Origin of the sequence: Lactococcus allomyrinae, from assembly GCF_003627095.1 — a bacterium.
In the GTDB taxonomy this organism is placed as follows: domain Bacteria; phylum Bacillota; class Bacilli; order Lactobacillales; family Streptococcaceae; genus Lactococcus; species Lactococcus allomyrinae.
The window spans coordinates 749,731-807,401 of the sequence record NZ_CP032627.1 but is presented as its reverse complement, the minus strand read 5'-3'; the positions used below and the strand labels follow the sequence as shown (position 1 = coordinate 807,401).

General features: G+C 38.0%; 47 protein-coding genes and 1 pseudogene (2 of these 48 only partly in view). 19 read left to right on the top strand and 29 right to left on the bottom strand.

Annotated elements, in window-relative coordinates:
• From topA to D7I46_RS03785, 15 genes are all read left to right on the top strand, one after another.
• Nucleotides 1-1,760, top strand: partial view of a type I DNA topoisomerase gene (gene topA, locus D7I46_RS03855; RefSeq protein ID WP_120771684.1) — the 3' portion only. The gene continues 373 nt to the left of window position 1, outside the view; 1,760 of the gene's 2,133 nt are visible here — the last part of the coding sequence; the start codon falls outside the window, past its left edge; its stop codon occupies nt 1,758-1,760.
• 92 nt (nt 1,761-1,852) lie between these two features.
• Nucleotides 1,853-3,193 (top strand): methylenetetrahydrofolate--tRNA-(uracil(54)-C(5))-methyltransferase (FADH(2)-oxidizing) TrmFO, encoded by a 1,341-nt coding sequence (trmFO, locus tag D7I46_RS03850; protein ID WP_120771683.1) that lies wholly within the window; start codon nt 1,853-1,855, stop codon nt 3,191-3,193.
• A 336-nt stretch (nt 3,194-3,529) separates the two neighbouring features.
• The gene (locus D7I46_RS03845) at nt 3,530-5,050 is read left to right on the top strand and encodes a 2-isopropylmalate synthase (protein WP_120771682.1); all 1,521 of its coding nucleotides are present in this window, start codon (nt 3,530-3,532) and stop codon (nt 5,048-5,050) included.
• 23 nt (nt 5,051-5,073) lie between these two features.
• Entirely contained in the window at nt 5,074-6,108 is a 1,035-nt protein-coding gene (gene leuB, locus D7I46_RS03840; protein ID WP_120771681.1) for a 3-isopropylmalate dehydrogenase, read from the top strand.
• A gap of 212 nt (nt 6,109-6,320) precedes the next feature.
• A complete protein-coding gene (leuC, locus tag D7I46_RS03835) occupies nt 6,321-7,709 on the top strand; it encodes a 3-isopropylmalate dehydratase large subunit (protein WP_120771680.1) in 1,389 nt (462 codons plus the stop codon).
• 174 nt (nt 7,710-7,883) lie between these two features.
• The gene (leuD, locus tag D7I46_RS03830; protein ID WP_120771679.1) at nt 7,884-8,459 is read left to right on the top strand and encodes a 3-isopropylmalate dehydratase small subunit; all 576 of its coding nucleotides are present in this window, start codon (nt 7,884-7,886) and stop codon (nt 8,457-8,459) included.
• A 12-nt stretch (nt 8,460-8,471) separates the two neighbouring features.
• Nucleotides 8,472-9,281, top strand: coding sequence for an ABC transporter ATP-binding protein (locus D7I46_RS03825; RefSeq protein ID WP_120771678.1), 810 nt, complete (start codon nt 8,472-8,474; stop codon nt 9,279-9,281).
• 109 nt (nt 9,282-9,390) lie between these two features.
• Entirely contained in the window at nt 9,391-11,103 is a 1,713-nt protein-coding gene (gene ilvD, locus D7I46_RS03820; RefSeq protein WP_120771677.1) for a dihydroxy-acid dehydratase, read from the top strand.
• Between the two features lie 63 nt (nt 11,104-11,166).
• On the top strand, nt 11,167-12,915 hold the full coding sequence (locus tag D7I46_RS03815) for an acetolactate synthase large subunit (protein WP_120771676.1): 1,749 nt from the start codon (nt 11,167-11,169) through the stop codon (nt 12,913-12,915).
• The gene (gene ilvN / locus D7I46_RS03810) at nt 12,908-13,384 is read left to right on the top strand and encodes an acetolactate synthase small subunit (protein WP_120771675.1); all 477 of its coding nucleotides are present in this window, start codon (nt 12,908-12,910) and stop codon (nt 13,382-13,384) included. Before D7I46_RS03815 ends, ilvN begins: the two co-directional genes overlap by 8 nt.
• A 238-nt stretch (nt 13,385-13,622) precedes the next feature.
• Complete coding sequence (gene ilvC, locus D7I46_RS03805; RefSeq protein WP_120771674.1) at nt 13,623-14,645, top strand: ketol-acid reductoisomerase; 1,023 nt, start codon at nt 13,623-13,625, stop codon at nt 14,643-14,645.
• Nucleotides 14,646-14,873: 228 nt separating this feature from the next.
• Nucleotides 14,874-16,124: a threonine ammonia-lyase IlvA gene (ilvA, locus tag D7I46_RS03800; protein WP_120771673.1), complete on the top strand. Its 1,251-nt coding sequence runs from the start codon at nt 14,874-14,876 to the stop codon at nt 16,122-16,124.
• Between the two features lie 524 nt (nt 16,125-16,648).
• Nucleotides 16,649-17,362: an acetolactate decarboxylase gene (gene budA / locus D7I46_RS03795; protein ID WP_120771672.1), complete on the top strand. Its 714-nt coding sequence runs from the start codon at nt 16,649-16,651 to the stop codon at nt 17,360-17,362.
• 33 nt (nt 17,363-17,395) lie between these two features.
• The gene (locus tag D7I46_RS03790) at nt 17,396-17,773 is read left to right on the top strand and encodes a RidA family protein (RefSeq protein ID WP_120771671.1); all 378 of its coding nucleotides are present in this window, start codon (nt 17,396-17,398) and stop codon (nt 17,771-17,773) included.
• 78 nt (nt 17,774-17,851) lie between these two features.
• Nucleotides 17,852-18,430, top strand: coding sequence for a TMEM175 family protein (locus D7I46_RS03785; protein ID WP_120771670.1), 579 nt, complete (start codon nt 17,852-17,854; stop codon nt 18,428-18,430).
• Nucleotides 18,431-18,469: 39 nt separating this feature from the next.
• Here the strand turns inward: D7I46_RS03785 and xerS are convergent, their stop codons facing one another.
• The 19 genes and pseudogenes from xerS to D7I46_RS03690 form a co-directional block, all read right to left on the bottom strand.
• Nucleotides 18,470-19,540, bottom strand: coding sequence for a tyrosine recombinase XerS (gene xerS / locus D7I46_RS03780; RefSeq protein WP_120771669.1), 1,071 nt, complete (start codon nt 19,538-19,540; stop codon nt 18,470-18,472).
• 371 nt (nt 19,541-19,911) lie between these two features.
• Complete coding sequence (locus D7I46_RS03775; RefSeq protein WP_120771668.1) at nt 19,912-20,820, bottom strand: bifunctional riboflavin kinase/FAD synthetase; 909 nt, start codon at nt 20,818-20,820, stop codon at nt 19,912-19,914.
• Between the two features lie 283 nt (nt 20,821-21,103).
• Nucleotides 21,104-22,036 (bottom strand): tRNA pseudouridine(55) synthase TruB, encoded by a 933-nt coding sequence (gene truB / locus D7I46_RS03770; protein ID WP_120771667.1) that lies wholly within the window; start codon nt 22,034-22,036, stop codon nt 21,104-21,106.
• A gap of 150 nt (nt 22,037-22,186) precedes the next feature.
• On the bottom strand, nt 22,187-22,342 hold the full coding sequence (locus tag D7I46_RS13470) for a hypothetical protein (protein WP_240424490.1): 156 nt from the start codon (nt 22,340-22,342) through the stop codon (nt 22,187-22,189).
• Nucleotides 22,343-23,232: 890 nt separating this feature from the next.
• Nucleotides 23,233-23,706, bottom strand: a complete 474-nt coding sequence (locus D7I46_RS03760; protein ID WP_120771666.1) for a VOC family protein — start codon at nt 23,704-23,706, stop codon at nt 23,233-23,235.
• Nucleotides 23,707-23,796: 90 nt separating this feature from the next.
• Nucleotides 23,797-24,366, bottom strand: a complete 570-nt coding sequence (locus D7I46_RS03755) for a DNA-3-methyladenine glycosylase I (RefSeq protein ID WP_162930927.1) — start codon at nt 24,364-24,366, stop codon at nt 23,797-23,799.
• A gap of 55 nt (nt 24,367-24,421) precedes the next feature.
• Nucleotides 24,422-24,889: an 8-oxo-dGTP diphosphatase gene (locus D7I46_RS03750; protein ID WP_120773282.1), complete on the bottom strand. Its 468-nt coding sequence runs from the start codon at nt 24,887-24,889 to the stop codon at nt 24,422-24,424.
• A 5-nt stretch (nt 24,890-24,894) separates the two neighbouring features.
• Nucleotides 24,895-27,180, bottom strand: a complete 2,286-nt coding sequence (pcrA, locus tag D7I46_RS03745) for a DNA helicase PcrA (protein ID WP_120771664.1) — start codon at nt 27,178-27,180, stop codon at nt 24,895-24,897.
• A gap of 498 nt (nt 27,181-27,678) precedes the next feature.
• Complete coding sequence (locus tag D7I46_RS03740; protein ID WP_120771663.1) at nt 27,679-28,425, bottom strand: class A sortase; 747 nt, start codon at nt 28,423-28,425, stop codon at nt 27,679-27,681.
• A gap of 142 nt (nt 28,426-28,567) precedes the next feature.
• The gene (locus D7I46_RS03735) at nt 28,568-29,650 is read right to left on the bottom strand and encodes an FAD:protein FMN transferase (protein ID WP_120771662.1); all 1,083 of its coding nucleotides are present in this window, start codon (nt 29,648-29,650) and stop codon (nt 28,568-28,570) included.
• Between the two features lie 239 nt (nt 29,651-29,889).
• Nucleotides 29,890-32,424 (bottom strand): DNA gyrase subunit A, encoded by a 2,535-nt coding sequence (gyrA, locus tag D7I46_RS03730; protein WP_120771661.1) that lies wholly within the window; start codon nt 32,422-32,424, stop codon nt 29,890-29,892.
• 165 nt (nt 32,425-32,589) lie between these two features.
• Entirely contained in the window at nt 32,590-33,591 is a 1,002-nt protein-coding gene (argF, locus tag D7I46_RS03725; RefSeq protein WP_120771660.1) for an ornithine carbamoyltransferase, read from the bottom strand.
• Nucleotides 33,592-33,776: 185 nt separating this feature from the next.
• Entirely contained in the window at nt 33,777-34,628 is an 852-nt protein-coding gene (gene argB, locus D7I46_RS03720) for an acetylglutamate kinase (RefSeq protein ID WP_120771659.1), read from the bottom strand.
• Complete coding sequence (locus tag D7I46_RS03715; protein WP_120771658.1) at nt 34,625-35,758, bottom strand: acetylornithine transaminase; 1,134 nt, start codon at nt 35,756-35,758, stop codon at nt 34,625-34,627. Before D7I46_RS03715 ends, argB begins: the two co-directional genes overlap by 4 nt.
• 33 nt (nt 35,759-35,791) lie before the next feature.
• Nucleotides 35,792-36,979 (bottom strand): bifunctional glutamate N-acetyltransferase/amino-acid acetyltransferase ArgJ, encoded by a 1,188-nt coding sequence (gene argJ / locus D7I46_RS03710; protein ID WP_120771657.1) that lies wholly within the window; start codon nt 36,977-36,979, stop codon nt 35,792-35,794.
• Between the two features lie 15 nt (nt 36,980-36,994).
• Nucleotides 36,995-38,017, bottom strand: a complete 1,023-nt coding sequence (gene argC / locus D7I46_RS03705; RefSeq protein WP_120771656.1) for an N-acetyl-gamma-glutamyl-phosphate reductase — start codon at nt 38,015-38,017, stop codon at nt 36,995-36,997.
• A 147-nt stretch (nt 38,018-38,164) separates the two neighbouring features.
• Nucleotides 38,165-38,799: pseudogene (locus D7I46_RS13730) on the bottom strand (SDR family oxidoreductase).
• 187 nt (nt 38,800-38,986) lie between these two features.
• Complete coding sequence (gene lepA / locus D7I46_RS03695) at nt 38,987-40,810, bottom strand: translation elongation factor 4 (RefSeq protein WP_120771655.1); 1,824 nt, start codon at nt 40,808-40,810, stop codon at nt 38,987-38,989.
• A 274-nt stretch (nt 40,811-41,084) separates the two neighbouring features.
• Entirely contained in the window at nt 41,085-41,750 is a 666-nt protein-coding gene (locus D7I46_RS03690; RefSeq protein ID WP_120773281.1) for an acetolactate decarboxylase, read from the bottom strand.
• Nucleotides 41,751-42,121: 371 nt separating this feature from the next.
• Between D7I46_RS03690 and murT the strand changes: the two genes are divergently transcribed.
• Genes murT through gatD form a run of 3 tightly spaced genes read left to right on the top strand, consistent with a single transcriptional unit; the run spans nt 42,122 to nt 44,723 of the window.
• Nucleotides 42,122-43,471: a lipid II isoglutaminyl synthase subunit MurT gene (gene murT, locus D7I46_RS03685; protein ID WP_120771654.1), complete on the top strand. Its 1,350-nt coding sequence runs from the start codon at nt 42,122-42,124 to the stop codon at nt 43,469-43,471.
• Nucleotides 43,471-43,941 carry a DivIVA domain-containing protein gene (locus D7I46_RS03680; protein WP_120771653.1) on the top strand — a complete coding sequence of 157 codons (471 nt, stop codon included), beginning with the start codon at nt 43,471-43,473 and terminating at the stop codon, nt 43,939-43,941. The genes murT and D7I46_RS03680 overlap by 1 nt, the downstream gene beginning before the upstream one ends.
• A complete protein-coding gene (gatD, locus tag D7I46_RS03675; RefSeq protein WP_120771652.1) occupies nt 43,938-44,723 on the top strand; it encodes a lipid II isoglutaminyl synthase subunit GatD in 786 nt (261 codons plus the stop codon). Before D7I46_RS03680 ends, gatD begins: the two co-directional genes overlap by 4 nt.
• 316 nt (nt 44,724-45,039) lie before the next feature.
• Here gatD and D7I46_RS03670 read toward each other — a convergent pair whose 3' ends face one another.
• The 5 genes from D7I46_RS03670 to D7I46_RS03650 all read right to left on the bottom strand — a co-directional run bounded on the left by D7I46_RS03670 (nt 45,040) and on the right by D7I46_RS03650 (nt 51,485).
• A complete protein-coding gene (locus D7I46_RS03670; protein WP_120771651.1) occupies nt 45,040-47,736 on the bottom strand; it encodes an ABC transporter permease in 2,697 nt (898 codons plus the stop codon).
• Nucleotides 47,737-47,739: 3 nt separating this feature from the next.
• Nucleotides 47,740-48,441, bottom strand: a complete 702-nt coding sequence (locus tag D7I46_RS03665) for an ABC transporter ATP-binding protein (protein ID WP_120771650.1) — start codon at nt 48,439-48,441, stop codon at nt 47,740-47,742.
• A 174-nt stretch (nt 48,442-48,615) separates the two neighbouring features.
• Nucleotides 48,616-49,440: an ammonia-dependent NAD(+) synthetase gene (gene nadE / locus D7I46_RS03660; RefSeq protein WP_120771649.1), complete on the bottom strand. Its 825-nt coding sequence runs from the start codon at nt 49,438-49,440 to the stop codon at nt 48,616-48,618.
• A 90-nt stretch (nt 49,441-49,530) separates the two neighbouring features.
• A complete protein-coding gene (locus D7I46_RS03655) occupies nt 49,531-50,016 on the bottom strand; it encodes a GNAT family N-acetyltransferase (RefSeq protein WP_120771648.1) in 486 nt (161 codons plus the stop codon).
• Nucleotides 50,013-51,485 (bottom strand): nicotinate phosphoribosyltransferase, encoded by a 1,473-nt coding sequence (locus D7I46_RS03650; protein WP_120771647.1) that lies wholly within the window; start codon nt 51,483-51,485, stop codon nt 50,013-50,015. Before D7I46_RS03650 ends, D7I46_RS03655 begins: the two co-directional genes overlap by 4 nt.
• A gap of 548 nt (nt 51,486-52,033) precedes the next feature.
• On the opposite strand from D7I46_RS03650, the gene D7I46_RS03645 reads away from it, so the two are divergent.
• A complete protein-coding gene (locus D7I46_RS03645) occupies nt 52,034-52,621 on the top strand; it encodes a nicotinate-nucleotide adenylyltransferase (protein WP_120771646.1) in 588 nt (195 codons plus the stop codon).
• 43 nt (nt 52,622-52,664) lie between these two features.
• Here the strand turns inward: D7I46_RS03645 and crcB are convergent, their stop codons facing one another.
• From crcB to glyS, 5 genes are all read right to left on the bottom strand, one after another.
• Nucleotides 52,665-53,024 (bottom strand): fluoride efflux transporter CrcB, encoded by a 360-nt coding sequence (gene crcB, locus D7I46_RS03640; RefSeq protein WP_120771645.1) that lies wholly within the window; start codon nt 53,022-53,024, stop codon nt 52,665-52,667.
• Nucleotides 53,021-53,449, bottom strand: coding sequence for a fluoride efflux transporter FluC (locus D7I46_RS03635; protein ID WP_120771644.1), 429 nt, complete (start codon nt 53,447-53,449; stop codon nt 53,021-53,023). Before D7I46_RS03635 ends, crcB begins: the two co-directional genes overlap by 4 nt.
• A 231-nt stretch (nt 53,450-53,680) precedes the next feature.
• Entirely contained in the window at nt 53,681-54,955 is a 1,275-nt protein-coding gene (gene eno / locus D7I46_RS03630) for a phosphopyruvate hydratase (protein WP_120771643.1), read from the bottom strand.
• A gap of 615 nt (nt 54,956-55,570) precedes the next feature.
• Entirely contained in the window at nt 55,571-55,813 is a 243-nt protein-coding gene (locus D7I46_RS03625) for a DUF896 domain-containing protein (RefSeq protein ID WP_120771642.1), read from the bottom strand.
• Nucleotides 55,814-56,004: 191 nt separating this feature from the next.
• Nucleotides 56,005-57,671, bottom strand: the 3' portion of a protein-coding gene (gene glyS, locus D7I46_RS03620) for a glycine--tRNA ligase subunit beta (protein ID WP_120771641.1). 355 nt of this gene lie beyond the right edge of the window; 1,667 of the gene's 2,022 nt are visible here — the last part of the coding sequence; the start codon falls outside the window, past its right edge — the gene reads right to left on this strand; the stop codon is at nt 56,005-56,007.

Below are 57,671 nucleotides of genomic sequence, written 5' to 3'. Positions count from 1 at the left end.
TTGAAGAAAAAAATCGTGTCGTCTTTAATGAAATTACAAAAGATGCCGTGAAAAATGCTTTTAAAGAACCACGTCAAATTGACGTAGATCTTGTTGATGCCCAGCAAGCACGCCGTGTACTTGACCGTCTGGTTGGTTATTCAATTAGTCCAATCCTATGGAAGAAAGTTAAAAAAGGGTTGTCCGCAGGACGTGTCCAATCCATTGCACTAAAACTTATTGTAGACCGAGAGAATGAAATCAATGCTTTTATTCCTCAAGAATACTGGACAATTGATGGTGAGTTTAAAAAAGGAACTAAAAAATTTAAAGCATCATTTTGGGGAATTGATGGCAAGAAACGTGCGCTTGATAACAATGAAGATGTTATAGAAGTGATGCAACGTTTGGATGGTCCAGACTTTAATGTTGACAAAGTAGAGAGAAAAGAACGTAGAAGAAATGCACCTCTTCCTTATACAACTTCGTCTATGCAACAAGATGCAGCAAATAAAATTAATTTTCGAACACGAAAAACAATGATGGTCGCTCAACAGCTCTATGAAGGTCTCACACTAGGAAGTCAAGGACATCAAGGACTGATTACCTATATGCGTACGGATTCTACTCGAATTTCTCCTGTGGCTCAGAATGCTGCTCATAATTATATTGCTGACAAATTCGGTGAAAAATATAGTAAGCATGGTTCAAAAGTTAAAAATGCTGCAGGTGCACAAGATGCTCATGAGGCAATTCGGCCATCAAATGTTTTTAATACACCGGAACTCATTGCTAAATATTTAGATAAAGATCAGCTCAAACTTTATACACTTATTTGGAATCGTTTTGTTGCTAGTCAAATGACAGCCGCTGTTTTTGACACTATGAAAGTGAACTTATCACAAAACGGGGTCACTTTTGTAGCTAATGGTTCACAAGTAAAATTTGATGGTTATCTCACTATTTATAATGACTCTGATAAGTCAAATATGCTCCCTGAAATGGAAGAAAATGAAACCGTTAAGAAAGTTTCTACAAAACCTGAACAACATTTTACGCAACCCCCTGCACGATACTCTGAAGCTACTTTAATTAAGACATTAGAAGAAAATGGTGTCGGGCGTCCATCGACGTATGCTCCAACATTAGAAACAATACAGAAGCGATATTACGTAAGGTTAGTTACAAAACGTTTTGAACCTACCGAATTAGGAGAAATTGTAAATAAACTTATTGTTGAATTTTTCCCTAATATTGTAAATACTGAGTTTACTGCTGAAATGGAAAAAGACCTTGATGAAGTTGAGGAAGGCAAACGTAAATGGGTTGAAGTTGTTGATCAGTTTTATAAACCATTTGCTAAAGAACTTAACAATGCAGAACAGGGCATGGAAAAAATTCAAATCAAAGATGAACCTGCTGGTTTCAACTGTGATGTTTGTGGCAGCCCAATGGTCATCAAACTCGGTCGTTTTGGTAAGTTCTATGCTTGTAGCAACTTCCCAGATTGTCGTAACACGAAAGCAATTGTCAAAGATATTGGTGTGAAATGCCCTATATGTCATGAGGGAAATATCATTGAGCGTAAAACTAAGAAAAATCGTCTTTTCTATGGTTGTGACCGGTATCCAGATTGTGATTTTACAAGTTGGGATAAGCCTATTGGTCGGGATTGCCCTAAATCTGGTGATTTTCTTGTTGAGAAAAAAGTACGCGGTGGCGGTAAACAAGTTGTATGTTCTAATGCTGAGTGTGATTATCAAGAAGAAAAACAAAAATAAAAAAGCTGAGTTTTTACAACTTGGCTTTTAGTGAGAACTCTTAGAAGGTTGAAAAAGCTGAAAATCTTAGCTTTTTTTGCTACAATAAAGAAATGAAAAAAACACATATCAATGTTATTGGAGCGGGTCTCGCAGGCTCTGAGGCGGCTTACCAAATTGCTAAACGTGGTATCCCAGTTAAACTTTATGAAATGCGTGGAGTGAAGCCTACTCCTCAGCATAAAACTGATAAATTTGCAGAACTCGTCTGTTCTAATTCTTTCCGTGGTGCAGCACTCACCAATGCGGTAGGATTATTAAAAGAAGAGATGAGAAGACTTGATTCAGTAATCATGCAAGGTGCTCAAGCGACACAAGTCCCTGCAGGTGGTGCATTAGCTGTAGACCGTGAAGCTTTTTCTAACTTTGTTACCTCTCATGTTTCTGAGCATCCTTTAATTGAGGTATTCCGTGAAGAAATTACTGAGTTTCCAGAAGATGAGATAACAATTATTGCAACAGGACCCCTGACTTCGGATCGTTTAGCCGCAAAAATCCATGAACTTAATGGTGGCGATGGTTTTTATTTTTACGATGCTGCTGCTCCGATTATTGATGCAAATTCGATTGATTTTAACAAAGTCTATAAAAAATCTCGTTACGATAAGGGAGAAGCCGATTATATCAACTGTCCTATGACCAAAGAAGAATTTCAAACTTTTCAAGAAGCATTGATTACCGCAGAAGAAGCACCATTAAATTCTTTTGAAGATATGAAAGTTTTTGAAGGATGTATGCCTATCGAAGAAATGGCTAAACGTGGGTATAAAACCATGCTTTTTGGTCCTATGAAACCGGTTGGTCTGGAGTATCCAGAGGATTATACGGGGCCTCGTGATGGAGAATTTAAGACACCTTATGCAGTAGTACAACTTCGTCAAGATAATGCCAGTGCTTCACTTTATAATATCGTTGGTTTTCAAACTCATCTTAAATGGGGTGAACAAAAACGTGTTTTTCGTATGATTCCAGGTCTTGAAAATGCTGAATTTGTACGTTTTGGTGTAATGCATAGAAACTCGTATATGGATTCACCTCATTTACTTGAGCAAACTTTTCAATCACGTAAACAAGAAAATCTTTTTTTCGCTGGTCAAATGACAGGTGTTGAGGGTTATGTTGAGTCTGCAGCTTCTGGTTTGATAGCTGGAATAAATGCCACTCGTTTATTTAAAGGTGAAGAAACAATTATTTTCCCGCAAACAACTGCAATCGGAAGTTTACCTTATTATATCACTCATGCTGATAGTAAACATTTTCAGCCGATGAATGTTACTTTCGGAATTGTTGAGGAGCTAGATGGTCCACGTATTCGTGACAAAAAGGAACGGTACTCGAAAGTAGCTGAACGGGCGCTAAGAGATTTAGAAAAAACAATCTCATTAATCAAGTAAACTTGATTAAAAAAGTGTTCTATTTCGTATTTTGAGCAGAATAATGTGAACAAAAAAGTCTATTAGATAAAGCTAATAGACTTTTTTTGAGGTAAAATACAGTATTTTGTTGACAATTTAAAATATTAAGAGTATTATAATATAAATTAACAAAAGAGGAACTTGAAATGACATATAAACAATTTTCATTGTTGTTGATCAAGGTGGACCTACATTAGCTATCAATTTGGCTAAAATGTGTAGGTCCTGTTTGGCGATAGTCATTTCGAGGACCAGAGAGACGTCCTCAAGGACGTCTTTTTTGTTTTTAATATTTTAAAAAAGGAAGAAAAGAACATGAGGAAAATTGAATTTTTTGATACTACGCTCAGAGATGGAGAGCAAACACCAGGAGTTAGCTTCTCAATTGCAGAGAAAGTAGCTATTGCTAAACAACTAGAAAAATGGGGAATTTCCGTTATTGAAGCAGGATTCCCTGCAGCAAGTCCAGATAGTTTTGAAGCTGTAAGGCAAATCTCAGAAACATTGCAGAAAACAGCAGTTACGGGCCTTGCTCGTTGTGTGATTTCGGATATAGATTGTGCAGTAGAGGCAGTAAGAAAGGCTAAACATCCACAAATTCATGTTTTTATTGCAACAAGTCCTATTCATATGGAATATAAACTAAAGATGACTCCGGATGAAGTTTTAGAAACAATCAATAAATGTGTGAAATATGCGCGAGAGCGTATCGAAATTGTTGAGTTCTCTCCTGAGGATGCCACACGTACAGAACCTGATTTCCTTTTGAAAGCTGTGCAAACTGCAGTGGATGCAGGAGCGACATACATTAACATTCCTGATACCGTGGGTTATACAACGCCTGAAGAATATGCAAAAATTTTTAAAATGCTCATTGAAAATATCAAATCTGAGCGTAAGATTATTTTTAGTCCCCATTGTCATGATGATTTAGGGATGGCAGTTGCTAATTCTTTGGCAGCGATTAAGGCTGGAGCTGGACGTGTTGAGGGCACTGTGAACGGAATTGGCGAACGTGCTGGAAATGCTGCTCTAGAAGAAATTGCTGTTGCTCTACATATTCGTGAAGATTTTTATGAAGCAAATTCTCCTTTGCAACTTTCGGAAACGGTTAATACCGCTGCACTCGTTAGTCAATTTTCAGGTATTGCGATTCCTAAAAATAAAGCTGTGGTAGGTAAGAATGCTTTTGCACATGAATCGGGTATTCATCAAGATGGTGTGCTAAAAAATGCTCAAACTTATGAAATTATCACACCTGAATTAGTTGGTATCTTCCATAATTCACTACCTTTAGGGAAGTTATCTGGACGTCATGCTTTTATGAATAAATTGTCAACCCTTGGAATTCCTTATGATGATAGTGAGATAAATGAACTATTTGCCAGATTTAAAGCCTTAGCAGATAAGAAGAAAGAAATCACTGATGCTGACATCCACGCGCTGGTATCTGGTCATACTATTAAAAATCTTGAAGGCTTCGAGTTTTATAGCGTTAAATTTGATAATACTGTTCATGGTAAACATACTGCAACAGTAACTTTGAGAAATCAAGAGGCTGAGGAATTTGAGACTACTGCTGATGGTTCGGGTTCAATTGATGCCATTTTTAAAGCAATTGATCAAGTGTTTAATCACGAATCACGTCTTCTCAGTTATTCGGTTGAAGCCGTAACTGATGGTGTTGATGCTCAAGCAACAACAATTATTTCTATTGAAAATCTTAGCACTGGTACAATTTTTAATGCAAAAGGGATTGATTATGATGTGCTTAAAGGTGGGGCAATGGCTTACATGAATGCTAATGTGTTGATACAAAAAGAAAATAATGCTTAGAAAAGATGAGGTAGGGAGAAAAGGTGATGAAAAAAATTGTTACATTATCAGGTGATGGGATTGGCCCAGAAATCATGAAGGCGGGTTTAAGAGTTCTCACTCATGTGGCAGATAAAATTAATTTTGATTATGAGATTGAGGAAAAAGATTTTGGAGGTGTGGCAATTGATAAGTATGGACTTCCATTGCCTGAGGATACTTTAGAGGCGAGTAAAAACGCAGATGCTATCTTGCTTGCTGCAATTGGAGCACCTCAATATAATAATAAGGAAATCAGACCTGAACAGGGTTTGCTGGCATTGCGTAAAGCATTAGGGCTTTATGCAAATGTGCGTCCTTTGAAAATCTATCCAGCTTTAGCGAAATTATCTCCAATCAGAAATGTAAAGGATGTGGATTTTGTGGTTATTCGTGAGCTTACGGGCGGAGTTTATTTTGGTGAACATACGCTTGAGATGGAATGGGCGCGTGATATTAATAATTATACTGCTGAGGAAATTAGAAGAATTATGCGTTTTGCTTTTGAGGTGGCACGTACACGACCACGCAAGTTGGTGACCTCAGTAGACAAGCAAAATGTACTTGCAACAAGTAAACTTTGGCGGCGCATTGCAAATGAGGTCGCAGCTGAATATCCAGATATTGCTTTTGAGCATCAGCTTGTTGATAGTTGTGCGATGTTTTTGATTACTCAGCCTCAAAAATTTGATGTGATTGTGACAGAAAATCTTTTTGGTGATATTTTGAGTGATGAAGCAAGTAGTTTGGCAGGCACTTTAGGGGTGATGCCCTCGAGTTCGCATAATGCTTGTGGTCTTGCACTTTATGAGCCGATTCATGGTTCAGCACCAGATATTGCAGGGCAAGGGATTGCAAATCCTGTCAGTATGATTTTATCTGTAGCGATGATGTTGCGAGAATCTTTTGGAGAAGAAGTTGGTGCTGCAATGATTGAAAATGCTGTGACACAAACTTTTACTGATGGTATTTTGACAAATGATTTGGGTGGCAGCGCTACTACCGATGAAATGACAAAGGCAATCATAGAGCGTTTGTAATTTATGTGAGCAATAAAAGTCATTCAAATAGATTATAATCACAAATTTTGATTTGCAGTACTTTGTCAGTACTGACAGGGAAGAAAATATACTGACGGAATAATTTTTGATTTAATACTGTTGCACAAGCGCAAGGTAGTATAATTGCAGTTCATCTAACACTGCTATCCTACTGGGTAGAAATAAAGATGAGCTGGTATAAGGAGAGAGAAATGACAGCAAAAACAATATTTGACAAGCTTTGGGAACAACATATCGTGGCGGGAAATGAAGGTGAGCCTCAACTACTTTATATTGACCTTCATGTGATTCATGAAGTAACGAGTCCACAGGCTTTCCAAGGTCTGCGGGATGCAGGACGTCGCGTGCGCCGTGTTGATTTGACTTATGGAACCCTTGACCATAATGTACCAACAAAAGATATTTTTAATATTCAAGATTTGATTTCCAAAAAGCAGATTGATACTTTTACTAAAAATGTCAAAGAATTTGGTGTTCCTGCGGAAACACATGGTGGCAAGGGACAAGGAATTGTCCATATGGTTGCTCCAGAGTCAGGGCGTACACAACCAGGAAAAACGATTGTTTGTGGCGACAGTCATACCGCGACAAATGGAGCCTTTGGTGCCATTGCTTTTGGGATAGGGACAAGTGAAGTAGAACACGTGCTTGCGACTCAAACGCTTTGGCAAGTCAAACCTAAGCGAATGAAAATCGAGTTTATAGGTCATCCACAAAAAGGGGTCTATAGTAAAGACTTCATTCTCGCTTTGATTGCGAAATATGGAGTTGATGCAGGTGTGGGCTACGCTGTTGAATATACTGGTGAAGCGATTGATGATTTAACCATGGAAGAGCGAATGACAATTTGTAATATGTCTATCGAATTTGGTGCAAAAATCGGTCTGATGAACCCTGATGAAAAAACTTATGATTATGTCAAAGGACGGGACCATGCTCCAAAAGACTTTGACAAAGCTGTCAGTAACTGGAAAAATCTTGTCAGTGACCCTGATGCCATTTACGACAAAGTTTTGACACTTGATGTGAGTCAACTGAAACCCATGGTAACTTGGGGAACAAATCCAGGAATGGGGCTAGAATTTGGGGAAACTTTCCCAGAGATTAAAGATAATATCAATTACGAACGCGCCTATAATTATATGGATTTAAAGCCAGGGCAAGTCGCCTCTGATATTGAATTAGGCTATGTATTTATCGGAAGTTGTACGAATGCTAGACTTGGTGATTTACAAGAAGCTGCCAAGTTTGTCAAAGGAAAACACGTTGCTGACGGATTGACAGCAATTGTTGTTCCTGGCAGCCGTCCTGTAAAAACTGCCGCAGAAGCAGAAGGTCTGGATAAAATTTTTATAGATGCCGGTTTTGAATGGCGTGAACCTGGTTGCTCGGCTTGCCTTGGTATGAATCCTGACCAAATTCCTGAGTACGTCCATTGCGCCTCTACGAGCAACCGTAATTTTGAGGGACGCCAAGGACATAATGCGCGCACTCATCTATGTAGCCCAGCGATGGCAGCAGCAGCAGCAATTGCTGGAAAATTCGTTGATGTAAGACATTTAGTTACTGACCAATTCTAAAAATTATACTGACTCATCTTTAAAAGTTAAACAGTATTAGGAACAAAAATTTCTGTCAGTATACTGACAGACTATCAGGCTAGTTGATAGTTCCTCTATCTCACCCATGCTCATGCGAGTTACATTGAACTGACAGACTTGTCAGCAAGCATCAAGACCAAGAAAGAAGAAAAAATGGAAAAATTCACTGTCTACAAGGGCACGACTGTCCCTTTGATGAATGATAATATAGACACAGACCAAATCATTCCAAAACAATTTTTAAAATCAATTGATAAAAAAGGCTTTGGTAAAAATTTATTTTACGAATGGCGATATCAAAAAGACTATGATGAAAATCCTGACTTTATTCTGAATTATCCAGAATACCAAACAGCAAGCCTTCTCATCTCAGGCGATAACTTTGGTTCGGGTTCAAGTCGTGAACACGCTGCATGGGCTTTATCAGATTATGGTTTTAGAGCAATTATCGCAGGGTCTTATTCTGATATTTTTTATAATAACAGCTTAAAAAATGGACTTTTGCCGATTACACAACCAAGAAATATCTTAGAACAACTTGCAGGGCTTTCCAGTCAAGAGCAAATTAGTATTGATTTGCCCCATCAACTCATTCAGACAAGTGTTGGAGAATTTCATTTTGATATTGATCCGATTTGGAAAGATAAACTCATCAATGGGTTAGATGATATAGGAATTACACTGCAGTATGAGAAAGAGATTCAACAATACGAACAACAGCATCAATAAAGTGGAGTTTATATGACAATTATTAACTTCAAGAACGTTAATCTCGTTCGTGGAAAAAAGCACATTCTAAGAAATATCAACTGGCAGGTAAATCAAGGCGAGAATTGGTCAATACTGGGGTTAAATGGTTCAGGAAAATCAAGTTTACTCAAGCTCATTTTAGCTGAAGAATGGAAAACATCGGGTGATATTTCTGTATTGGATATTAAGTTTGGATCAGGTGAAATTCCACGTCTTAGAAAACGTGTTAGCGTCGTTGGTTCCTTTATCGCAGAGCGATTTAGCTCAACAATAAAAGCAGAGAACTTAGTTTATACAGGAAAATTTAACTCTAGTATGCTGTATAAACCTTATACCAATCAGGAGCTCGATGAGGCGCGCGATTTACTCAAATCAATCGGTGCAGGACATCTTATTGGTCGCACTTACGGAACACTTTCTCAAGGCGAAAAACAGTTGTTATTGATAGCCAGAAGTCTGATTTTAAACCCTGAAATATTAATCTTAGATGAAGCGACGAATGGATTAGACCTGTTTGCTAAAGAGAAATTACAAGTTCAACTTCATCAAATAAAAAATTTAGACAAGTCTCCGACAATGATTTATATCACCCACCATCCTGATGAGATTAGCGAAGATTTTACTCATTTGCTTCTCCTCAGAGATGGGCAGGTTATTCAGGCTGGAGTCAAAAAAGATTTGCTCAACGAAAAGATACTCTCAGATTTTTATCAAGAAAATATAGAAATTCACCAGATTCGTCATAAATACTTTGTTATTCCTAAAACAATGGATTGTAATTTTAAGATGAATAATAAATAATAAAATTTTATTTTATGTATTATATCGAATTTTCTGATAAATTATTGAATTTTATATATTTTAATGATAAAATAGCTCTATTAAAAATTTCTAAGAAGGTAGATAATCAGTGGAATTCAAATATAATGGTAAAACAGAAGCCATCGAACTTAACAAATACTCAAAAACACTAACCCAAGATCCCACTCAACCAGCAACTCAAGCGATGTACTACGGTATCGGTTTTAAAGATGAAGACTTTAAAAAAGCCCAAGTCGGCATTGTCAGTATGGACTGGGACGGAAATCCCTGTAATATGCATCTTGGAACACTTGGTGGGAAAATCAAAGCCTCTGTCAATCAAACAGAAGGATTAATTGGTTTACAATTTCATACGATCGGCGTATCGGATGGGATTGCAAACGGTAAACTTGGAATGAGATATAGCTTGGTAAGCCGTGAGGTCATTGCTGACAGTATTGAGACCAACGCTGGCGCAGAATACTACGATGCGATTGTTTCTGTACCAGGCTGTGACAAAAATATGCCAGGCTCGATTATTGGAATGGCGAGACTCAATCGACCTTCAATCATGGTTTACGGTGGAACAATAGAACACGGTGAATACAAAGGTGAAAAACTAAACATTGTTTCAGCTTTTGAAGCTTTAGGGCAAAAAATTACAGGTAATATCTCCGAAGAAGATTATCATGGTTGTATCAAAAATGCAATTCCAGGAGCTGGGGCTTGTGGTGGAATGTATACAGCAAATACATTAGCGTCAGCAATTGAAACGCTTGGAATGAGTTTGCCATATTCTGCATCAAATCCTGCGGTCAGTCCAGAAAAACAAGAAGAATGTGATGAAATCGGCGCAGCAATCAAAAATTTGCTTGAAAAGGATATTAAGCCAAGTGATATTATGACCAAAGAAGCGTTTGAAAACGCAATTACGATTGTCATGGTGCTTGGTGGCTCGACTAATGCGGTATTACATATCATTGCAATGGCAAATGCCATCGGTGTTGAAATTACGCAAGACGACTTCCAAAGAATTTCAGATGTAACACCTGTTCTTGGTGATTTTAAGCCAAGCGGAAAGTACATGATGGAAGACTTACACAAAATTGGTGGTGTGCCTGCCGTTCTCAAATATTTGCTCAAAGAAGGTAAACTTCACGGAGACTGTTTAACGGTTACAGGTAAAACTTTAGCTGAAAATGTTGCCAATGCGCTTGATTTGGACTTTGAAAATCAAGACATCATGCATTCGCTTTCTGATCCAATCAAAGCAACAGGACATTTACAAATTTTATATGGCAACCTCGCTGAAGGTGGTTCTGTCGCAAAAATTTCTGGTAAAGAAGGCGAATTTTTCAAAGGAACGGCGCGAGTCTTTGATGGCGAGCAACATTTCATTGATGGGATTGAGTCTGGAAGGTTGCACGCAGGCGATGTTGCTGTCATACGTAATATTGGTCCTGTCGGTGGTCCAGGAATGCCTGAAATGCTTAAACCAACCTCTGCTTTGATTGGTGCTGGACTTGGCAAATCTTGTGCGCTGATTACAGATGGAAGATTTTCAGGTGGGACACACGGATTTGTTGTAGGTCATATTGTTCCTGAAGCTGTTGAAGGTGGATTGATCGGTTTAGTTGAAGATGAGGACATCATCGAAATTGATGCTACTAACAATACGATAACATTGAAAGTTGATGATGAGGAAATCGCGCGTCGTCGTGCAGCATACGTGCGTCCGTTACCCAAAGCAACACGTGGTGTACTCGCAAAATTTGCAAAACTGACACGACCTGCTAGTGAGGGCTGTGTGACAGATTTATGAAAATACAGTTCAGAACAGTGATATTATTAGTCTGAACTACAATTAGTTTATAGGAAGGATTGAATGAAAAAAATAAAGTTAAAAACTGCTAAATCTGGTTCTCAATTAGTCCTTGAAACTCTAAAAGACCTTGGAGTAGATATAATATTTGGATATCCTGGTGGTGCAATGCTTCCCTTATATGACGCAATTCATGGCTTTGAGGGCATCCAACATATTCTAGCTCGCCATGAGCAAGGCGCCGTTCATGAGGCAGAGGGATATGCCAAATCTTCTGGAAAGGTTGGTGTTGTAGTCGTAACGAGTGGTCCTGGTGCAACAAACACTGTGACTGGGATTGCGGATGCCTATTTGGATTCGGTGCCATTACTTGTTTTTACAGGTCAAGTGGGACGTGCTTCAATTGGTAAAGACGCCTTTCAAGAGGCTGATACCGTTGGTATCACTGCACCAATTACTAAGTACAGTTACCAAATTCGAGATACAGCCGATATCCCAAGAATTGTAACAGAGGCGTATTATTTAGCGCATACAGGTCGTCCGGGGCCTGTTGAGATTGATTTACCGAAAGATGTCTCAACAATCGAAGTCACTGAAATTAATGACCCTAAAATTAATTTACCCAATTATCATGCAACAGAGCATGCTGACAAAAATCAGCTATCAAAACTGCTGACACAACTTTCTGTCAGTAAAAAACCACTTGTCATTGCTGGTGGTGGGATAAATTATGCTGAGGCAACGGAAGAATTACGAGCTTTTATTGATAAATATCACATCCCTGTTGTGTCAACTTTACTTGGACTTGGAACGGTGCCGGTTGAGAATCCTTTGCAGTTAGGAATGGGTGGAATGCATGGTTCTTATGCCTCCAATATGGCGTTGGTCGAAGCAGATTATATCATTAATTTCGGTTCGCGTTTTGATGACCGTTTGGTATCAAATCCTACTCGTTTTGCTGAAAATGCTGTTGTTGCACATATTGATATTGATCCAGCAGAGCTTGGAAAGATCGTCAAAACTCAGATTCCCATTGTCAGTGATTTGAAGGAGGCGCTACAAATTCTTGTCAGTGCTGACAGAGTGACCACAGATTTTGATGAATGGACAGCACATGTTCTTGAAAATAAACATCGTGCGCCATTTAGTTATGGTAAAGTTAACGATTTCATACGTCCACAACAAGCGATTGAATGGATTGGTCAGTACACTGACGGTGATGCAATCATTGTAACAGATGTTGGTCAGCATCAAATGTGGGCTGCGCAGTATTATCCCTATAAAAATCCACGTCAACTGATTACATCAGGTGGGATGGGAACGATGGGATTTGGTGTTCCCGCTGCTATTGGTGCAAAATTGGCACATCCCGACAAAAATGTCATTCTTTTTGTCGGCGACGGTGGTTTTCAGATGACGAATCAAGAACTTGCCTTACTCAATGGCTACCATATCCCAATCAAAGTTGTCTTGGTGAATAATCATTCGCTAGGAATGGTACGTCAATGGCAAGAGTCATTTTATGATGAACGACGAAGCCAGTCTGTTTTTGATGCAGAACCTAACTTTCAATTACTTGCTGAAGCCTATGGAATCAAGCATTTAAAATTGGAGGATCCTAAAACTTTGTCTGAAGAACTCAAGATTCTATCTGAAGATGTGCCGATGTTGATTGAAATTAATATTTCACAAGCGGAGCAAGTTCTACCAATGGTGCCTGCTGGAGCCCATAACGATGAAATTTTAGGAGTGTATTTCACTGATGGAACTGATGCAATCACTGGAGCTTCAGAGGAGGTAAATCATGCGTAGAATGATTATTGCCAGACTTCATAATGTGACGGGAATTTTGAATCGATTTACTGCGGTTTTAAATCGCAGGCAGGTCAACATTATCAGTATTTCTGCTGGGGTTACAGAAAATCAAGAACTCACACATACAACTTTTGTTGTTGAAGTAGACTCACTTGGAGAAATAGAGCAAATTATCAAACAACTCAATCGGTTAATTGACGTGATTGAGGTTGCTGATATTACTGATCTACCGCACGTAGCACGTGAAGTAGTCCTCATAAAAGTTTCAGCTCCTCCTGAAAGACGAGCTGAAATCTTCACCATGATAGACCCTTTTCGGGTTAATGTTGTTGATGTGAATCGTGAAAATGTCACGATTCAACTCACAGGTGATTCGGATAAAATTGAAGCTTTAATAGATCTCTTGATTCCTTACGGTATTATAAGGATGGCGAGAACAGGTTCAGCAGGCTTTGAAAGAGGGTAGAACATTTTGACAGTTCTGTCAAAGTTAAAAATTTCTATCAGTTCAATGCAACCAATAGGAGTATTGAATCGACCAGATAAATGAAATATCAGTCCAGCTGATATTTCTGTCAGTATGCTGACAGAAAAATAAAATAAAGTCACAAAAGCAATTCTGCTTTCAAATTTCAAAAGTTGTTAGACGAAAGATAGAGTTGACCTTACATGACGAAGTATGAAAAGAAAAAGAGGAAACAAAAATGGCAGTTACAATGTATTATGAAGAAGATGTAGAAGTTGCAGCACTTGCAGGCAAAAAAATTGCAATTGTTGGCTATGGTTCACAAGGACATGCTCATGCACAAAATCTACGTGACAGTGGTCACGATGTAATTATCGGGGTCCGTCATGGTAAATCCTTTGATAAAGCAAAAGAAGATGGTTTTGATACTTATGAAGTAGGAGAAGCCGTCAAAAAAGCTGATGTTACCATGGTTCTTGCGCCTGATGAGCTTCAACAATCTATTTATGAAAACGATATTAAACCCAATTTAAAAGCTGGCTCAGCTCTTGGATTTGCACATGGTTTTAATATTCATTTTGGTTACATTAAAGTACCAGAAAATGTAGATGTGTTCATGGTTGCGCCTAAAGCGCCTGGACATCTCGTTCGCCGGACTTATACCGAAGGATTTGGTACACCTGCTTTGTTCGTTTCTCATCAAGATGCAACAGGTCATGCTCGTGACATTGCAATGGATTGGGCAAAAGGAATTGGTTGTGCGCGTGTCGGAATTATTGAAACAACATTCAAAGAAGAAACTGAAGAAGACCTTTTCGGTGAACAAGCTGTCCTTTGTGGTGGTTTGACAGCACTTGTTGAAGCTGGCTTTGAAACATTGACAGAAGCTGGCTACGCTGGTGAATTAGCTTATTTTGAAGTTTTACATGAAATGAAATTGATTGTCGACCTCATGTATGAAGGTGGATTTACAAAAATGCGTCAATCAATCTCTAACACCGCTGAGTTTGGTGATTATGTAACAGGACCACGTATCATCACTGACGAAGTTAAAAAGAATATGAAACTTGTTTTGGCTGATATTCAGTCTGGAAAATTCGCGCAAGACTTCGTAGATGACTTTAAAGCTGGTCGTCCAAAATTGACTGCCTATCGTGAAGCAGCGAAAAATCTTGAAATTGAAAAAATCGGTGCTGAGCTCCGTAAAGCAATGCCATTTACCCAATCGGGAGATGATGATGCGTTCAAGATTTATCAATAGTTTTTTCCAATTTAGAGTTAAACTATGCTAGAACGGCTAATAAAACCCGCTTGCTCATTTTATTAGCCGTTCTACAATTGGCAAATTCTGGTACGCTTTTTTCGCCAGAACAGGTGCGAAGTTAAATCATTTTATCTTTTTACAAGCTTTAATATAGTATAGTAAAGATAAAAGACAAGAAATAATCAGCGGTGCATTATGCGCCGCTTTTGTGGAGGAATAACAAAGATGTTAAGTGCTAAAGAAGTTGAATCTGCATATGAGGTGTTAAAACCAATTGTTACCAAAACTCCGCTACAATTGGATCCATATTTATCCGATAAATATCAAGCAAATATCTATCTAAAAGAAGAAAATTTACAAAAAGTACGCTCTTTTAAATTACGAGGTGCTTATTATTCAATCAGTAAATTAAGTGACGAGCAACGTTCACGAGGTGTAGTATGCGCTAGTGCAGGAAATCATGCGCAAGGAGTTGCCTTTGCTGCAAATCAACTCAACATTGATGCAACTATTTTTATGCCTGTGACAACACCCAATCAAAAAATTTCTCAGGTCAAGTTTTTTGGAGGAAATCATGTCGATATTTGCTTGATTGGTGATACTTTTGATGAATCTGCTAAAGCTGCAAAACTTTTTTCTCAAAATCAAGAAAAACCTTTCATTGACCCTTTCAATGATGAAAATGTTATTGCAGGTCAAGGAACGGTGGCATTAGAAATTTTTTCTCAAGCGCAAGAGCTTGATGTTAAGTTTGATAAAATTTTGGTGCAGATTGGCGGCGGAGGATTAATTGCAGGGATTACGACATATGCTAATGAGGTTCATCCAGAAGTAGAGATAATTGGTGTAGAAGCAAAAGGAGCAACGAGCATGAAAGCTGCTTTTAACTCTGGAAGACCAATAACTTTGGAACACATTGATAAATTTGCTGATGGAATTGCAGTTGCTACCGTTGGTGAAAAAACCTATGATGCTATCAAAGACAAAGTGAAACAACTTCTCGCTGTTGATGAAGGCTTGATTTCACAAACGATTTTAGAACTTTATTCTAAATTAGGTATTGTCGCAGAACCTGCTGGAGCAACATCTGTCGCTGCTTTAGAATTGATTAAAGATGAGATAAAAGGGAAAAACGTCGTTTGCATTATCAGTGGCGGAAACAATGATATTAGCCGTATGCAAGAAATTGAAGAAAGAGCATTGGTTTATGAGGGTTTAAAGCATTATTTTGTGATTAATTTTCCTCAAAGACCTGGTGCTTTGCGTACTTTTGTAAGTGATATTTTAGGACCAAACGATGATATCACGCGTTTTGAATACATCAAACGAGCAGATAAGGGAAAAGGTCCTTGCCTTGTTGGTATTTTACTCGCTTGCCCAGACGATTATGATTCACTCATCGAGAGAATCGAACAATTTGATAGTCGTTACGTTAATTTACACGGAAATGAAAGCTTGTATGAATTATTAGTCTGAGAGAAGTTGACTTTCACAAATCTGCTATTTATCAACGCAAGTGCTGCTATCTTCGCTTCGCTACGATGCTATGTGCTTCGCGCACCGTTCTACGAACGGTCTAGCTGTCCCATTTGTTTAACTGCTAAAGCAGCAAGAGCAAAAGGCAAAGCAACCTAGTCACCTAGTCGGACAAAATTCAAAGATGTTAAGCAGATTGTTGCAGCTTTAACTGCGTACAGGTCGCTTAGTTGTTACACCTAGGTTTATACCTTAAATTCAGCTCCGCTGAATAAGTCTTGACTTCATTTGTTTTATGAAAAATTTCCAATTCTTTCAAATCACTAAAAATTTGGTATAATTTAAGTGATAATAGTTCGCTTTAATCGTGCTTAATTTTTACTCGCTCATCTCTAAATCTGCATCAACAGGTTTAGTAGTTGAACTTTCGAGATACTGCCTTTAGCTTCTAAATAAAAGGACAGCCCTCCTTGTAATCAAGCGCAAGAATTGAAATTTAATTAAAAAAATGAGGAATTAAAATAATGACAGAAATCACACAACTTTTTCAATATAACACACTTGGCGCTTTAATGGCTGGTCTTTATGAAGGCACAATGACCATTGGTGAATTACTCAAGCATGGTAATTTGGGAGTTGGAACATTGGATTCAATTGATGGTGAGCTGATTGTTCTCGATGGGAAAGCTTATCAGGCTAAAGGAGATAAGACCATCGTGGAGTTGGGAGATGATGTGACTGTTCCTTATGCAGCTGTTGTCCCTCATCAAGCGGAAGTTATTTTTAAACAACGCTTCACTGCTACGGACAAAGAACTAGAAGAAAGAATCGAAAGTTATTTTGATGGACAAAATTTATTTCGTTCAATTAAAATTAAAGGAGAATTTTCTAAAATGCACGTGCGGATGATTCCTCGTGCTAAAGAAGGAACAAAATTTGTTGAAGTTTCACAACATCAACCTGAATACTTTGAAGAAAATGTTAGAGGAACGATTGTCGGCATTTGGACACCTGAAATGTTCCACGGTGTTAGTGTAGCAGGATATCATTTACATTTTATTAGTGATGATTTTGCATTTGGAGGTCATGTTTTGGACTTTGTGATAGAAAATGGTACAGTTGAAATTGGTGCGATTGACCAGTTGAACCAATCATTTCCCGTACAAGACCGCAAGTTCTTATTTGCCAATCTTGACATTGAATCACTCAAAAAAGATATTGATGTTGCTGAAGGATAAACTCAGCCCCTATAAAATAAAGAAGAAGATATTATGGATACTATTTCTACACCTCATGCACCTGCTGCGATTGGACCCTATGTTCAAGGAAAGATTGTCAATGGCTTGCTCTTTGCCTCTGGACAAATTGCATTAAACCCTGCCACTGGAGAAATCGTTGGAGACACCATCGAGCTCCAAACCGAACAAGTGATGAAAAATATTAGTGCGCTTTTAGAAGTTGCCGGGTCAGATTTTGACCATGTGGTAAAAACGACTTGTTTTTTAAAAAATATTAATGATTTTGCTAAGTTCAATGCTGTCTATGCTCAGGCCTTTGGAAGTGTGTTTCCAGCGCGTTCAGCCGTTGGTGTGGCTGGTTTGCCAAAAAAAGCACTTGTCGAAATTGAAATAATTGCTGAAATTCGATAAAAATAGAACTTACAAACGCTCTGTCAGTACTGACAGAAACTTGTCAGCATCTATTTTCAAACGAAAGGAACGATTAGTATGTCAAATGAGCGGATTAACGCCTTCTCTGATGGTGTGTTTGCAATTCTAATTACAATCATGGTTTTGGAACTTAAAACTCCCTCTGGTCCCTCTTTGTCAGCGCTGATGGATTTAAAATTTGTCTTTTTTACTTATTTTGTCAGCTTCATAACTATCGCAATTTATTGGAACAACCACCATCATATTTTCTATTTATTAGAACGTGTTTCTGGACGGATATTGTGGTGGAATATGGCTTTGTTATTTTTTACAAGTTTTCTTCCTTTTTCGACGGCTTGGCTTTCTCAATATCCTGCTGAACAAATGCCTGAAATACTTTATGGACTAAACTGTTTATTAGTGGATATTGCTTTTAATATCTTAGCGATTGGAGTTTATAAGCAGCAAGGTTTATTCAATCGTATGCGAGATGCACGTTGGTTCTGGAAAGCTGTTTGGTCAATTGGAATACTTATGATTAGTTTAGCCATCTGTCTTATCTTTTCAATTCCTTTTATCGTAATAGCAGGAGTTATAGCTAGTTTATTACCTTGGGCAATCCCTGATCGTCAAATTGAAGAAGGAGTCAATCAATAAAAAATCTGTCAGTACTGACAGATTTTTTATTATCATTTCTCAAAGGCTATCTAAAGCATTTTTCTGCTCCTCATCAATAATATGCGTGTAAAGGTCGGTGACCTGAGTAGAAGCATGACCTAATTGATGACTAACAAGAACTTGAGAGTTTGTTTGAGCATATAAGCGTGTAGCAAGAGTATGTCTGAGTTTATGTGGTGTGACTCGAATTTTAAAGGACTGAGAATATTTAGCAACTAATTTTTCAACACTTGAAGCATCAATTCTGCTTGGTATTCCTCGATACAACGTAACAAATAATGCAAGGTCCTTTTTCATTGTTTTGTATCGTTTTTCTCTAATTTCTAAATATCTCTCCAAATAACTTTTGGCAAAAGGTGCAACATTTACTGCATCCCGTTTTCCCCCTTTGCGCGTAACCTCAATCACCATATTGTTAAGATGTAAATCTCTTAAATCAACGTTAACTGCCTCAGAAAGTCGAATACCAGAAGCTAAAATCAATGCAATAATTCCTAAATCACGTTCTTTATTCTTCTGAAAACTCGATAACGCTCGATTAGAGAGTGTTTTTTCATATTCCATATCAATATAATCAAGAAAGCCTTGTGTTTCATCTCCTAAGAAAAGCTTTCCTTTAATGTTTTCTGCACGAGCTGATAAGGTTTCAGGTTTTTTCTTCGTTTGTACTTTTTTCATCACATTACGATAGAAGTAGGGTTCACCATGCTCATTTTCGACTTCCTCAGTCAGATATTTATAGAGGCTCGATAAGGCTGATAAAGTTCGGTTAATTGTCGTTTGGCTGACACCATATTGTGTTGAATGAGTATTCAAACGTGGCCGTTCTCTAAGGTATAAAATAAAAGATTCCATATCTCGTTTGGTAATATTTTCTAGAACAGATAAAGGAATATCACTAATTTTATCATTGTCAATAATGTTGGAGTCAACTAACCAAGTAAAAAAACGTTCATATTCTTTAAGATATTCGTAGAGAGTATTAAGACTGTAAGGAACTGCGAGCTTAGATTGATAATATTCTAGAACATAGTCAGGCATAACCTTTTTTAATTTTTCAATATTTTGTACTAATTGTTCACGCTTCATAACCTTAAGTATATCAGAAGCGATGAATATTTGTCAAGAAAATCTTAGTTTTTCGGAAAGATGTTATAAAACGAGCCGAAATGTCACAAATGATATATACCAAACTCTTATTGACACACTAAGCATTTTTCCATTAATTATTGTTTGATATGACAATTATGCCTGCTTCCTTCATATAATTATGATAAATATCTTTTTAGTTTCTAAATTTTAAATTTATTTGTTATTTTTCTAATGATTACTCAGCAAAATTTCTAGTTTATTTTAAAAATAAAAACCAAGTTATTAGCTTGGTTTTTTTACCTCTATTTACTTCTATAACGTTTTATAAATATATTTTATACCGCCTCAATCAAGGGTTCTATATACATTTACTTTTTAGTTTTATAATTTCGTGCGATATTCTCATCGTCCTTCATTTGTTCGATGAGATGGTCAATATCGTCAAATTTAACCATATCTCGAATTTTGTCTAACCAAAGCACGGTCAAATTTTCTCCATAAATTTCCCCATTAAAATCAAAAATATGAACTTCAACCGTTTTTTCTGTACCATTGAAAGTGTCGTTATATCCAATCGAGGCAAAGCCGCGATGACGCCCACCATCAAAAATGACATCGCAGGTATAGACACCTACAGCTGGAATATGAACATAATCTTTAATCACCAAATTGGCAGTAGGATAGCCAAGTTGACGCCCGCGAGCAAAGCCATGAACGACAAGTCCTGAAGTTTCGTATGGGTAGCCTAAAAGCGAATTGGCCTGAGCGATATCTCCATTTTCTACTGCTTTTCGGATTCTGGTAGAAGATATCTTCCCTTGGTTATCCGTAATCTCGGGAATAATAATCACTCGATAATCCTCTGTATTTTTCAGATTTTTCATGTCTGAACCAGTTGTATAATCAAATCCAGTGATTACAACTTTTGGTCGGAACTTCATCACAACATTTTCTGAAAATTCACTGGCTGTTTGATGTGCAAATTTTGAAGTAAAATCTTGGAAGATTAAGTAATCCACACCATTCTCAGCAAAAAGTTCTGCTCTTTTCTTGTCAGAAGTCAATTTTAAAAGCATTTCTGGTTCGAATTTTTCGAAAGTTAGTGTGGGTTTCTCGGGAAAAGTCAGCACTGCAATCTTTAAATTAAGTATTGTAGCCACTTTTCTTGCTTCATTAAAAAGGGCTTGATGTCCTCGATGTAGGCCATCAAAATATCCTAAAACTAAGACCAAGTCTTCGTCAAATTTCAGATTTTCGTCAAATTCTAATATTTTCATCATTCTCACTTTTTATAGCTATCTAATATCTTTTAGTTTTACATAAAAAATTCCCTGAATACTCAAGGTTCGACTAATGCCATTCGCTCTACATCGCTTGAAGTAATAAGACGATATGAGGTCTCAGGCATGCACTTCGTTGAACGGTCTATGTTCGTCACACCACAGGTATCCCTCCGCTCTAGGCTGTTAAAGTGGCAAGGCGATGCACTTCGCTTTTACTTAACAAGCTTTACTTGCTAAGCAAAAGGCAGTAGTTCTGTGTAGTTCAACTAATATAAATTCACTTGTATAAGACTTTATTTGGCTTCCAAATTCCTTCTTTATCGGGGTGTTTCATATATACCGCCACTAACTTATCATTGTAAAATGCCGCAAATTTTGGTTCTGTCAGTGCTGACAGAATTGAAAATTGACTTTCATCAAATTTTTTTCCAACAATTGCCATTTCAAATTGCTCATCAGTGAGCTTAATCTTTGGCAAATCTGTCACCGCATATTCAACAGGGAGGAGAAACGCTGACAGATTATCATTTGCTTTTGCCTGCTCTAGTTTAGTTAGAGTAACTGCATTTTCAATTTTTAATCCATTTGCTGCTGTCCGCTGCAGTTGTGACATATGGCCTGCGTAACCTAATTTTTCGGATAAATCTACAGCTAAAGTTCGTACATAAGTTCCTTTACTACAAGCCACTCGAAATTTAAACTTTACTATCGCTTGTTTTTCATCAAAAATGGGAGCGGACGTTCTTACAAATTCATAAATCGTAATCTCGCGTGCAGGACGCTCAATTGTCTGACCGCTACGTGCATATTCGTACAGCTTTTTTCCATTGATTTTTACAGCTGAGTACATCGGTGGGATTTGCTGGATATTTCCAACAAATGTCGCCATCGCACGATCAATTTTATCTTCTGTCAGCATTGACAGAACAGGTGTTCTACTAACAATTTTTCCGTCAGCATCTTCGGTTTCGGTTGACCATCCAATCGTGATTTCACCTTCATAAACTTTTCCTGCAGCCTCCATGTATTCCAATAATCGCGTTGCATGTCCGACAGCTACTGGCAAAACTCCCGTTACTGATGGGTCGAGTGTTCCTCCATGCCCGATTTTTTTTATCCTTAAAATTCCACGAAGTTTTGCTACAACATCAAAAGATGTCCAACCTGCCTCTTTATAAATATTTAAAATACCGTTTAAATTTTCATTCATCTTGCAAATTATAGCATTTTTTGTGTGAAAAATCACTTTTTGGCTTATAAATCTTCTGTCAGCACTGACAGAAATTTCTGAAAAGAAAAAGTCTGGGGCAATCTCAGACTTTCAAAATAAATCATATCACAGATCGAACAGCGACACATATTACTGACCAGTTGGAACAGTTGTATTTTTTACGGACTGAATTTGTGCCGTACCTGTAGCAAGTGAAGCTTTCGCTCCATATTTGGCAAACAATTGCGCTCCAGTCAATGTTTCTTTGGTTTTCCAATTGACCACAGGCCAAGGATTTTGCATCATTCTCAGTCCTGTTTGTGTTGGGTCAGCGATTTGTAGATAATAGGTTCCATCAGCATTGACCTGAACACGAGCTGTGTTTTGAATGACATTAACAGGGTCATTATAACCAGAAACGCCGTTTGAACCAACATTGACGATATAAATTCGGTAAGCTTCACCCGTAAAAATATCATATTTTCCTTGAGCATTATTAACCCATTGCGCATAAACCGCATCGTGCTGTGCATCAGAAAGTGTGCTCCAACTTGCAGGTGTCGTTGACTGACTGCTTGATGTAGACGTGCTACCTTCTGATGACGAATGAGTAGTTTGTGAACTTGCAGATTCGGAAGTTTCCTTTGTACTTGATTTTTTCTCACTTTTGTTTGTGCTCTTACTGCTTTGAGCAAAGGAATTTTCCTTTTTAGGTCCTACATTTTGAGGGTAAAAAATCTGATAAGCAATAATACCAAGTGCAATGACAAGTAATGCCCCAGGATTATTAGCCCTATTGTCTTTTTACTTTCCTTTTTCTTTATATGTTTTGCCATAAAGTTCCTCCTTATTTATCTTTCCCTTACTTCCATGCTAACTTATTACTTCACAGCTTCAGGTAACATCACTCATCTTCGATTGTTGCTACACTGCTGCGACGCGGTGTTTCACAGTACCTTGGTGAGCAATGAAACTCACGAAGCAGCCTAAAAATTAATTATTTAACAATTACTCTCATTTCAACCTTTATTGCCAATATTATTATTATTTATATGTCATCTATAAGTGTATTATACTTAATTTTAACCATTATTTCAAAAAAACAAGTTTTGTCAGTACACTTTTTCTTCTTATAGAAAACAACGAAAAAATCTGTCAGTATACTGACAGATCTAGTTTTCATAGTAGTCTTAAAATTAATGTTCTGAAGCATTTAACATCGCTTCAATTTTTGAGTAAGGTTGAGCATGAAGCATCCAACGAACACCATATTTGTCAGTAAAATCTCCCATCTTTCCACCCCAAAACTGTTCTTCATAAGCAAGATTAACTTTTACAGTACCAGAGTCTATAACTTTTTTCCAGAACGCATCAGCTTTCTCCATTTCAGCTTCATCTTCCGAATTTAAGTCAATGAGAATGGAAACAGCGTCATATACTAAAGGTTCCATCTGCATGAAGTTGTCAGCAGCCATTACTGTTGAACCTAGAATATCAAATTGTGAATGCATTGTTAAGTCAGCTGCTTTATCAGCTGGTACACCAAACTGCTCTGCTTGAGCAGGAGCCACAGGCATACGAGAAACATTAGTTGCACCAAGAACTTCTTTATAGTATTCAAGTGTTTCCTTAGTGTTATTAAAGGTGAGATACGGATGGATAATTGCCATGGTAACCTCTTTCTTTTCTTACGAAAATATTTATTTTAATCAAAAAATTTAGTCATTCTGACACTTTTTATTCTAACATAAGAAAGCGTTTCAGTCCAATAATTCTTTTTGTCTAAAGCAATAATCCGCGTGATCATTAATCACCCCAATCGCCTGAAGATAAGCATAAACCACAGTTGAGCCAACAAATTTAAACCCTCGCTTTTTCATATCCTTACTGATGCGGTCTGATAAGCTGTCAGTAGCCGGTACTTCACTTTCGTCAGTAATTTGGTGCTGACAGACTTTTCCGTCAGTAAAAGACCAGATATAAGTTTCAAAAGAGCCAAATTCTCGCTGAATCTCAAGTACCCTCTGCGCATTATTAATCGCTGCCCGCACTTTAAGTTTATTCCGAATAATCCCTGCATTCTGCATGAGTTCATCAAATTTTGCTTCATCATATTGCGCCACTTTTTCAATCTGAAAATCATCAAAGGCCGCATAAAAATTTTCCTGTTTATTCAAAATTGTATTCCAAGAAAGCCCTGCCTGATTCATATCTAAGACTAATTTGGCAAATAATTCTCGCTCATCATGCAGTGGCGTTCCCCAAAACGTATCATGATAATGAATCATTTTATCAGAGGATAAGCACCATTTACATCTTGATTTTTCCATCATTTTCTACCTCTTTACATCATTTTTATTATGTAATTTATTTTTTCATGTAAAATCAATAGAATTTCTTTATCCAATCTTCATCATTGATTTCATACCAAAATTCAGCAAAAGATTGTTTCAGCATCATCTCTGCCATTTCAATAAAACCAGAGGATAAATCCAACTCAGGCAAGCGCTGAATCGCTTCCCAATAAACCACTCCCTCATCTGTTTCTCTGATAAGTTCGCCAGAAAATTCAGTTGTCGCAAAGAGAAAAACCATATAGCGTTTGTTTTTCTCAACTTCAAACCAATCTTTTACACCACAAAACTTCAAATGACAAATATCAAGACCAGTTTCTTCCTTAATCTCCCGAATCGTTGAAGCAACTAATGCCTCTCCTTTTTCAACGTGTCCACCTGGAAAAGCAATGCCCTTCCAAGATTTCACCCGCTTTTGCACCACAATTTTCTGATTTTTTTCATCAATAATTGCACACATATTGGTCAATTCAACCTGCTCAAGCTCGTGTTTACCCATCACATTTATGCTTTCTTCTCAATCGGTGCCATTGCGGCAAGGAGACGTTTCATACCAACTTCTGGAAAATTGATTTTCAGTTCCATATTTTTTCCTGTACCACTTACACCTAGCACCATCCCTTCACCCCACTTACGGTGGACTGCAGTGTCACCAATTTTCCAGTCTACTGTTGCTGTCTGAGCAGTAGTCGTTGTACTGTGAGTTACCGCAGGATTAATGATTGCTTTGCGTTGATGTAAAGCGTCTGACATTGACGTTCCTGAGCTGAAGCCACTAGATTTATAACTTGCATTAAAACTGGTATTTGCCTTGCGAGCAATCCCCGTATAATCTAATAATTCTGCATCAATTTCTGAAATAAATCTACTTGGCCGATTATAGTTTGTTTTACCATAAAGCACACGCTGATTGGCATTCATCAGGTAAAGCGTTTGTTCTGCACGGGTAATCCCAACATAAGCCAAACGGCGTTCTTCCTCAAGCTCATCCATATCTTCATTTACACGCGAAAGAGGAAAAATATTTTCTTCCATTCCAATCAGAAAGACAACGGGAAATTCAAGTCCTTTTGCAGCATGCAATGTCATCATCGTAACTTGGTCAGAATCTTCTTCATAGGCATCTGTTTCAGACAGCAGACTTACTTCATTAAGAAAACGACTCAATTTATCCAAACCTGTTTCAATCAAAGGTTCGCCTGTTTCTTCATCCAAAGGAACTTCTGATTTTTCATCAAATCCTTTGGTCACAGAAAGAAATTCTTCGATATTTTCAATACGAGCCTGATTCTCAATGCTCGGTATCATTTGCAAGGCTTTCAGATAGCCTGTACGCTCTAACATCTCTTCAACCAGCTCTGTAATTGTTAAGTTTTCTGTACGTGCTCGTAAGAAATCAAATACAAGACCAAGGTCGTAAATTTCGCCAGCAGCTTTTCCTCTGATATCTGAAATCGTAATATCAAGTAAACTATTGGCTAATGAAACACCACGACTGTCAGCAAAATGACGCAGTTTGTCCAAAGTTCCTGGTCCAACCCCGCGTTTAGGCTCATTAATAATTCGCTCAAAACTCATATTATCCGCAGGATTTGCAACAACATTCAGATAAGCAATGACATCACGAATTTCTTTACGTGAGTAAAATTTTGTTCCTGCGACCATCGTATAAGGGATATTTGATTTCACAAAAGAATCTTCAATCGTACGTGATTGGGCATTCGTTCGGTACAGCACTGCATAGTCAGCATACTTACGTCCTGAGCGTCTTCCTTCTGAAATAACTTCGGAAACCTTATTCGCTTCTTCTTGTTCGTTGCCTGCGCGGAAATAAATGATATTTTCACCATCATCATTTTGAGTCCAGAGCTTTTTAGGACGACGTTTAATATTATTTTTAATGACATTATTCGCCGCCTGCAGAATCGTCTTAGTTGAGCGATAATTTTCCTCAAGCAACACCACTTTTGCATTAGGATAATCTTTTTCAAAGTCAAGGATATTTTGCATATCTGCACCACGCCAACCATAGATGGATTGGTCAGCATCTCCGACCACGCAGATGTTCTTAAAACGACTAGCAAGAAGCTTTACAAGTTGATACTGTGCGTGGTTAGTATCTTGGTATTCGTCCACATGAATATATTGAAATTTCCCTTGATAATAAGCTAAAACATCAGGATTTTTATCAAACAATCTTAAAGTTTGCATGATTAAATCATCGAAGTCCATTGATTCTGCTTTGCGTAACTCATTTTGATAAATTTTATAAACACGTGCAACAACCATTTCATAAGGATTTCGTGCAGTAACTTGCGCCTCATAGGCATCTGCATCAAGCAAATCATTCTTAGCATTTGAAATTGTACCCAAAAGTGCTTTAGGTTCCCATTTTTTAGAATCTAAATTTGCTTCTTTCAAAATGCGCTTCATCAACGATTTTTGCTCACCTGGATCTATAATGGTGAAATTCCGATTGTAACCAATGTGATCCGCATCACGTCTCAAAATACGTACACACATTGAGTGAAAAGTTGCAATCAACGTATCTTGTGCCATAGGTGTCAAAGAAAGTGCACGTTCACGCATTTCCTTCGCTGCTTTATTGGTAAAGGTAATCGCGAGAATATTCCATGGATTAATCATTTTTTCATCAATTAAATAAGCAATGCGGTGAGTCAAAACACGTGTCTTACCCGAACCAGCACCCGCCATAATTAAGAGAGGACCTTCTGTTGTTTGCACAGCTTCTGCTTGCTTATCATTCATTCCTTGAAGTAATGGGTTCATTTTTTCTCGTTTCCTTAAAATATAAAAATAACTGTTCAAGCTTAAAACATTTAACTATCCTAAAACACTCGCAAGTAAGCACTACATCAAACTATGTTGCATTCAAATTAATTTTCTGAGTGGTGTGATTAGAACGATTTAGAAGTCAATAGGTATAAAGTTAATTATTTTCATTCATCTTTGTAAAAAATCACTTACTATTATAGCATATTTTTGGAAAGCAAATGGATTGAGTTTAACTTAGTAAGTACGTGCTAATTCCCCCACCTCTTAAAGGTGGCGGGATAAGCAGCACTATCTCCGCTTCGCTACGCTGTCCATTCGCTCTAAGCGACTAAAGTCGCAAGGCGAAGTGGCAAGCTCTGCTTTCGTTCTACTAACATTGGTGAGGAATTCCCTCTCCCTCACCAATGAAGTAATCACTTCAATTAATCGCATATAGATTTTCCACTGCCAAAAAGCTCACTGAATTCAGTGAGCTTTTGACAACTTAAAGACTTAAAAGTTTCGGATTTGATTGTAGCGTTTTGAAAAAGCACTAACCATTGAGTCTGTCGCTTTTGTGAATGGTGTTTTATTTTCAAATACACCATGAACAATGATACGATGAGTGGCTTCAACATCCGCACAAGTGACTAATGTAATCTCTGTCTTGCCAGGCGTATCATTTAACACTTCGACATGGTCGGGTGTTACGACATTAATTTTGGTAATTTTATACTGATAAATATTGTTCTTATCTGTAATATAAATCGTCATTCCGTCCTTAGCATGTGTCAATGGCGTAAATAAAATTGACAAATCTGAGCTAAATCCTGTCATGTTATGACCTGCTAATGTGTAATTTCCCTGACCCATGACTTGTTCAGGTTTCATTGTCCCCGCACCATATAGAAGAGATGTATTTCCGACACCACGGAAAATAGGTAAATTAATTCCCAAATCTGGAATTGCAATCCCGCCAATAACCGGCAAAGGCTGACGATTAAACTGATTTGCTAATACGGCTTGAAAATCTACTGAACGAACGGCATCAAAGTCAAAGCTAACATCTGCTTCTTGGTTTTTCTTAATCTTTTCACGTGAAATATTATTAAGTTGGTAACGATTACTATTCATCGCAATCAGCATATTTCGAATAGGCTTATTAAAAACTAATGCTAGACCGACTAAAAAGAGCAGAACGATAAGGGTATTAACAATCCAACGACGTTTTTTCTTTTTTCCCTTTTCTTGTCGTTTCATTTTTTCTCCTTTGTCTATGAGTAATATGTAATTTATTTAACTCTTATCTTACTTTAATTTTACCATGCTTTCAACTTTAAGTCAAAAACCGTACCACATCATATAAGAATTAATAGAAAAATCTTGCTGATAAAGCAAGATTTTACTTCAAATCATTGATATTTCCTAGTTCAAAAGTTTTTGTTTCGGTCAATTTGAATTTATCTTTTAAGCCTGGTGTAATGTAAACTTTATTGTCTTTGTCAACAAAGACTGCCTGCACATTTTTTAGCTTTTCAATATATTCATAGCCTTTTTTGGTTCCCATTGCATAAATCAAAGTTGAAAGTCCATCACCATTTGTCTCATCTTTTCCTGAAATCAAAAGTGTAATACTTGCAATATCATTGTCAAATGGATAGCCTGTTTTGGGATTTAAAATATGACTATATTTGTGACCATCAACTTCTAGATAGCGTTCATAAATCCCAGATGTATTGACATGCTGGTTTGCGGCATAAAGTATGCCCATTTGTTTTGCCGTAGGGTCATTGGGGTCTTTGATACCAATGCTCCAAGGACTTTCATCTCCTCTTGGTGAATGTCCTATCACGTAAATTGAGCTTGAACCGAGGTTTACAATCCCAGTTGTAACCCCTTCTTTTTTGAGCAAATCTACCATTTTCATCGCCACAAAACCTTTAACAATCGAACCCAAGTCCAATTTTGCCCCTTTTTGTGTCAAATAAATCGTTTGCGCCTTATTATCAAACTCAATGTATTTATAATTAATCAATGGTAAAACATGGTCAATTTCAGACTGGGAAGGCTTGCGCGCATTTGGCATTCCAATATTCCAAAGACTGGTCAGTGGACCAATGGTAATATCATAACCCAGATTTTTAGCAGAATAATTATAGCCCGCTTTAATCAAATTATAAACGCCTGGATCAACCTTGATTGGTTTAATCCCTGCATTTTTATTAATCGTATCAACTAAAGAACCTGTTTGATTTACTGTTGTTAGCTTATTGTATTCAACAGGAATCTTAAGTGCATCTGTGACTGCTCGCTCTTTTCCTTTATCATAAACAGTTACTTGAACAAAAGTGCCCATCGTTGTAACGTCTTTATTTATTGGTGTTTTCAACAAGTGACGTGTGTCTTTTGTCGCATCTTTGCTAGAGCACGCAGCTAAAGTAAACAGACTCAAGCCAGCCACAAAAAGTAATGTTAATTTTTTCATGTTCCTCTATATTTCTTTCGGAAATTTTTAACCCAGCAAGTGCCTGCTGATCCCTAAAAAGATAACATTTTTTTGATGTTAATAAGGGCAATTGCTTGGATAAGTTATTTTTATTTTATAATAAACTTACAGAAAAGCGGTCAGCACTATTTTATCAGTAGGAAAGTCTGTCAGTATACTGACAGACTCTTTTTTATGCTTACTCACTTACTGATAGATACCGATTTTTTCCTAGAAATTTATTCTTCAGGTTGTTCAGGATTTTCAACGCTGTTAGTGTTAGAACTATCCGGTACAGCTACATCCGTACTGACAGAAGTTTCGTCAGTAACTTCTTCATCACTTTCAGCTTCTACGAGTGCAAAGGTTACAATATGTGCATCTTCGTCCAATCTCATCACTTTCACACCCTGAGCACTACGACCTGTTTGGGAAATATTTTGAACATTTGTACGAATGATAACGCCAGTATCAGTAATGACCATGATATCCTCATCACCATTTACCGCAGCAAGTCCTGCTAATTTACCAGTACGTTCTGTCACATTCATGACTTTAATCCCTTTACCGCCACGACCTTTTGTTGGATATTCAGAAGCACGGGTACGTTTTCCGAGACCATTTTCTGAGATAACTAGCACTTCTTCATCATTATTGATGACTGAAGTACCTACGACGAAGTCGCCATCGCGCAAATTAACCCCTTTTACACCAGTAGCACTACGTCCCATGTCACGAACAACAGCTCCTTTGAAACGAACAGAATAACCATTGTGAGTCCCAATAATCACCTCGTCTTCACCTGAAGTGCGCAAGACATTAATCAACTCATCACCTTCACGTAAATTCAAAGCTTTTAGACCATTTGTACGAATATTGGCAAACTGCTCTGTTGAGGTACGTTTGACTAAACCATTACGTGTCGTAAAGAAGAGATATTTTGCTGCCTGCTCTCTATCTACATTAATCACCGTCGCAATACGTTCACCATCATCTAACTTCAATAGATTAACAATCGGCAATCCTTTTGCTGTCCGGCCGTATTCTGGGATTTCATACCCCTTCATCCGATAAACACGACCACGGTTAGTAAAGAAAAGTAAGTGGTCATGCGTAGAAGTTGACACTAAATGTTGGACAAAGTCGTCATCCGACATCCCCATGCCTTGCACACCACGTCCACCACGATTTTGCGCCCGAAATTCATCACTTGCCAGACGCTTGATATATCCTTTATTAGATAATGTAATTAAAACATCTTCTTCTTCAATCAGGTCTTCATCTTCAAGATTCAACACTTCACCAACAAGAAGCTCTGTGCGACGCGCGCCTTCCTTGGTATCAGCAAATTTCCGTTTAACTTCTTCGAGTTCTTCACGAATAATCTTTTTAACACGCTCAGGTTTTGCTAAAATATCTGTTAAATCAGCGATCAAGGTAACTAAATCTTGATATTCTGCCTCAATCTTGTCACGTTCTAAACCAGTCAAACGACGTAGGCGCATATCAAGAATGGCTTGCGATTGTTTTTCGGAGAGCGCAAACTCATCCATCATTGTTTTTTGAGCAATGCTATCTGTCTGTGATTCACGGATAATCGAAATAATGCGATCAATATTGTCTAAAGCAATTCGCAAACCTTCCAAAATGTGGGCACGAGCTTCTGCACGAGCCTTATCAAAGGCAGTACGACGTTCAACCACTTCAATCTGGTGTTCAATATAGTCTACCAAAATTTGTTTGAGCGAAAGAATCTTTGGAATCCCTTTCTCAATCGCCAACATATTGAAGCCAAATGATGTCTGTAGTGAAGTCAGTTTAAACAAATTATTTAAAATAACATGAGCAGATAAATCGCGACGTACCTCAATAACGACACGAATTCCTTCACGGTTAGATTCATCCCGAACAGCTGTCAAGCCTTCAATCCGCTTTTCATGATTCAAACGAACAATATGTTCAACCAACTTCGCTTTATTAACCATATAAGGAAGTTCAGTAACAACGATACGTTCTTTCCCACCTGGCATTTCTTCAATATGTGTTTTGGAGCGGAGTGTGATTGACCCTTTTCCAGTTTCGTAGGCCCTGCGAATTCCCGCTTTCCCCATAACCAAAGCACCAGTAGGGAAGTCTGGCCCAGGCATAACACGCATCAAGTCTGCCGTTGTTGCATCAGGGTTTTCCATAATCATGTCAACTGCGGCAATCGTCTCACCCAAGTTGTGCGGTGGAATATTAGTTGCCATCCCAACTGCAATCCCAGTTGTCCCGTTTACAAGTAAATTAGGGAATCGGGCCGGAAGAACTTCTGGCTCACGCTCTGTACCATCGTAGTTATCTACAAAGTCAACTGTATTCTTGTTGATGTCACGAAGCATTTCAAGGGCAATCTTACTCATCCGTGCTTCTGTATAACGTTGCGCCGCCGCACCGTCACCATCCATTGAGCCAAAGTTTCCATGTCCATCGACCAGCATATGACGATAAGACCACCATTGCGCCATGCGCACCATCGCTTCATAAATTGAGCTATCACCATGTGGGTGATATTTACCCATAACATCCCCTGTGATACGGGCGGATTTTTTATGCGGTTTATCTGGCGTATTACCTAGCTCATTCATTCCGTACAAAATCCGACGATGAACTGGTTTCAATCCATCACGCACATCTGGAAGTGCACGCGCAACAATAACCGACATGGCATAGTCACGAAAAGAGGTCTTCATTTCCTCAGCTAGATTAACATTCACAACATTTTTATCTTGCATTGATTCTCACTTTCACAAGTTAAAATTCACGAACATGAACTTTCGTTCATTAGTAAACATACTTGTTTTAATTATACCAAAAAAGCCAATATTTTGCTGACTTTTAACGATATTACTCAAGGAAGTTCAAAGCTGAAATCATGTTGGTAGATATAAGCAAAAAGTTCAAATTTTCGGAACAAATAAATTGCCGAGGGTTGCCGCCATAACAGCTTTAATCGTATGCATACGGTTTTCGGCTTGTTCAAAAACTACAGCATTTTTTGATTGGAAAACTTCGTCGGTCACTTCTAATTCATCAATGTTATATTTCCACTTTATTTCTTTCATTATCTCTGTATTCAAGTCATGAAAACTCGGAAGACAGTGCATAAAGATAAAGTCTTTGTTAAGAATCTTATCCGTGAGCGTTTTGTTAACCTGATATGGGCGTAATAATTTTATTCTATTTTCTGTTTGTGCTTCTTCACCCATGCTGACCCAGACATCAGTGTAGATAATGTCAGCATTTTCCACTCCATTGATGTCTGAACGAATCGTTATTTTACTTTGTGTCTTCATCGCATACTTACGGGCAAGTTGCTGAATCGCATGGGGTGGCTGCAAAGATTCTGGCGCAACAATAGTAACATCTACTCCCAATATCGCGGCTGTCACAAGCAACGAATTAGCGACATTATTTCGTCCATCACCAACATAAGCTAGAGTGAGCTTATCTAGTGTTCCAAAATGTTCTTTAATTGTCATGAAATCAGCAAGCATTTGCGTGGGGTGCCAGTCATCAGTCAGACCATTCCAAACTGGAACATCGGATGCTTTCGCAAGCGTTTCTACATCACTTTGTTTAAAACCTCGAAATTCAATACCATCAAACATTGAACCAAGCACCTTTGCAGTATCAGTGATGGATTCTTTCTTTCCCAATTGAATATCGTTTGGTCCGAGGAACTCTGGATGTGCGCCGAGATCAACTGCAGCAGTCGTAAATGCAGCACGTGTTCGTGTTGAAGTTTTTTCAAAAATAAGTGCAATGTTTTTATCTTGTAAATACTTATGTGGAATATGTTGCTTTTTCAATTTTTTAAGGTGAATAGCAAAATCAATCAAATAGAGTAATTCGTTTTTATTGTAATCAACCTCTTTTAAAAAACTTCTTCCTTGAAACATCTTCTCTCCTTTTCTCATTCTGTCAGTATGCTGACAGATTTATCAACCTTGCTGATAAAGTTCTCTATCTGCAGATTCAATGCTTACTTTGGACGCATGAACTGACAGATATTCTCAGACCAAAGCACTTCCTGTGGCAGATACAATTTCACCGAATAGTTGGTGGCTGTGAAAGAGAAACAGTATCAGGATGTTATCAGCGTGCCTTGCCCTTTGTCAGTAAATAATTCTAATAACAGAGCATTAGGAACTCGACCATCTAATAAAACTGCCCGACCAAGTCCTTCTTCCATTGCATATTTTATTGCTTCGATTTTGGGAATCATGCCATCAGTGATTTTTCCATTACTGACAAGTTTTGAAAGTTCTGTCAGTGCTATCTTTTCGATAAAACTTTCTTCATCAGGGTAGTCAGCGTAGAGTCCTCGCACATCACTCAACACAATGAATTGTTCGGCTTTCAAACTGCCAGCAATTCGGCTTGCAGCAGTGTCTGCGTTGATGTTATAGATTTGACCATCTCTACCAATCCCTGCTGATGCAATGACAGGAATGGCATCAGTACTGACAATTTGTTCAATCAAAGCTGGATTGATTTTTGTAATTTCACCCACATAGCCAAGTTCATCCGACAATTTTTGAGCTTCAATCATCTTTCCATCAATACCAGAAATTCCGACAGCATTTCCACCAAGTTGTATTAAATCTTGCACAAGTGTTTTATTAACTGCGCCAGCTAAAGCAGTCAGAGCTAGGTGAGCAGTTTGCTCATCGGTATAGCGTAATCCTTTGATAAATTGACTTTCTACCTGATATTTATCAAGTAACTCTGCAATTGCAGGACCGCCACCGTGGACAAGCACTACTTTGATTCCCACAGTTTTGAGTAATAAAATATCCTTTAAAATACTTTCTTTAACTTTATCATCAGTCATTGCATTCCCACCATATTTGATGACAACTGTTTGATTTCGATATTTAAGCAGGTAAGTTAAACTTTCTGTCAGTATTTTTGCAATTGTTTGTGAATCTGTCATAACACTTTCTCCAGTATTTCTGCTCCCTTTACCAATTCTGCTTTGGTCATGATAAGTGGAGGTAAAAGGCGAATGACATCATCTCCCGCAGAAAGTGCAAGCAAACCCTCATCTCGAAGCATTCCTAAAATTTCTGTAATTTTTTGTCCATCTGTCAGTTGTATACCAAGCATCAAGCCTACTGAACGAATCGCTTTTACTTGTGATTTTACTGACAACTTTTCTGTCAGTACTGACAAGAAAAATTCCGACTTATCAGTAACTTCTGACAGAAAATCAGGTGTCATAGCAGTCAAAACTTCATTAGCGCTTGCCATCGCTAAAGGATTTCCACCAAAAGTTGAACCATGTTTTCCTTTTGAAAAATAATCAGCGTATTCATTTTTGCAAAGCATTGCCCCTGTTGGAATACCATTTGCCAAAGCTTTTGCAACTGTAAAAATATCGGGCTTCAAGCCAAAATGTTCAAAGCTGAAAAGTTTTCCTGTACGCCCAATGCCTGTCTGAACCTCGTCAATAATCAATAATATCCCTGCTTTTTGTGCCTCTTTCAACACTTGGACAAACTCGGGAGTAATGGGTAGCACACCACCTTCTCCCTGCACCATTTCTAGAATTATCGCCCCAATATTTTGATTAGAAAGCACCTGCCAAAGACCATCTACATCATTGTAGTCGCTACACACAAAATCAGGTAACAAAGGCGAAAATCCAGCTTGAATTTTTTCCTGCATCGTTGCACTCATCGCCCCAAAAGTCCGACCGTGAAAACCATGATTAAACGCTAGAACTTTTTGCCCACTTTTTATCAAACGAGTCAGTTTCAAAGCCGCTTCATTTGCTTCGGTTCCACTATTACAAAAAAATGCTTTGTATTCATGATTTTGGCTTAATTTTGCAGCCACTTTTTCCTGCAATGGATTTTGATAAAGATTTGAAAGGTGAGAGAGTGCGTCAATCTGAGTTTTTACAGCAATTTTACCTGCTTCAAAACTATAACCCATATTCATCACACCAATTCCACTTGTAAAATCCAAATAACGTTTCCCATTCTCATCAAATAGATAGACCTCTTCGCCTTTAATTAGACTGAAAGGAAAACGACTATAATTTTCTAATAAATCCGTCATAACAATACCCTCGAAATATCCTTTTTTATGAAATTAGCTCGTATATAATGCATTGATTTCTACATATTTATAGGTCAAATCACATCCCCAAGCCTGCCCATTACCTGTACCACAATTCAAATCAACTACAATCGAAATCATATTTTCTTTTAATTTTTCAGAAAGAAACGCTGCTTCAAACTGAACAGGGGTAGAATGATAAAGTACAAGTTCATCCTGAATTTTAAGTTCAATATCGTCCACTTCAAAATCAGCAGCTTGACCAATGCTTGATACAATCCGCCCCCAGTTAGGGTCTGCACCAAAAATGGCTGTTTTGACTAGACTTGAACCAACGATTTTTTTAGCAATTAATCTTGCGGACAGACTATCAAATGCCCCTTTCACCGTTACCTCAATAAGTTTAGTGGCTCCTTCACCATCAGCAGCAATTTTTTGGGCAAGAACTTGGCAAACTTTTTCCAACATTTGTCTGAATAAAAGATAATCTTTTGTACCCTCTAGGATTTCTTCATTGGCGGCCATACCATTTGCCAAGATAAGAACGGTGTCATTCGTTGAAGTATCTCCATCTACGGTGATTTGATTAAAAGTTGTTTCTATCAGTGCTGACAAAGTTTTTTGAAGCAATGACTGTGCAATTTTTGCATCAGTTGTGATAAAAGCAAGCATGGTTGCCATATTAGGATGAATCATACCAGAACCTTTACACACTCCACTCATTTTTACAATTTTTCCACCGATTTCTTCTTCCAAGTTTATCGTTTTTATTTTTGTATCTGTAGTCAATATTGCCTGAGCAAAGCCCGCTGGATTGCCCACCTTAGATAATTTTGATATTCCAGTAGCCATTTTCTCCATAGGTAACTGAACACCGATAACCCCAGTTGAGCAAACTGCGACGTGCTCTTGTACCAAATTAAATTTATCGGCAATCATTTTTTGAGTTTTTAATGCATTTTGCCAACCCTCATCCCCTGTTACAGCATTAGCTACTGCCGAATTACAAACAATTGCTTGTGCTTTTCCATTTTTTATAATTTCTCGATTCAATTTCACAGGCGCCGCATATACTTTATTCGTTGTAAAGACTCCTGCGATAGCAGCGGGAACCTCGCTCAAAATAATTCCTAAATCTAAATTCTTATATTTTAACTGTGCATGTACTGCATCCGCTGAAAATCCTTTTGGACTCGCAATCGTTCCTTCTACTTCTTTCATCATATCCTCATTATTCTAGATTTGCGGCATAAACTTAAGCCCTAAACACTCATCATAACCAAATAGTTGATTGAAATTTTGTACTGCCTGCCCTGCAGCACCTTTCATCAAATTATCAATCACAGAAACAACTGTCAAAATATTTGTTACTGGATTATAAGCCAAACCAATATCACAAAAATTTGTACCGGTTACATCTGACAATTGTGGCATTTGTCGTCGAATTCTAACAAAAGTTTTATTGGCAAAGCATTTTTTATAAGCTTCATAAACCTGTTCAAATCCTACTCCCGTTGATAATTTTACATAGCTACTTACAAAAATACCTCGTGTCACAGGGATTAAGCTCGTTGTAAATTGTAGAGCATGAAAATCAGAATTCCAAACCTTTAACTGTTGGGCAATCTCTGGAATATGCTGATGCATATTTACTTTATACATACTCATATTGTCTGAAACATTTACGAAATGACTTGCTTCGCTCAAACTTTTTCCAGCACCTGAAAGTCCCGATTTGGCATCCACAATAATACTATCCAACTCAATTAAATCTTGCTGTACCAAAGGAGCTAGAGCCAATAACGTAGCTGTCGCATAGCAGCCTGGATTCGCGATATAAGGCTTCGTAGCTTTTCCCAAATCAGCTAAATTATATTGTGCTTTGAATAAATATTCCATATCCACATTTGTATTTTTATACCATTTTTTGTATGTTTCAGGATTTTTTAGTCGAAAATCACCAGATAAATCAATAACAGGAAAACCTTGTTCAATAAAAGTTAAAGCCAGCTCTTTACTTACTCCAGAAGAAGTTGCAAAAAATATTGCATCACACTTTTCAATCACTTCTTGTCTATCAAAGTTTTCAATAACCAAATCCGTCAACCCATCAAACTGAGGAAAAACATCTGCTAATTTTTCACCGCAATGTGAAGTCGCATACACATTTACAACCTCCACTTCTGGATGATAATAAAGCAACCTAAAGCACTCTAATCCACTATATCCAGTAATACCAACTATTGCTATTTTCTTCATATATTTACTCGCTTCTTTTTGTATATTTATACATAATACTACTCTTGATTTTAATTGTCAAGAATTAAATGTAAAAAAATACAGAAATATATTTTATTCCTGTATTTTTATGCTTTATTTAAAAAACTTTCTATCTTTTAGATTAAATTAAAGTGCGTTAAGTGCAGTGGCAATTGGCGTTGCTCCATTATGCATTGTAATGACTTTACCGATTGAATGTTCGGTATTCACGAGTTCTTTCAAAGTTTGCGCCACATCCTCAATAGTATTAGGAGCAGAAATCTCATCATTGATATCAATCAATCCAGTTTCTTTCTCTTCAGTTAAATAACCTGGCTGCAAAATTGTATAATCTAAACTTGTATTATTAATCAAATACAAATCTGCAAAATGTTTTGCGATATAATAATCTTTCAACGCAATAAACCCTGGTGTCGTCCATTTTTCGGGCTGCAAAGCAAAAATAGTGCTCAACAAAATAAACCGTTTAATCCCAGCTCTCTCTGCAGCTTGCATCAATTTCACCGCTCCAAACAAATCAACCTGAAGTAAACTTCCCCAGATGAACCCGCCACATCAATGATAATATCCATTTCCTTTATGACTTCAACCATTTGATCAGGTGTCCAATCCAAGTCGAAGCTTACAGGAGTTACATTTTGAATAATAGGCACTTTGTTCTTTTGACGAGCGCCAGCAAATATCTGATGTCCCATTTGTGACATTTTATCAAGTAAACTCAACCCCACACGACCAGTGGAACCCGCAATAAATATTTTCACATCATTCTCTTTTCTATATTTTTTAGCTGTTGAAATTTTTTAGCTGTTGAAGTTAGAATTTTAAATTTTACTCCAACTTAATATACCAGCACAAAACTACGCAATATTTTTCAGACCTCTATAGTTCGTCTAATCCTTATATTTTAGCAAAAAAACCGCATCATGCGATTTTTAAAAATTCTATAATCTATTCTTCATCCATTGACAAAACAGATAGGAAAGCTTCTTGTGGTACCTCTACCGAACCAATTGATTTCATTCGTTTTTTACCTGCTTTTTGCTTCTCAAGCAGTTTACGCTTACGCGAAATATCACCACCATAACATTTAGCAAGGACATTTTTCCGAAGTGCTTTAATGTCACTACGTGCCACAATTTTTTGACCAATAGCGGCCTGAATAGGTACTTCAAACTGTTGGCGTGGAATGAGTTTTTTCAATTTTTCAACGATGATTTTACCACGTTCATAAGCAAACTCTTTGTGAACAATAAAGCTTAGTGCATCAACTTTATCACCATTCAGCAGGATATCCATTTTCTGCAGATTAGACACACGATAGTCACTGATTTCATAGTCAAAGCTTGCATAACCTTTGGTTGATGATTTTAATTTATCAAAGAAATCAAAGACAATCTCACTTAACGGAATATGATAAATGATATTAACGCGATTGGCATCAAGGTAATCCATTGTCTCAAAAACACCACGTTTGCGCTGAGCAAGCTCCATCACACTTCCTACAAATTCATTGGGTACCATGATTTGCGCTTTAACATATGGTTCTTCGATATTTTCAATTCGTGTTGGATCTGGAAATTCAGAAGGATTGGCAACTTCAAGCAATTCACCATCTGTTGTATTGATATGATAAACGACAGATGGTGCTGTCATGATCAGGTCAATACCAAATTCACGCTCTAAACGTTCTTGGACAACATCCATATGCAAGAGTCCAAGAAAACCACAGCGAAAGCCAAATCCAAGCGCTTGTGAGGTTTCTGGCTCAAACTGAAGGCTGGCATCGTTAAGTTGAAGTTTTTCCAAGGCTTCACGCAAATCATTGAATTTATTGGACTCAATCGGATAAATCCCTGCAAACACCATTGGATTCATTTGCTTATAGCCACCAAGTGCTTCTTTTGCTGGATTATTTGCAAGTGTTACTGTATCACCAACTCGAGTATCAGCAACTGTTTTGATACTTGCCGCAATATAGCCAACATCTCCTGCCATCAGAAAGTCTCTACTCACTGCTTTTGGCGTGAAAATCCCAACTTCTGTCACATCAAATTCTTTTTCATTGCTCATCAGTTGAATACGATCACCAACTTTAACTGATCCATCAACCACACGAACTTGTAAAATAACACCACGATAAGCATCATAAACAGAGTCAAAAATCAGCGCTTTTAGGGGAGCATCTACTTCACCACTAGGTGCTGGTACTTTCTCAACAATCTGCTCAAGGATTTCTTCAATACCAATCCCTGATTTCGCGGAAGCAAGTACAGCTTCCGAGGCATCAAGTCCAATAACATCTTCAATCTCTTGACGCACTTTTTCTGGGTCAGCAGCAGGAAGGTCAATTTTATTGATGACAGGAAGAATTTCAAGATTATTATCCAGAGCCAGATAAACGTTGGCAAGTGTCTGTGCCTCAATTCCTTGTGCTGCATCCACAACGAGAATTGCTCCTTCACAAGCTGCAAGGCTTCTAGAAACTTCATAAGTAAAGTCAACGTGACCTGGTGTGTCAATCAAATGAAAAATATACGTTTCGCCATCTTTTGCAGTGTAGTTAAGTTCAATAGCATTGAGTTTAATGGTAATTCCACGCTCACGCTCCAAATCCATTGAATCCAGCATTTGAGCTTGAAGTTCCCTTTTTGAAACTGTTTCAGTTTGTTCAAGAATACGATCGGCAAGTGTTGATTTCCCGTGGTCAATATGCGCAATAATACTAAAATTACGAATTTTTTCCTTACGCGCGTTCATTTCTGCGATGTTCATATTTATTCCTATACTAATCAAAGAATTATTTTTTATACTTTGCTGAACTTACAAAAGTTCTGTAAGCAGAGTGTTTAAATTTTAAACACTCTAAGTTTAATTAAGCTAATTATACCATAAAAGCAACTGAAAAACCGCTTCTCTTTGTGAGAAACGGCTCTGTCAAACCATCTTTTACTTCTGTCAGCATACTGACAATTCTACAGGATTAAAATATGTGATGAATTCAAAGAAAAATGCTATCAGTATGCTGACAAAAAACAATCACTACAAGTTAGAACTGATGTTTTTCAAAGTTTTCATTATCTACAGGAAATTCTTGTTGGATGTTATCAATTTTGCCAAACTCCACTGTCACCTTATCAATGACAAAGTCCTGAACGTGGGCGCTAAAAGTCTTATCACTACTTACAAAATGTAAATGAAAACCATCACCAAAAAGGTCTGCCAAATGTTTAGGAGACCAAATTCCAACGATTGTCCCACAGGCATTTTCTCTTGTAAAATGAGGTTGCTTAGAAAGAATATCAAGATAAGGCTCAGTATTTCCTGCAGGCTTACTACTAACCGTCATGGCTTTAAAAAAACCTGCAATCACAATACTGTAAGCAGCACTTTTTGTTGGCAATTTTTCTGTCAGTGCTGACAGAAATTCGGAAGCCGAACTTCCAGAGTTGTCAGTAAAGCTTGTCAACGGTTGATGGTCAACAACAGCAACATAAGGGAGTGTTTCATCTTTTTCTACAACACGAACTTTATTTTCAGATGAGCCATGATAAGCCACACCGTCCAAAATAGTGACTTCGCCATTTGCTGTATCAAGTGTACCAATTCCAGCACTTCCATGTTTCAATGCTTCTTCAAGGGTGATGGTTCCTTCATAAAAACCGCCGTAGAGTGTATTATATGTATTATGTTGAAATATTTTACTGTTTGTCATGAGCATATTATACCAAAAAATGGAATGAGCGATTATTATTAAGTCTTAAAAATTTTGCTTTTTGTCCACCAGTTTGTTGTAAGTAGGTCGGAGATAAAACAATACTGGCTTTCAACCTCCACCCAACTACTTACTCTAGTTATTATACTGGCCTTTTACTCCTCATTGCTTAAAGATATTATTATTTTGAGTATAGTTTGGTACGATACAGATTACTATTAGGTAAGTTGACTTTCTTTTATACTGTAAAATTCCTATTTTTATTGTATTATACTTTAATGTATTGTCCTGATTTCATTAGATTAACTTTCTTCTGTTGTACGGAAAATGATTTTTGCCAAAAAATGAGATTATATGGTAGAATATTGCATATGACTATAAAAACTTCATTTGCGAGTTTTGTTGGGAAATCATCAGCTTTTGTCTTGGAGAAATTTTTTAGACGTGGCTCAACTTTGCCTGGCAAACTTGCATTAAAAATTGACCCAAATATTCTGTCAGTACTGACAAAAAATTATGAAATTATTGTCATTACTGGGACTAACGGTAAAACACTGACAACAGCTCTGACAGTAGGAATTTTGGAGAAGGCTTTCGGTCCTGTCGTGACTAATCCTTCTGGTGCCAATATGATTACTGGAATCGTCTCGACTTTTTTGAAAGCACCAAAAACAAAGACACCTCAGAAAAAATTTGCAGTGTTAGAGATTGACGAAGCAAGTCTGCCAAAAATTACAGAGTATATTAAACCCTCACTTTTTCTATTTACCAATATTTTCCGCGACCAAATGGATCGTTATGGCGAGATTTATACGACTTATGATTTTATTGTCAAAGGAGCTGCAAACTCACCTACTGCGACAGTTCTGCTCAATGGCGATAGTCCATTATTTAATTCCAAGAAGTTGGTGAACAAAGTCAAATATTACGGTTTCGACCACGAGGAACACACTCCAACTCATGCTCACTACAATACTGAGGGAATTGTTTGTCCTAGGTGTCATCACATTCTTGCTTACAAGATGAATACTTACGCTAATCTTGGAAATTATATCTGTGTAAATTGCGGATTCACTCGCCCATCACTTGACTATAAGCTGTCAGAACTGACAGAAATCACAAATACTTCGTCACGTTTTGTTATTGACGGAAATTCTTATAAAATCAATGTCGGCGGGCTTTACAATATTTACAATGCACTAGCTGCAGTTTCTGTTGCTGAATATTTTGATGTGCCAGCAGAAAAAATCACTGCTGGCTTCAATGAGTCAAAAGCTGTCTTTGGTCGCCAAGAAACACTTGAAATTGATGGCAAACAAGTCACAATCGTATTGATTAAAAACCCCGTTGGTGCCAATCAAGCCTTAGAAATGATGAAATTGGCAAACTATCCATTTACCTTAATCAGTCTTTTGAATGCAAATTATGCTGACGGAATTGACACAAGTTGGATTTGGGACGCTAATTTTGAATTGCTCCGAGAAATGGAAATTGACCAGATTATCACAGGTGGTGCTAGAGCAAGCGAAATGGCACGTCGGATGCGTGTCACTGGTTTTGATGCCGACAAGATTTCTGAACGTGACAATCTAGCCAGTGTTTTGAGAGACATAAAATCATCCAAAACCGACCATGTCTATATCCTTGCGACCTACACAGCAATGCTTGCTATGCGTGAACTTCTTTCAAAAGAACATCTAATTGATGGAGAAATGAAGTAATGAAAAAAATTGATGAGTACGAGTATCCTAATAAAAAGCATTTCATAAAATCTGCACTTGGCTATAATCGTGGTGAAGTCGATTTATTCTTACGCCAGCTAGCTGAAAATCCCTTACCTTCTGAACAAATCAAGAACAAGAGTTTTTCAAGCAGCGCTATGGGTTATGATAAACAAGACGTTAAGTTCTATCTTCAAGAACTCGCTGCTTATCGTTACAACATTGAACACGCAGATGAACAAGAGAGCAAACGTCTTGAATCTCTTGCAAAAGTTGACCTTGCTCATCCTAATTTCAAAGTCGCATTTCGAGGCTATAATACTACAGAAATTGATGAGTTTCTTCGCCAAATACATACACCAGAAGAAATTTATGAAGCTCATTTTACCAAGCGGTTCCAGGGCTATAACACTTATCAAGTTGACTTTTATCTTGATGCATGGATTCAAAAACTGAAAGGAAATTTATGACTTATATTTCACTAAAATCCAATCTTGAACATCCAAAATTTGATTTGACAGTCGCCCATCTTTACGGTGATTTAATGAATACTTATGGCGATAATGGTAATATTCTCATGCTCAAGTATGTTGGCGAAAAGCTTGGTTGCGAGATGACCTTTGAGATTGTATCCCTCGGTGATAGGTTTGATAAAGAACGTTACGACCTCGTTTTTTGGGGTGGTGGACAAGATTACGAGCAAGAAATTATCGCTGACGGAAGTCTGTCAGCGCTGACAGAACCTCTAAAATCCTACATTGAAGCTGACAAACCTCTGCTTGCCATCTGCGGTGGCTATCAAATGCTCGGTCAATATTATGTCAATGCTTCGGGTCATAAAATCGCAGGAACTGGGATTCTTGGTCATTACACAGAAAACTTGCGCACTGACCGTTTTATCGGTGATATTGAAACACACAATGACGAGTTTGGCGAAACCTACTATGGCTTTGAAAATCATTCTGGCATCACTTATTTATCAGAAGATGAAAAACCGTTGGGGCGTGTTGTCTATGGCGGTGGCAACAATCCAGATGATGATACCGAAGGATTGATTTATAAAAATACCTTTGGTACTTACTTTCATGGACCTATCTTATCAAGAAATAGCCGACTTGCTTACAGACTTGTTACTACTGCTTTGCGTCAAAAATATGGTCAGTCCATTTTACTTCCAAGCTTTGAAGAAATCTTGTCAGATGAAGAAAAAGGACAAAACATCACTGACATTAAACGCAAATCCGAAAAATAAGTGATCAGTTCAATATGATTAACGTGAGCATTGATTCTGCGAATAAAAAATCTGTCAGCAAGCTGACAGATTTCATTTCTCACGTTGACACAAAATAAAACTTACTGACAAAGTGCTGTCAGTAAGTTTTTTGTAAGATCTAATCGGAAATCAAGTAAGATAAGTGCATTCTGACTTAGCACGCACGATCTCCACTTCGCTACGCTGTCCATTTGCTCTAAAGTGGTGACCGCATATCTTTGATGTGAGGTTGTGGTTGTATCCTAACATTAGTGATGGAGAAAGAATCCCCATCAATAAAGTAATCGTAATCACTTCAATCAATTGATTTCAAAGCGCCCAACATATCTACACGTTTTAATTTAAAATGAACAAATAGACTCAGAGCAAGAGTTGTTGCCATCGTAATCGTTGCAGACAAGAGTAAATTTGTCCACAATAACGCTAGGTTGAACATTACTAAATCAGGAGCGACCTGCTCAATAATAAACCGATGGAAAAAAGCGCCCAATCCAAAACCACAAAGTATACCAATGAAGCTCAATAAAATCGTTTCACGATAAATATACATTGTCACTTCTCGGTCATAAAATCCAAGGACTTTAATCGTCGAGAGTTCCCGAATTCGCTCAGAAACATTAATGTTTGTCAGATTATAAATCACTACTACCGCAAGCAAAATCGCACAGATAATCAAGACAAACATGACACTATTCATTCCTTGCATAAACGCATCAATCGTATTGCGCATATCAATATTCTGTGAAATAGCTGCCACAGCAGGTAAGCTCATCAACTTAGCTGACTGCTCCCGAACATTACTCTCTTTAGAATCTGTAAGTTTAATCAATTGAGCATTTGCTGTAAAGTTCTTACCAAAAACGTGTTGGTATTCTATTGGACTCATAAACAGATAATGTCCCATATACATCTCAGTAATGCCAGAAATTCGAATTTTAAACTGTTTATGATCAGCATTTTCAACTGTAAAACGATCACCTACTCTAACATTCAACAAATCAGAGAGTTTTTCGGAAATAATCGCGCCTGAATCTGTCAAGGGCAACTTTTTCTGTGAGATGCGGTTTCTTAAAGTGACATATTGTGAAAAATGGTTTGTTTGATTTGGCACAATCATACTAATTTGTTGTGTTTCATTATCATCTGTCTTTTTAGTCAATTGTTCAAAATGCACCGACAAATGTGAATCAATTGTGTCCGAATTCAATTTTTTATCTAATTCATCTCGCTCAGCATTGGTCATCTTCTCCTGCTCTACTGCAATCATATCGTAGTGCAAAATGTCACCAAATTGCCGACTTGCAAGACCCGAAATCGAATCACGAATACCAAATCCCATCACAAGCAATGCCGTACAACCTGCCACCCCGAAAATCGTCATCAGCATCCGTTTTTTATAGCGAAAAAGATTACGAGCCGTCACTTTATAAGTGAAACTCATCCGCCGCCATATAAAACCAATCTTTTCCAATAAAATACGTGAACCTGCCTTCGGAGCTTTTGCCAAAAATAGTTGAGCAGGTGCCGCACGTAACTCCTGATAAACCACCCAATACGCAGGTAACACGCTACAAGCAATTGCAATTAAAAATGCTACAATAGTCCAAAAAACAGAAAAAGTCAACCGCAAATTAGAGAACGTTGACGAAGCAGTATAGGCATTAAATACCGCAATCGGCAAAAAAGTATGCCCCAAAATTGTTCCAGCCACTGCCCCACTTCCACTAGAGACTAAGCCATAAATGATAAATTTCTGATGAATTTGTCGATTAGAGTAGCCTAAAGCCTTGAGTAAACCGAGATTACTTCGCTCCTCCTCAACAAAACGAGTCATTGTCGTCAAACTAACCAAGAGTGCAATCGCAAAAAGCACAACTGGAAAAACATTAGATAACGTATCAATTCGAGTGGAGTCATCAAGAAAGCTCTGATAACCTGGATTGCCATCTTTACGATTATTAACAGTATAGACTGGCGCCACTAAGCGATTGAGCGCCTCTTGCTTTGTCTGCAAGTCAGATTGAGCACTCGTAATTTTTGATTGTGCTTGTTTTATTTGTTGCTGTCCATCGTCAATTTGAGTTTGCATCTCAGGACTCACAGGTAATCCCGTGGCCTCGGCAGCTACGAGTTGCTGTTGTTGTTTATCTAACTGTGATTTTTGCTGAGCAATCTGTTGCTCTTTTTGCTCTAACTCAACCTTTGCTGAATTAATCTGTTGCTGTGGCTCAGTTTTTAATGCTTTCAAACGATTTTCAGGCTGATTTTTGAGTTGATTTTCAACTTTTGTTTGATAATGACTTGCCAAATCATTATAGCGTACGTCGTAGATTGATAAACCTTGCATTCGAGTAAAAGTCATTCTGGCAATCATATAGACGGATGAATCAAAAGTGTTCTTAGGAATTATCCCATAACCATTGAGTTGTCCTGTACCAATCGTTGTCCGACCAAAATCATTTTTATCTACGTACTCACTTGATTTAACAAATCCAACAATTTTAAACGAATGTTGGCGCAAAATATAATTTCCATCTGATTTTTCTTCCGTAAAATCAATGGTGTCACCCAAGTGAAACTGTCCTTTATAAAGATAATCCAGTGCAATCTCACCCGTCTGTGTTGGCATCCTTCCAGCTTGCAGTGCATAGGTGGATAAATCTTGAGGAGGAGAAAACAAGCGCAAACTTGTATGTGTACCTTTGAGTAATACATCACGAAAATAACCAAACTCTACCTGTTTCACACCCGAAGTTGCTTTAATCAACTTTTGATCGCTGTCATCTAATCCTAAAGTTGAAGTCACCGTCAAATCTGCCAACCTGTGCTGTGTATAAAAGTGTTCTGCTGTTGCACGCATATTTGGTCCTGAAACCTTCAATCCCACAAATGCAAAGACACCCAGTACCATCAAAGAAAAAATAGAAAGAAAACGTCCCAAAGAACCAGTAATAGAACGTCTAACATCCTTATTTATTGTCTTTTTCGCCATAACTCACCACTCAATTCCCTCTATATCTTCTGGCTGCGGATTGATTGAGATAGCCTTGATTTTTCCATCATGCATCTGAATGACGCGATTGGCAATTCTCGCAATTGCAGCATTATGAGTAACAATAATGACCGTTGTTCCTTGTTTTCTTGTCCGATCTTGCAAGAGTTTTAAAATCTGTTTTCCTGTTTGATAATCTAATGCCCCTGTCGGCTCATCACACAGCAAAATTTTTGGATTTTTGGCAATCGCGCGTGCAATAGCAACCCGTTGCTGCTCTCCTCCTGAAAGCTGTGAAGGAAAATTATGAATGCGATGCTCAAGCCCTACATCCTTTAGCACCGTTTCTGGGTCTAGTGCTGTATCAACGATTTCTGAAGCTAATTCTACATTTTCTTTCGCCGTCAGATTATTCACCAAGTTATAAAATTGAAAAACAAATCCTACAGCATACCTACGATATTTAATCAATTCTTTTTCTGAAAAATGGGCAATGTTTTCTCCATCTATGAATAACTCGCCTTCATCACAGGTATCCATTCCTCCTAGAATATTGAGTACGGTAGATTTTCCTGCCCCTGACGAGCCTAAAATAACTGCCAGTTCACCCTTTTCAATCTCAAAATTAACATGGTCGTTGGCAAAGATAACTTCTGAGCCCGTTTGATATTTTTTTGATTCATTGATGATTTCTATGAATGACATCTTTAACCTCTTTTCCCTCAAATTGAGCCGTTCTTGTAAGCCTTTTACTTTTGATTATAACATACTTGTAGCCTAAGTTTCAGTGAAATCGAAAAAACTAGCTCATCCGTTTTGAAGTGATTACTTCAAGTATAATGCAAAAATACCTTTCTGATGAGAAAGGTATCATTTTTTTCATTTCCAAAAATCATCAAAAACAGTAATTGGAAGATGCCGTTTATGTTGAGTTTTATTCCACCATGCTTCTATCTTGGTTGCAGCCTCTTTGGGAATCGTTTTGCCTTCCAAATAATCATCAATATTGTCATAAGTGACGCCAAGTGCTACTTCGTCAGCAAGACCTGGTTTTCCATCCTCGAGGTCTGCGGTAGGTATCTTTTCGTAAATAGCAGGGTCTGCACCAAGTTCTGCCAAGAGCTGTTTACCTTGGCGCTTATTTAGGCGAAAAATTGGTAATAAGTCTGCGCCACCATCCCCAAATTTTGTAAAGAATCCTGTGATATTTTCGGCCGCATGGTCAGTACCGAGGACTGCTCCTTTGTATTCACCTGCTACTGCATATTGTGTAATCATACGTTGACGAGCTTTAATATTTCCCTTGTTAAAGTCTGAAACATTGACACCAGCTTCTGTCAGTGCTGACAGCTGTCCGTCAACAGCTGGTTTGATATTGACCGCAAGACTTACATCAGGTTTAATAAACTTCAACGCACGCTGCGCATCGGCTTCATCAGCTTGGACACCATAAGGCAAACGAATTGCGATAAATTGATAACTGTCATCACCAGTTTCTAGTCGCATTTCTTCAATAGCAAGTTGTGCCAGACGTCCAGCTAAACTTGAGTCTTGACCTCCAGAAATACCCAGTACAAATGATTTGATGAAAGGATATTTCTTCAAATAATCTTTTAGAAAATCAATAGATACACGAATTTCTGCTTTTACATCTATCTCAGCTTTTACACCTAATGATGCTATAATCTCAGTTTGTAATGTCATTTTTTCTCCTGATAAGGTCATTTTATAGTTCTTATTTTATAGGATAGAATCCTCAGCAAAGCTGAGGATTCTATCAGTATACTGACAGAGTTATTCAAAGATTTTACTCATGTAAAACTCATCAATAAATTCATCATCAACACACATTGACTGACGACGTACACCTTCAATGGCAAAACCGTGTTTTTGATAAAGCGCAATTGCTGTTGTGTTTCTTGACATGACTGTGAGCTCCAAGCGTTTGAGCTTCTTTTCTTTTGCCCACTCGTCAAGTTCGTCGAAAAACCGTCCTCCTAAGCCTTGATATTGAAAGTTTTCTAAAACACCAACTACAATATAAGCCGTTTGTTTAATGCGATTTGCTTTTCCGCACTTTGCTGACAAATATCCGACAAGCTTTCCATCAACCTCAGCTCCAATCAAATAATCCATTCTAGCAATCTCACCGATTGTTTCACCGAAAACAAACTTCCGTTCATCTGGCTCTAACATCATAAACTTTGTTTCTGTGTCTAATTGTTTCTTTAACTCCCAAAAAATTTGGGCGTCACTTATATCTATCGCTCTTATTCTCATCTTTCATCCAACTTCATCATTGAAACGAGTGTACGCACTTCAGAAATCAAACGCATTTTATGATTCCACAATTCCTGTGACAAGTCAACAGGATAAGGCTGAGGATTCAAATCTCTCTTATATTCATCCCAAAGTTCATCAAGATTTTCACGCGCAAAAGTTTTGATTTCTGGAAGGCTTGGCAAATCATAGACAAGCTCTCCATTAACAAATATTGGCTTTAACAACGGCTTCGCATTAAAATCACGAATGTTTTTGTTGATATAGGTATAAAGTGGGTGGAACATATAGATTTCCTCATCTTGATCAGGGTGCTCATCGCTAAATGTGATATAATCCCCTTCAGATTTTCCATCCGCCTTTTTGGTAATACGCCAAACTTGCTTCTTACCTGGTGTAGACACTTTTTCGGCGTTGCTTGAAAGCTTAATTGTGTCTTTCATTTCGCCTTGTTCATCTTCCATTGACACCAGCTTATAAACAGCACCTAATGCTGGCTGATCATAGGCCGTGATTAATTTTGTCCCAACACCCCAGACATCAATTTTTGCTTTTTGCATCTTTAAACTCAAAATAGTCGACTCGTCAAGGTCATTTGATGCATAAATCTTTGCTTCTGTAAAACCTGCTTCATCCAATTGTTGACGAACTTTTTTAGAAATATAAGCCATATCTCCAGAGTCAATACGCACCCCTTGAAAATTGATTTTGTCTCCAAATTCACGTGCAACCCTTATCGCACTAGGCACACCAACTCTCAATGTATCATATGTATCCACGAGGAAAACACAATCATGGTGAGTCATAGCATAAGCCTTGAAAGCATCATAGTCATTACCATAACTTTGAACAAGTGCATGAGCATGGGTTCCACTTGCCGTCAATCCAAAAATTTTAGCTGCTCGAACATTAGAAGTCGCATCAGCTCCACCAATGACCGCTGCACGTGTTCCCCAAATCGCAGCATCCATTTCCTGCGCACGTCTTGTTCCAAATTCAAGCAAAGGATCATCGCCAATGACTGATTTTATCCGAGCTGCTTTTGTTGCAATCAAAGTTTGGAAATTAATAATATTTAAAATTGCCGTTTCAACCAGTTGACACTCCGCAAGTGAACCTTCTACTTGAACGATAGGTTCATTTGCAAATACAAGCTGACCTTCTTGCATTGCCCGCACATTGCCAGTAAATTTGAGATTTTTCAAATAATCAAGAAAAGCTTCCGGATAATCAAGTTCTCGCAAATAAGCGATATCCGTATCAGAAAAAGATAAGTTTCTCAGATAATCAACCATACGCTCAAGTCCAGCAAACACTGCATAGCCATTTTCAAAAGGCATCTGGCGGAAAAAAACCTCAAAAACTGCATGACGCTTGTGACGTCCAAGTTCAAAATAGGTTTGCATCATATTAAGTTGGTACAAATCGGTGTGCAGCGCGAGGCTGTCATCTTGATAAAGCTGTGGCATATTTACTTTCCTTTCGGTTACTGCTGTTTGACAGAATAAAAATCCAGATAATTCCGCTCCAATTACAGTATTCAATACTGTTTATGATTACATTCCGTGCTTGATGTACTGCGTAGGATTTAAGAAGAACTAGCATAAACCAATTTTTTTGAGTTCAGTACACATTAGCTCTATTTTGAAATTTCGCAAAATTTCATTACTAGCGACTATAATTGATAAACCATTGCGCTCGTCAAGTCATTTCTAATGTCTATTTTATCAAAATTATCAGTAAATTTGTACTTACAGAGCTATCAATAACTTACATTAATTCGTCAGTATACTGATAAAATAATAACCTATCCCTAACTCTCTAAAAGTTCCTTGATAATGAGTATTCAATAAACTTCGACATTGTCAGTATACTGACAAAATTTTTAGGCTTTGTCAGCAAAAATATTGAACCTAACATCACAACTATTTTATGTCCGAATCCAAGGGATCATCCCCTAGATTTGTATTTTTATCATTTCTTGGCAATCGTGCTCACATCTTGATATAATCAATTCATGGAAAAAAGAAAAAAAGTAGGACTTTTGGGTGGAAATTTTAACCCTATTCATCACGCCCATTTGATGATTGCCGACCAAGTCGCTCAACGGCTGAATCTTGACACAGTATTGCTCATGCCTGAAAATATTCCACCTCATGTTGATGTGAAAGAAACAATTGAAGCAGTCCATCGTGTAAAAATGCTTGAACTCGCTATTAAAGACAACCCACGTCTGGGGTTGGAGCTTTGCGAAATCGAACGTGGCGGAAAATCTTACACTTATGATACTCTGTCAGCACTGACAAAGCTTCATCCTGAGTGCGATTTTTATTTTATTATTGGCAGTGACATGGTTGACTACCTTCCAAAATGGTATAAGATTGATGAATTAATTCATCTTGTTACTTTTGTTGCAATCAAGCGCTCTGAGACCATTAATCCTACCTCGTATCCTGTAAAATGGATTGATGTTCCGATACTTCCCATTTCAAGCACCCAAATTCGAGAACTGTTCGCAGCTGACATCACCCCCACCTATCTCTTACCAAAAGCTGTGATAGACTATATCAAAATTCAGAAACTCTATCAAAAAGAGCATGACTAAGCCATGCTTTTTCTATTCTATTTGCAATGATATATCGCAGAAATTATTTTGCTAACCAAAGTCCTAACAAAACCGCTATAAATCCTAAACCATAAGAAAGCAAAAAGTATTCTGCAAAATGTTTATAATCATGGTTTTCAAGTAAATCAAACAACTCAAAATTGTAAGTTGAGAATGTTGTCAAACCACCACAAAATCCAGTCGCAAAAATTTTGTAAGACTCAGCCTGACTGCCAAATCGCCCAAAAAAATAGCCAATCAGTAGTGAGCCGATGATATTGACCAGATAAGTCCCAATCGGAAAGCCAATTTTCTTGAAAACGATGCTCAGATTGCTCATCAAATACCGCGTCACAGCGCCAATGCCTGAAGCCAATCCAACAAGTACGATTTCGCCGATCATTTTGCTTCCTCTCTTTCTTCATTTGCCTCTTCTTCGAGCACTTTTGCCGAAGGATAAGCTGCTGCAAGCCGTCCGTGATACATACCAAGTGCTGCCATCGCAAGACCACCGCCGACCGTCAACACAACATAAAGCGCAAGTAAGCCATAACTATGCGCCACCAAAAGATTGTCGCTATCCATCATAAACGAGCTAAAAGTCGTGAAAGTCCCGATATAGCCCGTTCCAAGTGCTAAAATCGTCCGTGCCTTGGCATTCGTTGCTTTCAGATAATTTTTAATCAAAAAAGTAAAAAGGTAGCAACCCACGAGGTTAATCAAAAGCGTCGCAATTGGAAAACCTCCGATTTTGGGCAAATGCTCGCTCAGCTCGAAACGACTCAAACCACCCAAAATCCCAAAAATAAATACAATAATAATGTTCATCTCAATAATTCCTCACAAAAAAGTCAAAGCTTGTCAAAATGCAATTTTTTACAAGCTTTGACTTCATTTTTTATCAAAGCAAGTGCTGCTAATCCCCCTTACCTCTTGAGTAAGGGGATTAGCAGCACTAACTTTGAATTTCGTCCGACTACATTTAGTGGGAGGTAAACCTCCCACTAAATAAGGCATGACTTCATTATTTTAGCGTGTTTTCATCTGATTTTCAAATATTTACTGAGCAGGGAATTTGGCAAGCGTTGCTGCCGTGCCAAGTTCTTCTTCAATTCGTAGGAATTGATTATATTTCTCAATCCGCTCACTGCGTGCCATTGACCCCGTCTTAATCTGACCTGCGTGCATGGCAACCGCAAAGTCAGCGATAAAGCTATCAACCGTTTCGCCTGAACGATGGGAAATCATGGTGTTATAGCCTGCTTTACGCGCCATTTTGATGGCTTCAATTGATTCGGTGACGGTTCCGATTTGATTGAGTTTAATCAAAATCGCGTTTGCTACACCTTTTTCAATGCCTTCGGCGAAAATCGCAGGATTGGTAACGAAGATATCATCGCCAACAAGTTGAATCTTATCTCCCTGAGCTTTTGTTTGAGCGGCAAAACCATCCCAATCGTGTTCAGAAAATCCATCTTCAATCGAGATAATTGCAGGGAATTTGTCAACAAGATTTTCATAATAAGCGAGCAAATCACTGCTCGTCAGTTTTTGACCTTCAAAATTGTAAACGTGTGCTTCATTGTCATAAAATTCGCTCGACGCGGGGTCAAGTGCGATGGCGATTTCGCTGCCTGGCGTGTAGCCTGCGGTTTCTATCGCTTTGTAAAGTGTTTCAATCGCGTGTTCAGTCGAGCCGAGTTTAGGAGCAAATCCCCCTTCGTCACCAACAGCCGTTTCCAGCCCTTGGTCTGCCAAGATTTTCTTTAAGGTGTGATAAACATTCGCCACTTTTTCGACACCATCGCGGAAACTTTCGCGTTTGACAGGTGTAATCATGAACTCTTGCACGTCAATACCAGAATCCGCGTGAACACCGCCATTGATGACATTAAAGAAAGGTTGAGGCAGCTCAAGGTCCACACCGCCAAGATAGCGATAGAGTGGTATTTTTTCGCTATTTGCTGCTGCTCTTGCAACCGCCATTGATACACCCAAAATCGCATTGGCACCCAATCTTGCTTTATTTGGCGTGCCATCAAGCTCAATCAATAGTTGGTCAATTTCAGCTTGGTTAAATGGCGATTTACCGACTAGAGCGGTTTGGATTTCGGTGTTGACATTGGCGACCGCCTGAGCGACGCCTTTTCCTTGCAAACGCTTGCCGCCGTCTCGAAGTTCAACCGCTTCGCGGTCTCCTGTTGAAGCGCCAGATGGTACAGCCGCACGTCCAAGCGTGCCATCGTTCAAGATCACATCAACTTCGACGGTTGGATTGCCACGAGAATCAAAGATTTCGCGCGCGTGGATGTTTTCGATAAGTGCTTTTGACATTTTGTATGTCCTTTCTAAAAATGCGAGTCCAACTCTATGAAATCATAAATTGGAAAATGTAACTCTGGTACTTTGAAGCACAGCTTCAACACCATATTGTTTTCATTTTAACTTTTTTGATCTCAAAAAGATAAACCCTAGTGTTTAAGACGCAAACTCAGTTTACATAGCATATCTGAGTTTGATTTTTTTTCAAAGTTCCTTCTATTATGAGTTTGGTTATTATTTTCGGATGAAAAGAAGGAAACTTTGAAGTATATTTTTACATACAAAAAGGCGCTACAACGCAAGGCGAAAAGACCTCTTTGCATTGTAGGCGCCATCAGATTTAAGATATGAGCCCGACCGCTCAGAAACGATGAAAATTAGGACTTAAACTGTCCTATGGACAATTTAAGGTTGGTTGCCTAAAAACAATGAGCAACCAAACGCTTCTGCGCCTGCGCAGATTCTAGCTTTTATCTATTTTCACTCGTTTCTAGAAGAGCAAACTCAGTTATCTTAAAACGGTTATCGGGTGTGCACCATACCCATTCGTTATTGTTTAAACTTATTTTACCATTTTTTCTCAAAAATTCAAGAAATAGCTCTAGCTCATCTTCTCAGAATCCTACGTTAATCACGCATTCCTTTTTCACGCTGAATATTTTTGAGTTTCTCAGGAGTAACATCCTCTCCTGTATTTTCATCTATGACTTTAATTGTCTCAACTTGAGAGCGAAAATTTGCCTTGATACTATCAAGATAAACTCGACGTAAAACAGCTTGTTCTTCAAGTTCTTTATCTGTCAATCCCTCTTGTTTCTTCTTGCGCGCCAATGCATTAATACGCTCAATTTGTTCATTTGTAATGGACATTTTACCTCCAATATTTCATTTTTCTTTTGTCAGTATGCTGACAAAGGCTTTAGATTTCTGTAAGCAACCCGCTCTTTAAGATAAGGTGAGCACATATCTTAAGCTGTTGATTATAGTTTGTCAAGTAGTTACATCATGGAGATTATGCACTGACAGAATTCTGTCAGTAATTCCTAGATTAATTTATCAAATTATTTTGTGTTAATCAAACTAAAATCTGCAATACTGCTTGTCAAATCTACCACATGACCAAGCAAAGCTAAACGGTTATCGCGAATACGTTCATCATCTGCCATGACCATCACATTGTCGAATAACAGCTCAACCGCAGGAGCTAAAGCATGAACAATCGCACGGAATTTATATTCCGTTGGCATTTCATCCCATTGTTCTTTAAGGTCACAAACCGTATCATAAAGTTTTTGCTCGACTTCATTTTCAAAGAAAACAGGGTCAGCTTCTCCAAGAATCTCAGCTTTTTTCACAAGATTGATACTACGCGAGATGTTCTCAATTGCAGGTTTAAACGGTCCGTGAAGCTTATGACTGTCGATGACATAAGCACTTTCCATCATCCCGGCAATATCGAAAATATTACTGTTAATCGCTGCTTCCACAATATCATAACGGTCAAGTCTTTCAAGCAATAGCTTTTGCACACGTGCGCGAATAAAATCTAAAACTTCTGCATGATTTTCACCCGCAAACTGAGCAATAAATTCTGCTAAGTCAAAATGCCAATCAAATTTTTCAATAACACGAATCAATCCTTGTGCTGCTCGACGCAAAGCATAAGGGTCATTTGAGCCTGATGGAATCAATCCAGCATTAAAGAATGACAAAATACTATCGAGCTTGTCAGCAATAGCTAATACTGCACCAACTTTGCTTTCGGGAAGAATACCATCTGCCACTGTTGGCAAATAGTGTTCACGAATCGCCACAGCAACAGCTACATTTTCACCTGATAACAGGGCATATTTTTCACCCATAACGCCTTGCAACTCGTCAAATTCACCAACCATTCCTGTCAGTAAATCAAACTTGTAAATATCGGCAGCCCGTAGTACAGCTTCTTTTTCGTCTGATGATAATTTTGTCAGCACTGACAGCTTTTCACCAATCACTTTTGTACGTGCCATATGTTCTGTCAGCGTACCAATTTTGGCATGGAAAGTTACTTTCGCAAGTTTTTTAACCAAATCATCAATTTTGAGTTTTTGGTCTTCCTTCCAGAAAAACTCGGCATCTTCAAGGCGTGCCACCAAAACTTTTTCATTACCTGAAATGACATTTTCGATATATTCACTATTTCCATTTCTTACCGAAATGAAATTTGGAGCTAAACTACCATCTGCAGTATAAACTTCAAAATAACGTTGATTATCACGCATTGAAGTCACCAACACTTCTGCAGGAATATCCAAATATTTCTCATCAAAACTCCCTACAAAAGCTGTTGGATACTCTACAATATTATTGACTTCTTCCAGCAAATCTTTGTGCAAAGTCACTTTCCAGCTACGTTCTGCAGCCAAAGCCATGATTTGTGCTGAAATTTCTGCTTTACGATGCTCGCTATCTACGATAACAAAATGTTCAGGCAATTTGACAGAATATTCATCGGCATTGTTAAGCACCACCTCAACATTTGATAGAAAACGATGTCCACGCGAAGTTCGTCCAGCAGTCACATCCAAAAGTTCAAAAGGTACAATGACATCATCTAAAAGCGATATCATCCATTGAATCGGACGCACAAAGAGAAAATCGTTGTTGCCCCACTTCATATAGGTTGAAAAAGTCATCTTGCCAATCACTTCATCACCGATTTTTGTGAGAATATCACTCGTCGCAA

Coding starts and splice junctions, on each gene's coding strand:
- pcrA (WP_120771664.1), bottom strand. CDS start 27,180: ATGAACCCATTACTTCAAGGAATGAATGATAAGCAAGCAGAAGCTGTG.
- D7I46_RS03815 (WP_120771676.1), top strand. CDS start 11,167: ATGAAAAAAATAAAGTTAAAAACTGCTAAATCTGGTTCTCAATTAGTC.
- murT (WP_120771654.1), top strand. CDS start 42,122: ATGACTATAAAAACTTCATTTGCGAGTTTTGTTGGGAAATCATCAGCT.
- D7I46_RS13470 (WP_240424490.1), bottom strand. CDS start 22,342: ATGATGCAAAATCCTTGGCCTGTGGTCAATTGGAAAACCAAAGAAACA.
- trmFO (WP_120771683.1), top strand. CDS start 1,853: ATGAAAAAAACACATATCAATGTTATTGGAGCGGGTCTCGCAGGCTCT.
- ilvC (WP_120771674.1), top strand. CDS start 13,623: ATGGCAGTTACAATGTATTATGAAGAAGATGTAGAAGTTGCAGCACTT.
- crcB (WP_120771645.1), bottom strand. CDS start 53,024: ATGATCGGCGAAATCGTACTTGTTGGATTGGCTTCAGGCATTGGCGCT.
- D7I46_RS03715 (WP_120771658.1), bottom strand. CDS start 35,758: ATGACGGATTTATTAGAAAATTATAGTCGTTTTCCTTTCAGTCTAATT.
- D7I46_RS03625 (WP_120771642.1), bottom strand. CDS start 55,813: ATGTCCATTACAAATGAACAAATTGAGCGTATTAATGCATTGGCGCGC.
- argC (WP_120771656.1), bottom strand. CDS start 38,017: ATGAAGAAAATAGCAATAGTTGGTATTACTGGATATAGTGGATTAGAG.
- argB (WP_120771659.1), bottom strand. CDS start 34,628: ATGACAGATTCACAAACAATTGCAAAAATACTGACAGAAAGTTTAACT.
- gatD (WP_120771652.1), top strand. CDS start 43,938: ATGACTTATATTTCACTAAAATCCAATCTTGAACATCCAAAATTTGAT.
- D7I46_RS03755 (WP_162930927.1), bottom strand. CDS start 24,366: ATGGAAAAATCAAGATGTAAATGGTGCTTATCCTCTGATAAAATGATT.
- D7I46_RS03825 (WP_120771678.1), top strand. CDS start 8,472: ATGACAATTATTAACTTCAAGAACGTTAATCTCGTTCGTGGAAAAAAG.
- D7I46_RS03680 (WP_120771653.1), top strand. CDS start 43,471: ATGAAAAAAATTGATGAGTACGAGTATCCTAATAAAAAGCATTTCATA.
- D7I46_RS03665 (WP_120771650.1), bottom strand. CDS start 48,441: ATGTCATTCATAGAAATCATCAATGAATCAAAAAAATATCAAACGGGC.
- D7I46_RS03650 (WP_120771647.1), bottom strand. CDS start 51,485: ATGCCACAGCTTTATCAAGATGACAGCCTCGCGCTGCACACCGATTTG.
- nadE (WP_120771649.1), bottom strand. CDS start 49,440: ATGACATTACAAACTGAGATTATAGCATCATTAGGTGTAAAAGCTGAG.
- D7I46_RS03785 (WP_120771670.1), top strand. CDS start 17,852: ATGTCAAATGAGCGGATTAACGCCTTCTCTGATGGTGTGTTTGCAATT.
- argJ (WP_120771657.1), bottom strand. CDS start 36,979: ATGAAAGAAGTAGAAGGAACGATTGCGAGTCCAAAAGGATTTTCAGCG.
- leuD (WP_120771679.1), top strand. CDS start 7,884: ATGGAAAAATTCACTGTCTACAAGGGCACGACTGTCCCTTTGATGAAT.
- leuC (WP_120771680.1), top strand. CDS start 6,321: ATGACAGCAAAAACAATATTTGACAAGCTTTGGGAACAACATATCGTG.
- D7I46_RS03845 (WP_120771682.1), top strand. CDS start 3,530: ATGAGGAAAATTGAATTTTTTGATACTACGCTCAGAGATGGAGAGCAA.
- xerS (WP_120771669.1), bottom strand. CDS start 19,540: ATGAAGCGTGAACAATTAGTACAAAATATTGAAAAATTAAAAAAGGTT.
- D7I46_RS03790 (WP_120771671.1), top strand. CDS start 17,396: ATGGATACTATTTCTACACCTCATGCACCTGCTGCGATTGGACCCTAT.
- D7I46_RS03760 (WP_120771666.1), bottom strand. CDS start 23,706: ATGGCAATTATCCATCCGTATCTCACCTTTAATAACACTAAGGAAACA.
- argF (WP_120771660.1), bottom strand. CDS start 33,591: ATGTTTCAAGGAAGAAGTTTTTTAAAAGAGGTTGATTACAATAAAAAC.
- D7I46_RS03670 (WP_120771651.1), bottom strand. CDS start 47,736: ATGGCGAAAAAGACAATAAATAAGGATGTTAGACGTTCTATTACTGGT.
- D7I46_RS03775 (WP_120771668.1), bottom strand. CDS start 20,820: ATGAAAATATTAGAATTTGACGAAAATCTGAAATTTGACGAAGACTTG.
- D7I46_RS03655 (WP_120771648.1), bottom strand. CDS start 50,016: ATGAGAATAAGAGCGATAGATATAAGTGACGCCCAAATTTTTTGGGAG.
- ilvA (WP_120771673.1), top strand. CDS start 14,874: ATGTTAAGTGCTAAAGAAGTTGAATCTGCATATGAGGTGTTAAAACCA.
- lepA (WP_120771655.1), bottom strand. CDS start 40,810: ATGAACATCGCAGAAATGAACGCGCGTAAGGAAAAAATTCGTAATTTT.
- D7I46_RS03740 (WP_120771663.1), bottom strand. CDS start 28,425: ATGAAACGACAAGAAAAGGGAAAAAAGAAAAAACGTCGTTGGATTGTT.
- D7I46_RS03735 (WP_120771662.1), bottom strand. CDS start 29,650: ATGAAAAAATTAACATTACTTTTTGTGGCTGGCTTGAGTCTGTTTACT.
- truB (WP_120771667.1), bottom strand. CDS start 22,036: ATGAATGAAAATTTAAACGGTATTTTAAATATTTATAAAGAGGCAGGT.
- D7I46_RS03690 (WP_120773281.1), bottom strand. CDS start 41,750: ATGACAAACAGTAAAATATTTCAACATAATACATATAATACACTCTAC.
- budA (WP_120771672.1), top strand. CDS start 16,649: ATGACAGAAATCACACAACTTTTTCAATATAACACACTTGGCGCTTTA.
- ilvN (WP_120771675.1), top strand. CDS start 12,908: ATGCGTAGAATGATTATTGCCAGACTTCATAATGTGACGGGAATTTTG.
- D7I46_RS03635 (WP_120771644.1), bottom strand. CDS start 53,449: ATGAACATTATTATTGTATTTATTTTTGGGATTTTGGGTGGTTTGAGT.
- gyrA (WP_120771661.1), bottom strand. CDS start 32,424: ATGCAAGATAAAAATGTTGTGAATGTTAATCTAGCTGAGGAAATGAAG.
- D7I46_RS03750 (WP_120773282.1), bottom strand. CDS start 24,889: ATGGGTAAACACGAGCTTGAGCAGGTTGAATTGACCAATATGTGTGCA.
- D7I46_RS03645 (WP_120771646.1), top strand. CDS start 52,034: ATGGAAAAAAGAAAAAAAGTAGGACTTTTGGGTGGAAATTTTAACCCT.
- eno (WP_120771643.1), bottom strand. CDS start 54,955: ATGTCAAAAGCACTTATCGAAAACATCCACGCGCGCGAAATCTTTGAT.